Source organism: Paenibacillus sp. PDC88 (genome assembly GCF_900106725.1).
GTDB lineage: Bacteria > Bacillota > Bacilli > Paenibacillales > Paenibacillaceae > Paenibacillus > Paenibacillus shunpengii.
On sequence record NZ_FNNT01000001.1, the window covers coordinates 1,038,090 to 1,095,760 of the forward strand.

General features: G+C 44.9%; 54 protein-coding genes and 1 other annotated feature (2 of these 55 cut by a window edge). Of the genes, 17 read left to right on the plus strand and 37 right to left on the minus strand.

All coding sequences use genetic code 11. The features are described from left to right. From BLW49_RS04905 to BLW49_RS04940, 8 genes are all read right to left on the minus strand, one after another. Window positions 1-678 carry the 5' portion of an ABC transporter permease gene (locus BLW49_RS04905; protein ID WP_076311714.1) on the minus strand. Its footprint begins 297 nt before the window's first position, so only the first 678 of its 975 coding nucleotides appear in the window; its start codon is at window positions 676-678; its stop codon lies off the left edge, out of view. Between the two features lie 2 nt (window positions 679-680). Further along, complete coding sequence (locus BLW49_RS04910) at window positions 681-1,760, minus strand: ABC transporter permease (protein ID WP_076311715.1); 1,080 nt, start codon at window positions 1,758-1,760, stop codon at window positions 681-683. Next, the gene (locus tag BLW49_RS04915) at window positions 1,753-3,297 is read right to left on the minus strand and encodes an ABC transporter ATP-binding protein (protein ID WP_076311716.1); all 1,545 of its coding nucleotides are present in this window, start codon (window positions 3,295-3,297) and stop codon (window positions 1,753-1,755) included. The genes BLW49_RS04910 and BLW49_RS04915 overlap by 8 nt, the downstream gene beginning before the upstream one ends. Before the next feature lie 140 nt (window positions 3,298-3,437). After that, window positions 3,438-4,472, minus strand: a complete 1,035-nt coding sequence (locus tag BLW49_RS04920) for a BMP family lipoprotein (protein WP_076311717.1) — start codon at window positions 4,470-4,472, stop codon at window positions 3,438-3,440. Window positions 4,473-4,910: 438 nt separating this feature from the next. Next, window positions 4,911-5,270 (minus strand): 50S ribosomal protein L20, encoded by a 360-nt coding sequence (gene rplT / locus BLW49_RS04925; RefSeq protein WP_076311718.1) that lies wholly within the window; start codon window positions 5,268-5,270, stop codon window positions 4,911-4,913. Between the two features lie 41 nt (window positions 5,271-5,311). Then, window positions 5,312-5,512 carry a 50S ribosomal protein L35 gene (rpmI, locus tag BLW49_RS04930; protein WP_047910039.1) on the minus strand — a complete coding sequence of 67 codons (201 nt, stop codon included), beginning with the start codon at window positions 5,510-5,512 and terminating at the stop codon, window positions 5,312-5,314. A 30-nt stretch (window positions 5,513-5,542) separates the two neighbouring features. Further along, a complete protein-coding gene (gene infC / locus BLW49_RS04935) occupies window positions 5,543-6,037 on the minus strand; it encodes a translation initiation factor IF-3 (protein WP_090723442.1) in 495 nt (164 codons plus the stop codon). 56 nt (window positions 6,038-6,093) lie between these two features. After that, window positions 6,094-6,236, minus strand: a sequence feature (ribosomal protein L20 leader region). Between the two features lie 71 nt (window positions 6,237-6,307). Then, window positions 6,308-7,546: a glycosyltransferase family 2 protein gene (locus tag BLW49_RS04940; protein WP_076311720.1), complete on the minus strand. Its 1,239-nt coding sequence runs from the start codon at window positions 7,544-7,546 to the stop codon at window positions 6,308-6,310. A gap of 621 nt (window positions 7,547-8,167) precedes the next feature. Here BLW49_RS04940 and BLW49_RS04945 point away from each other — a divergent pair. Both BLW49_RS04945 and BLW49_RS04950 read left to right on the plus strand, forming a co-directional pair. Beyond that, window positions 8,168-8,695, plus strand: a complete 528-nt coding sequence (locus BLW49_RS04945; RefSeq protein WP_076311721.1) for a phosphatase PAP2 family protein — start codon at window positions 8,168-8,170, stop codon at window positions 8,693-8,695. Window positions 8,696-8,748: 53 nt separating this feature from the next. Continuing rightward, window positions 8,749-9,882, plus strand: a complete 1,134-nt coding sequence (locus tag BLW49_RS04950; RefSeq protein WP_090723443.1) for an MGDG synthase family glycosyltransferase — start codon at window positions 8,749-8,751, stop codon at window positions 9,880-9,882. Window positions 9,883-10,017: 135 nt separating this feature from the next. Here the strand turns inward: BLW49_RS04950 and trmB are convergent, their stop codons facing one another. Together trmB and BLW49_RS04960 are read right to left on the minus strand one after the other, a co-directional pair. Next, complete coding sequence (gene trmB / locus BLW49_RS04955; RefSeq protein ID WP_076311723.1) at window positions 10,018-10,746, minus strand: tRNA (guanosine(46)-N7)-methyltransferase TrmB; 729 nt, start codon at window positions 10,744-10,746, stop codon at window positions 10,018-10,020. Between the two features lie 182 nt (window positions 10,747-10,928). Then, entirely contained in the window at window positions 10,929-11,126 is a 198-nt protein-coding gene (locus BLW49_RS04960; RefSeq protein WP_076311724.1) for a hypothetical protein, read from the minus strand. 300 nt (window positions 11,127-11,426) lie between these two features. On the opposite strand from BLW49_RS04960, the gene BLW49_RS04965 reads away from it, so the two are divergent. From BLW49_RS04965 to BLW49_RS04980, 4 genes are read left to right on the plus strand one after another with little or no spacing between them, the layout of a single operon-like run. Further along, window positions 11,427-12,380 carry a tRNA modification radical SAM protein MnmL/YtqA gene (locus BLW49_RS04965; RefSeq protein ID WP_076311725.1) on the plus strand — a complete coding sequence of 318 codons (954 nt, stop codon included), beginning with the start codon at window positions 11,427-11,429 and terminating at the stop codon, window positions 12,378-12,380. 1 nt (window position 12,381) lies between these two features. Beyond that, complete coding sequence (locus BLW49_RS04970) at window positions 12,382-12,966, plus strand: tRNA 5-(aminomethyl)-2-thiouridylate-methyltransferase MnmM (protein ID WP_076311726.1); 585 nt, start codon at window positions 12,382-12,384, stop codon at window positions 12,964-12,966. A 56-nt stretch (window positions 12,967-13,022) separates the two neighbouring features. Beyond that, the gene (locus BLW49_RS04975) at window positions 13,023-13,994 is read left to right on the plus strand and encodes a type I phosphomannose isomerase catalytic subunit (RefSeq protein ID WP_090723445.1); all 972 of its coding nucleotides are present in this window, start codon (window positions 13,023-13,025) and stop codon (window positions 13,992-13,994) included. Between the two features lie 45 nt (window positions 13,995-14,039). Beyond that, entirely contained in the window at window positions 14,040-14,969 is a 930-nt protein-coding gene (locus BLW49_RS04980) for an alpha/beta hydrolase (protein WP_090723447.1), read from the plus strand. Between the two features lie 172 nt (window positions 14,970-15,141). Here the strand turns inward: BLW49_RS04980 and BLW49_RS04985 are convergent, their stop codons facing one another. The 4 genes from BLW49_RS04985 to BLW49_RS05000 all read right to left on the minus strand — a co-directional run bounded on the left by BLW49_RS04985 (window position 15,142) and on the right by BLW49_RS05000 (window position 22,131). Continuing rightward, on the minus strand, window positions 15,142-15,669 hold the full coding sequence (locus BLW49_RS04985) for a YfiT family bacillithiol transferase (protein WP_076311729.1): 528 nt from the start codon (window positions 15,667-15,669) through the stop codon (window positions 15,142-15,144). 109 nt (window positions 15,670-15,778) lie between these two features. Further along, window positions 15,779-17,047, minus strand: coding sequence for a 2-oxoglutarate dehydrogenase complex dihydrolipoyllysine-residue succinyltransferase (gene odhB / locus BLW49_RS04990; protein WP_076311730.1), 1,269 nt, complete (start codon window positions 17,045-17,047; stop codon window positions 15,779-15,781). A gap of 6 nt (window positions 17,048-17,053) precedes the next feature. Further along, window positions 17,054-19,966 carry a 2-oxoglutarate dehydrogenase E1 component gene (locus BLW49_RS04995; protein WP_076311731.1) on the minus strand — a complete coding sequence of 971 codons (2,913 nt, stop codon included), beginning with the start codon at window positions 19,964-19,966 and terminating at the stop codon, window positions 17,054-17,056. Between the two features lie 443 nt (window positions 19,967-20,409). After that, on the minus strand, window positions 20,410-22,131 hold the full coding sequence (locus tag BLW49_RS05000; RefSeq protein WP_090723448.1) for an ABC transporter ATP-binding protein: 1,722 nt from the start codon (window positions 22,129-22,131) through the stop codon (window positions 20,410-20,412). A 327-nt stretch (window positions 22,132-22,458) separates the two neighbouring features. On the opposite strand from BLW49_RS05000, the gene BLW49_RS05005 reads away from it, so the two are divergent. Continuing rightward, window positions 22,459-23,544: a Gfo/Idh/MocA family protein gene (locus BLW49_RS05005; RefSeq protein ID WP_047910054.1), complete on the plus strand. Its 1,086-nt coding sequence runs from the start codon at window positions 22,459-22,461 to the stop codon at window positions 23,542-23,544. 114 nt (window positions 23,545-23,658) lie between these two features. Then, window positions 23,659-24,204 carry a cysteine hydrolase family protein gene (locus BLW49_RS05010; RefSeq protein WP_076311734.1) on the plus strand — a complete coding sequence of 182 codons (546 nt, stop codon included), beginning with the start codon at window positions 23,659-23,661 and terminating at the stop codon, window positions 24,202-24,204. Between the two features lie 104 nt (window positions 24,205-24,308). Here the strand turns inward: BLW49_RS05010 and BLW49_RS05015 are convergent, their stop codons facing one another. The 4 genes from BLW49_RS05015 to BLW49_RS05030 all read right to left on the minus strand — a co-directional run bounded on the left by BLW49_RS05015 (window position 24,309) and on the right by BLW49_RS05030 (window position 26,803). Continuing rightward, window positions 24,309-24,761, minus strand: coding sequence for a GNAT family N-acetyltransferase (locus tag BLW49_RS05015; RefSeq protein WP_090723847.1), 453 nt, complete (start codon window positions 24,759-24,761; stop codon window positions 24,309-24,311). A 55-nt stretch (window positions 24,762-24,816) separates the two neighbouring features. Then, a complete protein-coding gene (locus BLW49_RS05020) occupies window positions 24,817-25,119 on the minus strand; it encodes an antibiotic biosynthesis monooxygenase family protein (RefSeq protein WP_076311735.1) in 303 nt (100 codons plus the stop codon). 38 nt (window positions 25,120-25,157) lie between these two features. Next, complete coding sequence (locus BLW49_RS05025; RefSeq protein ID WP_177178645.1) at window positions 25,158-25,643, minus strand: DinB family protein; 486 nt, start codon at window positions 25,641-25,643, stop codon at window positions 25,158-25,160. An 86-nt stretch (window positions 25,644-25,729) separates the two neighbouring features. Next, a complete protein-coding gene (locus BLW49_RS05030) occupies window positions 25,730-26,803 on the minus strand; it encodes an undecaprenyldiphospho-muramoylpentapeptide beta-N-acetylglucosaminyltransferase (protein ID WP_076311737.1) in 1,074 nt (357 codons plus the stop codon). 127 nt (window positions 26,804-26,930) lie between these two features. On the opposite strand from BLW49_RS05030, the gene BLW49_RS05035 reads away from it, so the two are divergent. From BLW49_RS05035 to BLW49_RS05050, 4 genes are all read left to right on the plus strand, one after another. Further along, window positions 26,931-28,121, plus strand: coding sequence for a MalY/PatB family protein (locus BLW49_RS05035; RefSeq protein WP_076311738.1), 1,191 nt, complete (start codon window positions 26,931-26,933; stop codon window positions 28,119-28,121). Between the two features lie 446 nt (window positions 28,122-28,567). Beyond that, entirely contained in the window at window positions 28,568-29,530 is a 963-nt protein-coding gene (locus BLW49_RS05040) for an ABC transporter permease (RefSeq protein WP_090723450.1), read from the plus strand. Window positions 29,531-29,545: 15 nt separating this feature from the next. Further along, window positions 29,546-30,415 carry a carbohydrate ABC transporter permease gene (locus BLW49_RS05045; protein WP_076311740.1) on the plus strand — a complete coding sequence of 290 codons (870 nt, stop codon included), beginning with the start codon at window positions 29,546-29,548 and terminating at the stop codon, window positions 30,413-30,415. Window positions 30,416-30,480: 65 nt separating this feature from the next. Beyond that, window positions 30,481-32,109 (plus strand): type 2 periplasmic-binding domain-containing protein, encoded by a 1,629-nt coding sequence (locus tag BLW49_RS05050; protein ID WP_076311741.1) that lies wholly within the window; start codon window positions 30,481-30,483, stop codon window positions 32,107-32,109. Window positions 32,110-32,176: 67 nt separating this feature from the next. On the opposite strand, the gene BLW49_RS05055 is transcribed toward BLW49_RS05050, so the two are convergent. The 3 genes from BLW49_RS05055 to BLW49_RS05065 form a co-directional block, all read right to left on the minus strand. Beyond that, window positions 32,177-32,818 (minus strand): hypothetical protein, encoded by a 642-nt coding sequence (locus BLW49_RS05055; protein WP_076311742.1) that lies wholly within the window; start codon window positions 32,816-32,818, stop codon window positions 32,177-32,179. Between the two features lie 157 nt (window positions 32,819-32,975). Further along, the gene (locus BLW49_RS05060; RefSeq protein WP_256209576.1) at window positions 32,976-34,439 is read right to left on the minus strand and encodes an N-acetylmuramoyl-L-alanine amidase family protein; all 1,464 of its coding nucleotides are present in this window, start codon (window positions 34,437-34,439) and stop codon (window positions 32,976-32,978) included. Window positions 34,440-34,597: 158 nt separating this feature from the next. After that, complete coding sequence (locus tag BLW49_RS05065; protein ID WP_256209577.1) at window positions 34,598-35,020, minus strand: VanZ family protein; 423 nt, start codon at window positions 35,018-35,020, stop codon at window positions 34,598-34,600. A gap of 242 nt (window positions 35,021-35,262) precedes the next feature. Here BLW49_RS05065 and BLW49_RS05070 point away from each other — a divergent pair, with 242 nt between their 5' ends. Further along, window positions 35,263-36,705, plus strand: coding sequence for an amino acid permease (locus BLW49_RS05070; RefSeq protein ID WP_090723453.1), 1,443 nt, complete (start codon window positions 35,263-35,265; stop codon window positions 36,703-36,705). Between the two features lie 17 nt (window positions 36,706-36,722). On the opposite strand, the gene BLW49_RS05075 is transcribed toward BLW49_RS05070, so the two are convergent. From BLW49_RS05075 to BLW49_RS05140, 14 genes are all read right to left on the minus strand, one after another. Beyond that, on the minus strand, window positions 36,723-37,211 hold the full coding sequence (locus BLW49_RS05075; protein WP_076311745.1) for an NUDIX hydrolase: 489 nt from the start codon (window positions 37,209-37,211) through the stop codon (window positions 36,723-36,725). A gap of 26 nt (window positions 37,212-37,237) precedes the next feature. Then, a complete protein-coding gene (locus BLW49_RS05080; protein ID WP_090723454.1) occupies window positions 37,238-37,666 on the minus strand; it encodes a hypothetical protein in 429 nt (142 codons plus the stop codon). Window positions 37,667-37,881: 215 nt separating this feature from the next. Then, the gene (locus tag BLW49_RS05085) at window positions 37,882-38,664 is read right to left on the minus strand and encodes a Cof-type HAD-IIB family hydrolase (protein WP_090723456.1); all 783 of its coding nucleotides are present in this window, start codon (window positions 38,662-38,664) and stop codon (window positions 37,882-37,884) included. 72 nt (window positions 38,665-38,736) lie between these two features. Beyond that, complete coding sequence (rnhA, locus tag BLW49_RS05090; RefSeq protein ID WP_090723458.1) at window positions 38,737-39,384, minus strand: ribonuclease H; 648 nt, start codon at window positions 39,382-39,384, stop codon at window positions 38,737-38,739. 123 nt (window positions 39,385-39,507) lie between these two features. Further along, a complete protein-coding gene (locus BLW49_RS05095; RefSeq protein ID WP_256209579.1) occupies window positions 39,508-40,197 on the minus strand; it encodes a class I SAM-dependent methyltransferase in 690 nt (229 codons plus the stop codon). Window positions 40,198-40,204: 7 nt separating this feature from the next. After that, entirely contained in the window at window positions 40,205-40,681 is a 477-nt protein-coding gene (locus tag BLW49_RS05100; RefSeq protein ID WP_076311750.1) for an NUDIX domain-containing protein, read from the minus strand. Between the two features lie 276 nt (window positions 40,682-40,957). Beyond that, window positions 40,958-41,599: a histidine phosphatase family protein gene (locus BLW49_RS05105; protein WP_090723460.1), complete on the minus strand. Its 642-nt coding sequence runs from the start codon at window positions 41,597-41,599 to the stop codon at window positions 40,958-40,960. A gap of 13 nt (window positions 41,600-41,612) precedes the next feature. Then, entirely contained in the window at window positions 41,613-41,957 is a 345-nt protein-coding gene (locus BLW49_RS05110; protein ID WP_076311752.1) for an SdpI family protein, read from the minus strand. A gap of 128 nt (window positions 41,958-42,085) precedes the next feature. Continuing rightward, window positions 42,086-42,916, minus strand: a complete 831-nt coding sequence (locus tag BLW49_RS05115) for a nucleotidyltransferase domain-containing protein (protein ID WP_090723462.1) — start codon at window positions 42,914-42,916, stop codon at window positions 42,086-42,088. Window positions 42,917-42,941: 25 nt separating this feature from the next. Next, window positions 42,942-43,367: a GNAT family N-acetyltransferase gene (locus BLW49_RS05120; RefSeq protein WP_076311754.1), complete on the minus strand. Its 426-nt coding sequence runs from the start codon at window positions 43,365-43,367 to the stop codon at window positions 42,942-42,944. 1 nt (window position 43,368) lies between these two features. Continuing rightward, window positions 43,369-44,097, minus strand: a complete 729-nt coding sequence (gene thyX / locus BLW49_RS05125) for an FAD-dependent thymidylate synthase (protein WP_090723850.1) — start codon at window positions 44,095-44,097, stop codon at window positions 43,369-43,371. A 154-nt stretch (window positions 44,098-44,251) separates the two neighbouring features. Further along, on the minus strand, window positions 44,252-44,833 hold the full coding sequence (locus tag BLW49_RS05130; protein ID WP_090723464.1) for a DJ-1/PfpI family protein: 582 nt from the start codon (window positions 44,831-44,833) through the stop codon (window positions 44,252-44,254). A 489-nt stretch (window positions 44,834-45,322) separates the two neighbouring features. Then, complete coding sequence (locus BLW49_RS05135) at window positions 45,323-45,604, minus strand: DUF6171 family protein (protein WP_090723465.1); 282 nt, start codon at window positions 45,602-45,604, stop codon at window positions 45,323-45,325. Window positions 45,605-45,622: 18 nt separating this feature from the next. Beyond that, on the minus strand, window positions 45,623-47,104 hold the full coding sequence (locus BLW49_RS05140; protein ID WP_090723467.1) for an alpha-N-arabinofuranosidase: 1,482 nt from the start codon (window positions 47,102-47,104) through the stop codon (window positions 45,623-45,625). 331 nt (window positions 47,105-47,435) lie between these two features. On the opposite strand from BLW49_RS05140, the gene BLW49_RS05145 reads away from it, so the two are divergent. Further along, window positions 47,436-49,172 carry an ABC transporter ATP-binding protein gene (locus BLW49_RS05145; protein WP_090723469.1) on the plus strand — a complete coding sequence of 579 codons (1,737 nt, stop codon included), beginning with the start codon at window positions 47,436-47,438 and terminating at the stop codon, window positions 49,170-49,172. Further along, the gene (locus BLW49_RS05150; protein ID WP_090723471.1) at window positions 49,165-51,018 is read left to right on the plus strand and encodes an ABC transporter ATP-binding protein; all 1,854 of its coding nucleotides are present in this window, start codon (window positions 49,165-49,167) and stop codon (window positions 51,016-51,018) included. Before BLW49_RS05145 ends, BLW49_RS05150 begins: the two co-directional genes overlap by 8 nt. A 121-nt stretch (window positions 51,019-51,139) precedes the next feature. Here BLW49_RS05150 and BLW49_RS05155 read toward each other — a convergent pair whose 3' ends face one another. Together BLW49_RS05155 and BLW49_RS05160 are read right to left on the minus strand one after the other, a co-directional pair. Next, window positions 51,140-51,958 (minus strand): endonuclease/exonuclease/phosphatase family protein, encoded by an 819-nt coding sequence (locus tag BLW49_RS05155; RefSeq protein ID WP_090723473.1) that lies wholly within the window; start codon window positions 51,956-51,958, stop codon window positions 51,140-51,142. A 7-nt stretch (window positions 51,959-51,965) separates the two neighbouring features. Next, window positions 51,966-53,630 carry a PTS transporter subunit IIBC gene (locus BLW49_RS05160; RefSeq protein WP_090723474.1) on the minus strand — a complete coding sequence of 555 codons (1,665 nt, stop codon included), beginning with the start codon at window positions 53,628-53,630 and terminating at the stop codon, window positions 51,966-51,968. Window positions 53,631-53,990: 360 nt separating this feature from the next. Here BLW49_RS05160 and BLW49_RS05165 point away from each other — a divergent pair, with 360 nt between their 5' ends. Together BLW49_RS05165 and BLW49_RS05170 are read left to right on the plus strand one after the other, a co-directional pair. Next, window positions 53,991-55,004: a LacI family DNA-binding transcriptional regulator gene (locus tag BLW49_RS05165; protein WP_090723476.1), complete on the plus strand. Its 1,014-nt coding sequence runs from the start codon at window positions 53,991-53,993 to the stop codon at window positions 55,002-55,004. Window positions 55,005-55,427: 423 nt separating this feature from the next. Then, window positions 55,428-57,671 carry the 5' portion of a glycoside hydrolase family 65 protein gene (locus tag BLW49_RS05170; RefSeq protein WP_090723478.1) on the plus strand. It continues 39 nt past the right edge of the window, so only the first 2,244 of its 2,283 coding nucleotides appear in the window; the start codon lies at window positions 55,428-55,430; its stop codon lies off the right edge, out of view.

Below are 57,671 nucleotides of genomic sequence, written 5' to 3' on the forward strand. Positions count from 1 at the left end.
CGTAAGAACAGCACCGCCGATACCCGCAAGTGCACCACTGACCATAACAGCAAGATATCTGTACTTCGTCACATTAATCCCCATCGTATCCGCAGCACTTGGATGCTCCCCGACAGAGCGAAGACGCAGACCGAATGGCGTTTTGTACAGGAATAAGAATGTTAATATTACAAACAGCACAGCTAGGAATGTAGATGGATAATGATGAATAAATACATTACCGAAGAACGGAATTTCAGCTAGCTTCACACCGAATAATTCTGGATTCCATTTTTTGAATCCATTAATAAGCGGCGTTTCCCCTGACCCGTCAAACAGAAGCTTAACCATATACAATGTGCTTCCTGCTGCCAAGAAGTTAATGACAATACCACTTATGATCTGGTCCGCTTTAAAAGTGATAGAGGCTACAGCGTGAATCAAGGAAACAACCACACCTAACACGGCTGCTGTAACCAGACCAACCCAAGCCGCTTGCCCACCTGTCATCCCCGCTTCTTGAGCATAATGAGCGGATACCCCTGCAGCAAAAGCACCGAAGATCATAAATCCTTCAATCCCCAGATTCGTTACACCGGAACGCTCTGAGAATATACCACCAAGCGCAGCAAATACAAGAGCTGTTGCAAAGACAAGTGTCGTATTAATCAGCTGTCCGGAGAGCGTTATGAAATCCATAATTACAACACCTTCTCTTTCTTGCGCTTCGCATAGAAGGGCTTAAGCACCCAGCGCACGATACCTTGTGCAGCAATGAAGAATATGATGGAGCCAATTACGATACGTATCAATTCCGGTGGAACATCTGCTGCGAAGCTCATTCCGGCAGAACCGTATGTCAATCCTCCAAATAGGAAGGCTCCTAGAATTACACCAAACGGATGATTCATACCAATCAGTGCTACCGCAATACCATCGAATCCAGTACCCGGGGATCCTTGGAGGATCGTTTGATAGCCGAATACACCCAGAATTTGAAAGGCACCGCCAAGGCCTGCCAAAATACCACTGATAAACATGGCTTTGACAATGTTGCGATTCACCTTCATCCCTGCATATTCTGCAGCATGATGGTTATGGCCTACTGCACGAAGCTCGAAGCCTTGCTTTGTTTTCCACATGAATACATAGAACACTACCGCTGCGAGAATCGCAATCAGTGTGCCCCAGTGAACACGGGAGTTACTCATTAACTCAGACAACCAGCCAATCGCAATAGAGGCGGATGGTTGAATCTCTTCGGAACGATTCTCACCCGGCATCAGCATGAATTGTCTTACGACAAGATTGCCCAAATAAAGTGCAACCCAGTTCATCATAATACTGGTGATGACTTCATTCACCCCGCGTGCTGCCTTGAGATAACCTGCAATTGCTGCCCACAGACCACCCGCTAGAGCCCCTGCAATTAATGCAAGCGGTGCATGAATAATCATAGGCAATCCCGTCAGCTTAATTCCGACAAATGCGGAAGCCGTCATCCCTACGATAAATTGTCCTTCAGCCCCGATGTTAAATAGACCTGCACGGGAAGCAAACGCAAAGGCCAGCCCCGTCATAATGAGCGGAGTCATTTCACGCAAAGTTTCCCCAATATTATAGGTGTTTCCAAATACTTTCTCGACAAGTGCTCCGTATGCCGTTATCGGATTATATCCGCCAATAAGCATTACGACTGCTCCCAATAGAAGACCCAATATAATAGCAACAACTGGATATATAATTGAATCCTTAGTGAACCATTTTAATACGCTACTCACTAGATGCACCTCTCTTCACGGTGCTACCTGCCATCATCAGACCCAGCTCTTGATCATTGGTCTCTTCTGGAAGCACTTCACCAACAATATGTCCCTCATAAATAACCGCAATCCGGTCCGAGACATTCATAATTTCATCGAGTTCGAAGGAAATTAACAGCACAGCCTTACCTTGGTCACGTTGAGCGATCAATTGCTTCTGAACGAACTCAATAGCCCCTACATCAAGACCACGTGTAGGCTGAGCAGCAATAAGTAAATCCGGATTTTTGTTTACCTCTCTGGCGATGATCGCCTTCTGCTGGTTACCTCCGGATAAAGCTCGTGATAAAGTATCAATGCTTGGCGTTCTTACATCAAAGGCCTGTACCAGCTTCTTCGTATGCTCCTGAATTGCCTTGAAATTCAGGAACCCTTTTTTGGAATAAGGCTCCTTGTAATAGGATTCAAGCACCATGTTCTCGCTCACAGAGAAGTCCAGCACAAGACCATGCTTATGACGGTCCTCTGGAATATGCCCGACGCCCGCTTCCGAAACCTTACGAGGCGGCTCATTCGTAATATCCTTGTTATTCAGCGTAATTTTGCCTGAATTTACTTTACGTAAACCAGTAATGGCTTCAATCAGCTCACTCTGACCATTACCGTCAACTCCAGCGATTCCGACAATTTCTCCTGCACGTACTTGCAGATTCAGCTTGTCCAGTACGGCCATGCCTTCTTTATTTTTCGCGGTTAATTCATGGATATCGAGTACGGTTTCCTTAGGTGCAGCAGGCTTTTTGTCCACTTTAAAAGTAACGTTGCGCCCAACCATCTTCTCAGCCAGATCATTAGGAGTCGTCTCTGACGTCTTCACCGTATCGATGACTTTACCTCGGCGGATGATCGTTACCGTATCCGAAATTTCCATGATTTCTTTCAGTTTATGAGTAATAAGAATGATGGATTTGCCTTCAGCGACCAGCTTCTTCATGATCACCATCAATTCTGAAATCTCTTGAGGAGTTAATACCGCTGTCGGTTCATCAAAAATCAAGATTTCCGCGCCTCTGTAAAGGGTTTTTAAAATTTCGACGCGCTGCTGCATTCCTACAGAGATGTCTTCAATTTTTGCATTAGGGTCGACCTTAAGTCCATATAACTCGGATAACCGTTTAACTTCTGCCACTGCCTTTTTATAGTTAATATTGAGGCCCAGCATTCTTTTAGGCTCTGAACCCAATATAATATTCTCTGCTACTGTAAATGGCTGCACTAATTTAAAATGCTGATGCACCATTCCAATACCTAGCTCGATGGCTTTATTCGGACTGTCAATAATTACAGGCTGCCCGCCAACTTCAATTCCGCCCTCATCAGGCTGATATAGACCAAATACAATATTCATCAGCGTCGATTTTCCGGCGCCGTTCTCACCCAGCAGTGCATGAATCTCTCCCTTATGCAGCTGCAAGCTTATAGAGTCATTAGCGACAATGCCCGGGAAGCGTTTAGTAATTTGCTTCAACTCAACGACAGGAGTTGCTGCACCCATGAGATCACCCTTATAAATTTGATTTGATGGTATTAACCCTAGACGTAAGAACAAGGCTAGTTATATAAACCAGCCTTGTTTTACATCCATTACATGTAAAATTCAGTATTATTCTCACACGAAACAATCAATCGTAATTATTACTCTGCAGGAATTGTAATTTCACCGCTAATAATTTTTTCTTTGTATTCGTCAACCAGCTCAAGTACATCCGCTGGTACGTTTGCTGTAGAAGTCTCAGCTACGCCAACACCGTTAGCAGCCAGATCCAATACTTCTAATCCTGGTTCAAAAGTTCCGTTAATCACTTCTAGAGATACCTTCTTAACGGCTTCGTCTACTTTCTTGATCATAGAAGTCAGGGTAATCTCATCACCGAACTCAAGAGACTGGTCTTTGTCTACACCGATAACCCAAACATCTTGTCCGGAATCTTTACGTGACTTCGCTTCGTTAAATACGCCTGTTCCTGTTGCGCCTGATGCATGGAAGATAATATCTACACCTTCATTGTACATCGTTGCAGCGGCTGTTTTACCCAGGTCAGGCTTGTCAAATGCACCTGTATAGTTAGGAACGAACTGTGCATCCGGATTTACTGCCTTTACGCCTTCTCTAAATCCAATTTCGAACTTTTTGATCAGCGGGCTTTCCATTCCACCGACAAAACCAACCTTGTTTGTTTTCGTCATTTTACCTGCAATAACACCAACAAGGAAAGAACCTTGGTCTTCAGCGAACATTACAGATTTGACGTTTGGAGCATCGACTTCACTGTCAATAATTGCAAGCTTAGCTTCAGGGTTCTGTTCAGCGACTGTCTTGATTGCTTCAGCCAGCTGGAATCCAATTCCCCAAGTCAAAGAGTACTGGTCCTTAACAAATGTATTCAAGTTTGTGTTGTAATCTGCATCGGATTTACTTTGAAGATATTTAACATCTGCGCCTGTTTCTTCTTTAACTGCCTCAAGTGCTTCCCAAGCAGATTGGTTGAAAGATTTATCGTTTACACCGCCGACGTCAGTAACCATTCCGATTTTTGCAGAGGATTCAGCTGCGCTGCCGCCTCCCTCACCGCTGCCTTGAGAGCTGCTGTCATTGTCATTGCCGCATCCAGCTAGAGCAACGGAAGCTGCAAGAATCATGCTTAAAGACAAACTTAGTACTTTCTTCATCTTGGAATTGTTCCCCCTTAAAATATTCCCTATCTGATATCATACTTTGTTCTTCAGATTTACGGATTATACACTTGTCCGATCAATCATTATCTATAAGTACAAATCAATAGGACTGTCCTACTAGAGGTGATTATACAATCAACCCATGTTAAAATCCAGCACTTTCATGACTTAATTTTTAGTTTTTTTAAGAATGTTCATAATTGTAAGCGCTTTATCGTTTAAAATTGACATATTCAGGTTGATTATATGTCATATATTATAACATTAAATTCACATATGAATAAGAATTCCGCTTTTTCATTTGCATTATTTGTAATATGTAACTCTGATTTCATTACCCTTTTTTAAGGCTAGAGACCCAGCAAGCCCCTTAACTTTATTTATTCCCCATAAAAAAGCCGCCTATGCGGCGGCTCTTATCACTTAAAGAAATTAAGCATTAATCTTTTCTTTAGCTACAACAGCCAAAGAGTTAAATGCATTAATATCGTTTACTGCAAGATCAGCAAGCATTTTACGGTTCATGTCCACTCCAGCGAGTTTCAAACCGTGCATGAATTTGTTGTAAGACAATCCGTTCATGCGAGCTGCTGCGTTAATACGAACGATCCACAATTTGCGGAAGTTACGTTTTGTCTGACGACGGTCACGGTATGCATATACCATGGATTTCATAACTTGTTCGTTAGCTGTTTTGAAGATACGGTGTTTAGAACCGAAATAACCTTTAGCAAGTTTCAATACTTTTTTATGACGACGACGAACAACGAATCCGCCTTTTACTCTTGCCATATCAAAGACCTCCCAGAGAATATATGTTAGTAATCAGTGGACTATTTCAGGTTAGCCAAACCTTGTTTCAGACGCTTAACGTCACCAGGTGCCATAACCGGGCTGCCTGCAAGAACACGCTTAGTGCGTTTCGATTTATGGGAAAGCAAATGGTTTCTGTATGCTTTGTAACGTTTCACTTTACCAGTACCAGTAACTTTGAAACGACCCTTCAGGCTGCTGTGAGTTTTCATTTTAGGCATTGTGTATTTCCTCCTCCAAGTTTATCTGGCTCAAGATTTAGGAGCCAAAATCATAATCATGCTACGGCCTTCAAGTTTAGGTTGACGTTCGATGCTGCTGAGTTCAGCAACTTCCACTTTCACGCGTTCCAAGATCTTCTGACCGATATCCGCATGGGCGATTTCACGTCCACGGAAGCGGACGGAGCACTTCACTTTGTCGCCATCCTTCAAGAACTTGATGACATTGCGAAGCTTGGTTTGGTAGTCATGTTCCTCGATATTCGAACGGAACCACACTTCCTTGATGTCCACAACCTTTTGATTCTTACGTGCTTCTTTTTCTTTCTTTTGCTGTTCGTAACGGAACTTACCGTAATCCATAATACGGCACACTGGCGGTTTAGCCTGCGGAGCCACGTTAACCAGGTCAAGATTAAGATCTGCAGCCATCTGCAATGCTTCGCGAATAGGCTTGATGCCGATCTGCTCTCCTTCAGCTCCGACCAAACGAACTTCCTTCGACCGAATTTCATCATTAATCATGTGTTCTTTACTAATAACTGTCCACCTCCAGATCGTTATCGATAATCCCTATACAGATAAAAAATAAAGGGATGCCGGTACGCTACCGACATCCCTGAACAATCAACAATTCTTCATGAAATTCATTCACAAATCATTGGATCGTTACCAGTCAGCTTAATGCCGATCAGGTGAGAAGTCGGACCTTCTACTTTTGAATCCATATTCCAGAAACAATCACCTAAACAATAATACATGTTCATAACTGTTTTGTCAACAGCTACATAAAATTTATCCTTGTTTACTCTGAACCTCTTCCAATCGAACGACACGTGTATGCTTCGTGTGGCTCCATTGCTTATTGTTCTGGGTAAAGAAGGCGTACAGCGTAATTGGATACCACGATAATAGATAAATCGGGAACAAGATAAGTGAAGTGTACACTTTCTTGAAGCGCACCTTCTCCAGAGCTAGAGACAACAGGAACGTCACGACGTTCGCCGCAATAGCAAGGAATCCAACCCATAACGGCAGGTAACCGTAAATATTAGTAATGTTCGGTCCATTGAACAAAATAATATCTACGAAGCTGATTGCTGTCATGATGAAGGTCAGCAATACCACATAGACGTTAGCACTGTATACGGCAAGGTCAAATTTCACCAAGCTGCCTTGCTTGATACTTTTCCAGATCAATGGGAAGAAGTATCTTCTGGCTACCGTAAAGTGTCCCTGCATCCAGCGTAGACGTTGTCTTGCCGACGCTTTAAAAGATAAAGGCTTCTCATCAAACACCTTAGCATCATAGTTAAACACCGGATATACATCACGATCTACAGCACGCATCGTAAACTCCAGATCCTCAACCAGAGACGTAGCTCCCCAGCCCATGTCTTTGAGCAGCTTGCTCTCAAAACACATCCCTGTTCCGCCAAGGAAGTTAGCCATATTGAGATTATGACGGGAGAGCTGCCACAAGCGGTTAATGTACCAGTAGGAAATACCATAAGCCGCTGTGATCCAGGAATCCTCAGGATTCTTCGTATCGATATAGCCTTGAATGACTTTAGCTCCTCTGTTCAGGTCATTGTTCATTTCCTGAAGGAAGTTCTTCGCAGCCAGATTGTCAGCATCAAACATAACAACGGCATCATATTGCTTCGGCATGCTCCAGAGCTCTTTAAGCATCCATTCAATTGCATAACCTTTACCGCGCTGATCGGCATTTGTTCTTACACAAGCATTCATCCCATGTGCCCGAACGATCTCAGCCGTATTATCTGTACAATTATCACAAATGACAAATACGTCGTACAATTCTTTGGGATAATCCAGTTTCTTTAAATTTTCCAGCAAAGCTCCAATGACTTCTGCCTCATTATGAGCAGCAACCAATACAGCAAAAGACTTGTTCGGCGGAAACTGTTGTTTCTTCTTCTTCTTAATCAAGCCGAACAGAGAAAAACCAAACTGATACACAGCTAGGAACGCCAAGATCACTTGAAACGTTACAAATATCGCATTAAACATTTGTTCTCTGCTACCCCCTCTTTAAATGTGAGCATCTCTTTTTTTTAACACACATTTCTTTTTAAAAATTAATGACCCTTTTTTGTTTCGTTTTTATCTTTGCCACTTATTCTTTACTGCCTACTCGATTTTGTATGCTTTCTTTAATTTTGTCAAAATCGCCAAAAGTCATCTTCGAGCGAAGAAAACGTTCTTTTGGACTGATTTCCTGACAGAAACTACGGTAAGGCTTTCTTTCACAGCAGTTTGTTCTTATTTTCATCCATTTTCACGATTTTTATTTGGATGCTCTCTTTATTTCTTCTGTTTATTAGCAAGCATACACGTTGAAATTCCATAAAGAGGACAAACTTCTATATCTTAAACGGATCAAAGAACAAAAAAGTTTGAGTATTTAAAACTCAATTTTTTTTAAACCATCTCAAGCAGCTTGAATCATTTTATATTTTTTTGAACCTCAAAGTCAAAACTTCCGTTTTTTTGTATAATACACATGGGTTATTCTTGATAAGGACATGATTAAAAAATATGATAAACTTAGGTTTACACGGGGCATGTCGGTAAATTACCAGCCTGCTGACTCCTATGTGGACAGTAGTACATCAAGCAGGGGGACTTATAATGGACCGTCTTTTCGTACGACTTCAGGCGATGGAGCAAAAAATTTTCATATGGATTAACGGACGTCTACATAACCGTTTTCTCAATTTCTGGCTCTATTATCTAACTCACCTCGGTGGAGCCACCTTTACGATCACAGCTTCCTTGTTCATCGGCTTTATCGCACCCGAACCCTGGGGATCAGCCGGTTACATGGCATTCACCGCACTGGCTATAAGTCATATTCCAGTTGCTGCGGCGAAGAAGCTGTATCCGAGAATCAGACCCTATTTAGCCATGCCGGAAACGAATACGTTTCGCAATCCATTATCCGATCATTCATTTCCATCAGGTCATACAACGGCAATCTTTTCTGTAACGATGCCTTTTATGTTTACGTTTCCTGAAGTGACCATCTTGTTGCTTCCTGTCGCTTGCATCGTCGGTTTTTCCCGAATTTACTTAGGGCTGCATTATCCTTCTGATGTCCTAGCAGGGGCAATCATTGGTACTTCCGTCGCATTTGGCACAGTTGCATTGTGGCCCTAACCTAGAGTATCTTTGAATGACAGAAATCAGAGCAAGGAACAGGTGAACAGAGAGTGAGTAAAAAAAGAGTGTTGTTATTATCTGAAGGATTCGGAGCTGGACATACTCAAGCCGCATACGCACTCTCGAGCAGTTTAAGAAAACTCTCATCTGATGTGCAGACGAAAGTGCTTGAACTTGGGAGTTTTCTCAATCCCCATGTTGCTCCACTGATCATAAATGCATACAAAAAAACCGTAACTAATCAACCCAGGCTCGTCGCACTAATGTATAAGAGTCAGTACAAGAAACCGATCAACCGTTTTACGACTCTTGCTCTGCACAGGCTGTTCTATACACATACTCGAAGCATCATACGGCAGTTAAAACCGGATATCATCGTATGTACCCATCCCATTCCCAGCGCAGTCATAGCCAGATTGAAGAGATTGGGATTACAGGTGCCGTTATGTACCGTCATAACTGATTACGATGTACACGGAACCTGGATTAGTCCCGAGGTGAATCGGTATTTGGTTTCTACTACAGATGTAAAGGACAAGCTGACCCAGCGGGGTGTTACTCTCGAGAAGATCCAAGTAACCGGGATCCCGGTCCATCCTAATTTTTGGGAGCATCCAAGCCATGATGAAATTAGACAGAAGTTTAATCTGAAACCGATGCCAACTGTGCTCGTCATGGGCGGAGGCTGGGGACTGATGACGGACGAAATTGTTAACGAATACTTGGCCAAGTGGCATAAAGATATTCAATTCATTTATGTTCTGGGAAACAACGAGAAATCACGAATTGCCATGGAACAAAGCCCCATTTATCAGCAGCCGAATATTCATGTAATGGGGTTCACGCGAGAGGTCGACAAGCTAATGGAAGTATCGGATCTTCTTGTAACCAAACCAGGCGGCATGACCTGCTCAGAGGGTCTGGCCAAAGGCATTCCGATGCTCTTCCATAATCCGCTTCCAGGCCAAGAGCAAGAGAATTGTCAGTATTTCACTGATCTAGGACTCGGAGAGCCCATCAGCTCGCTTCAAGTGGTTGAAAAATGGATGAACAAGCTTTTGAATAATTATTCTGATATTGTCCAAAAGCGAGAAAAACATATTCGGGAAATTGAAAAGTTACATCCCATGCAGAGTGCTAGAAGCATTCTTGAATTGGTTGACTCAGAAAGGGTGCCCACATAAGGCACCTTTTTTATATTTATGAGGACAAGCTAAAAAAAATGCCACTATGAATTAATATTCCATTTCATATAACAATATCAAAAAACACCTTCTCTCAAGAAGAAAAGGTGTTTAGCAGTAGATCAACTTCATTATTTATGCAGTTGGTTCCTGATAACGATATTTTTTAAGACGAATCTCTTGATATTCCTTAAGAGCATCTTCACCAATCAATACTTCAACGCGGTGAATATTCATCCCTTTACCCATGAACTTCTGCTCATACTCCGTCATGACATGCTCCTCATTCAGCCCATCCCGGTGCAAGTTCAAGGAGATGTTTGTCATTTGGAGCCCATAATCCGCAAACGAATTTAGCGAGAACTCAAACAACGTCTCAGAGTCTGTTTTGAAATGAATTTGACCTTGACTGTTCAGCACTTCCTTATACTTGTCCAGGAAACGCGGATGCGTCAGACGTCTCCGAGCATGCTTAGACTTTGGCCACGGGTCACTAAAGTTAAGATAGATTCGTTCCACTTCTCCCTGCTCAAATACATCCAGGATGTTCTCAATATTAGCAAGAGCCAGCTTCAAATTAGGAGGCGTCTCGATCTCTTCCTCAGCCCAAGCTGTTCTAGCCTTATCGCTGGCACGACGAACAAGCTCATCGTACATATCAATACCGATATAATTCACATCTTGATTGCGGTAACTCATTTGACTAATGAACTGTCCTTTACCCATTCCAAACTCAACGTGGATCGGCTTTCCGTTTCCAAATAAGTCAGCCCATTTGCCTTTATATTCTTCTGGATTTAATATAACCAGATCCGTTTGACTTTCCAGACTTTCGCGAATCCCTTTTCTGCCGCGTAAACGCATGTCTCTCCCCCGATTTTTCAGTAAAATGTTCCGGCATTAATTGTGCCTAAATATCGTTCAAATGTAAAGCCTTTATATACGATTGAAATTGTAACCATTTGAAAAGGAAAAAGGAATCGCACGCTGCACATAGAGTGCACAGCACGATCCCTTCTTCAAATATATTTGGAATTGGGGTCCAACTACTTTAACAGTTCATAGTCTACCTTATCTTGGGTGGAAAAATCAAATGTCTTTTCAAAAGCATTTCTTATTTTTTTCTTAGCAATCGCTTCTACCTGTGGGTTTCCGTTAAATTTAACGCCAGTTAGCGCCAATGCTTCATCTGCAGTAAGCTCGACAGAGATTTTGTGCCCGCCTGATTTTAGACTTGAATTCATGTTAATCACCTCACGAATAGTATGGCCGAGACGAAAAAAATGTATGAATTCTGCGAAAAAATAGTGTGTTTTTCAAGGTCTGACCTCAGCTAAAATATAACATAACTGTGTAATGTTTTGCAAGAGGTAAGCGCTATCTTTTTTGCCCTTTTTATCGAAGTTTTCGCTGTTGTCCTCTACAGGAAAATTCCCAATTACCAGCGCTTTTTGTTACAATAGAAAAAGTGGAAAAAGGGTTGTGTATCCCTTAGTTTTCATTCACCTGTATTTAGTTTGATGAATCAACAAAGGAGTTTCCTAATGAATATGCCAGTTTCAACTCCTCCACTGCTATGGGGAGATAAGCGATTTCACACTTGGAATCATGAGATGCGTGAGCAGTTTGATAATAAAGTATTTAAAGTCATGCTGGATGCTGGATTTACCTGTCCCAATCGGGACGGCTCCATTGCCAAAGGCGGTTGTACTTTCTGCAGCGCACGTGGATCCGGTGATTTTGCCGGTTCGAGACGTGATGATCTAATTACCCAGTTCAATACGATAAGAGACCGACAGCATCAAAAATGGCCAAACGCCGAGTACATCGGATATTTTCAAGCTTATACCAATACTTATGCGCCGGTTGAGCAGCTTCGTGAATATTATGAAGTCATTCTCAAGCAGCCTGGTGTCGTTGGGTTGTCCATTGCAACAAGGCCGGACTGTCTGCCGGATGATGTGGTAGACTATCTGGCTGAGCTTAATGAGCGTACTTATCTATGGGTTGAAATGGGGCTTCAAACGATTCATGAATCCACCTCCCAGCTCATTAACCGTGCTCATGATACGAAGTGTTATGAGGATGCGGTGGAGAAACTGAGAAAACGAAACATTCGGGTATGCACTCATATCATTCACGGTCTCCCTCAAGAGACACATGAAATGATGCTGGAGACGACGCGTGCGGTGGCCCATATGGACGTACAGGGCATCAAGATCCATTTGCTCCATCTCATGAAGAAGACACCTATGGTTAAGCAGTACGAGGCTGGTTTGCTTCGGTTCATGGAACAGGAGGAGTACATTAAGCTGATCGTGGATTCCCTGGAGATTTTGCCTCCAGAAATGATCGTCCACCGGTTAACCGGGGATGCTCCTAGAAATCTGCTGATCGGACCCCTCTGGTCCATGAAAAAATGGGAAGTGTTAAACGGCATTGATGCTGAGCTCCGTGCACGTGATACATGGCAGGGTAAATATTGGAGGAGAGCTTGATATGGGATTTATTTCGGTACTCAGCTGTGCCCATCAATGGATCGCTGCCCGACTGCATTCCGGTGATTATGCAATAGATGCAACACTAGGGACAGGATCAGATGCCTTGTTCCTAGCTCAGACCGTAGGTGCAAAAGGCCACATCTATGGGTTCGATATTCAGGAGGAGGCCATCCGCTTGTCTTCTGCCAAGCTGAACAACGCAGCGAACATGAACAAGCTCGCTCCCTTCTCCCTCTTCTGCTGCAGCCATGCAGATATGAAAGAGATCATTCCGACGGATAAGCATGGACAGATTGGTGCCGTGATGTTCAATTTGGGCTATCTTCCCGTAGAGCATGCCGATCATAGCGTAATTACTGAGACCACGAGCACCATCACGGCTTTGACAGCCGCTCTGGAACTTCTCAGACCCAAAGGCATATTAACAGTAGTCCTTTACCCAGGACACCAAGGCGGAGATGAAGAAGCGACCAGCGTCTCTAAGTGGGCTTCTCAATTGCCTACAGACGTTGGACAAGCGGTCATTTATAGACAGCTGCAGCGAGAAACAGCCCCCTATCTTATCGCCATTGAGAAAAAGTAATCTCATGGTCCCCGGGTAAAATCATTATAAACTTCATATGTTAAGGAGAGGACAGTATGACAGCACCATACCCATTGCAATTTGAACCTGAATTTAAAGAGAGAGTCTGGGGAGGACGCGCTTTAGAGCAATTCGGTTTATCTCTTCCCGAGGGTCATATTGGCGAAGGCTGGATGATCGCCGACCATCCAAATGGAACAACCAAAGTCATGAATGGCGAGCTCGCTGGCACAGGACTTGACGAGATTCGAGAGCAATACGGTAAATCATGGCTAGGCACAAAAGGAGTTTCTGAAAAAGGCGGCCGATTCCCGCTGCTCATTAAACTGCTCGACTGTAATGATGATCTGTCGGTCCAGGTGCATCCGACTGATGATTATGAAGGACTTCCAAAGGGAGAGCTTGGAAAGACCGAAATGTGGTATGTACTTGATGCCAAGCCCGGTGCCAAGATCATATACGGGCTCAAAGAACAAGTAACCTACGATCAGCTCCGTTCTGCCCTGAATAACGGAACAGTAATGGATACACTCCAGGAAATATCCGTCGAGGCGGGCGATTCCTTCTTTATACCAGCAGGTACAGTCCATGCCCTATGCGCTGGAGTCGTCGTCGCCGAAATTCAGCAGAATTCAGACACCACTTACCGCATATTTGATTACAATCGACCAGGACTTGACGGAAAGCCTCGGGAACTACATATTGAAGATTCACTGAATGTAACGAAGTTTGAATCCACAGGGGCAACATCCATGAAGACGAATCATGCCGTTCCAGGAGAGTGGCTTACTCTAGCTTCATGTCCTTATTTTGTGGTGGAAAAAGGCATTGTCTCCGGCACATGGAATCTAAATACGACCGAGGACAGCTTCACTATACTCGTCGTATGTGACGGAACTGGCAGTCTTGCATGGAATGACGGAGCAAGTCTTGCCCTTACAGCGGGTCAGTGTTACTTGATTCCTTCCAGCCTGGGAAGCTACCAGTTATCTGGTGAAGCAACGGTGCTGCGCTCTTATCTTCCGTAAATAATGGCTTGGAACAAGCCAGACATCAAGGAGGGCTACTTGGTCATGCAGGAATCCACGTTTCAGATGCTGGATAGTGACGAAGTCAATATCTATGTATATCGCTGGACTCCGGAGGGTCATATACCGGTCAAAGGGATCGTACAAATTGCTCACGGTATGTGTGAAACAGCGAAGCGTTATGAAGAGCTGGCCAGTACATTGACGGACCATGGATATATCGTCTACGGTAATGATCATCGGGGTCACGGTCTAACAGGCATGGCACAAGGCATGCTGGGCGACGGCGGTCCGGATGTGTTCAACTGGATGGTAAAGGATGTTGCTGAGCTTGGTGAATATATACGCAAAGAACAGCCTGAATTGCCGCTATTTCTGTTAGGACACAGTATGGGGTCCTTTATTACTCAGAAGCTGATGTATGCATATCCTGATCTGTTTGATGGCTACATCCTGTCTGGAACGAATGGCAAACGCGGCCTTCTCAAATTTGGTCAACGGCTGGCTGCTCTGCAAGCCGGCCTACAGGGTCAAGAGCATCGCAGTCTTCTCTTGAACGCAATTATTTTTGGTGGATATAACCGCGCCTTTCGTCCTGCAGCCACTCCCTTTGACTGGTTATCCAATGATAAAGAGGAAGTTAGAAAATTTGTTGAGGATCCAATGTGCGGGGCGATATGCACCACTCGTTTTTTCCGGTGCTTCTTCGATCTGTTAATGGAGATTCATCTGCCTAAGCATATGAGCAAGATCCCCAAGGATAAGCCTGTGTATATCTTCTCGGGTGAGCGGGATCCGGTGGGCATGTATGGTAAAGGGGTCATGAGTCTGGTTGAGAATTATCGAGAACTGCAATTTACCGATCTGCAATATCGGCTCTATCCTGATGGAAGACACGAGATGCTGCACGAAGTGAACCGTAAGGAAGTCGAGCTGCATCTCGTAGATTGGCTGGAGCAGCATGTGCAGCAGTGACGCTAGCTTCTGTATCTTTGGATTGGGGTAAACAGCCCATCTGACGTGATGCCACAACAGACAATCTGATTCATCTATTAAAAAGAAAGCCTCAGATCGTATTCTTAGTATCAAAAAAGCCTTTCTGCCAATGCCGTCCAATCGTTGCATTGAGCAGAAGGGCTATTCTTCTTTACCAGTTCATACGTTCACGCAGAGAAGTGATGTGTGCCGTATGATGCAGACTATGCCAGGAGTACAGTCTCACACATTCTCCCAGAGTCAGCGTCTTCTGTAATCCAGGATGATAAAAGGTGCGATCATATTGTTCAGCACTCATGGACTCCAGCAGAGCGGTCCAACGCGAATGCAGGCCTTCTAGAATCGACAAGGAAGCGTTAATATGCACATTGGATACATCTGTTGTCTCTGCCCACAAAGACTCTTCATAGGGTTTGATAGCGGGTTCATTCTCGGTAAGCGCAAGTTTGAAACGAATAAAACTGTTCATATGACTGTCTGCAACATGATGAACGACTTGATGCACTGTCCAGCCTTCAGGCCGATAAGGCGTAGCGAGCTGTTCCTCCGATAGTCCTGATATTGCATCCTGCAGTCTCGCTGGCAGCCTCTTGATGTTGTCTATCCAAATCCTACGGTTCTCTTCAGTAGTGGGATCTTCAACTTCCAAGCCAATCGGATACCTCAGATCATTTTTCATTTCCAATCTCCCCCTTGAAATATTTCTCATTTAATTACTTCACAGTATAAAAAAGACAGGCGCAGCAAACGATGCGGCCTGTCCTTATTTATTCTAGAGAACCTTCGCTTTATCCTTCTAGCAGAAGAGATTCCGGGTCTTCAAGCAATTCTTTTACAGTAACCAGGAATCGAACTGCATCACTTCCATCAATGATTCGATGATCATAAGACAGCGCGATATACATCATAGGTCTGTTCTCCATACGCTCATCATCAATCGCTACAGGGCGTACCTGAATTTTGTGCATACCGAGTATACCAACCTGCGGTGAGTTCAATATCGGTGTAGAGAGCAATGATCCGAAGATTCCACCATTCGTAATTGTAAATGTTCCGCCTTGCAGCTCATTGAGAGACAACGAGTTACTACGTGCTTTGGAAGCCAGCTCTCCGATATTCCGTTCAATTTCAGCAAAGCTGAGGCGATCTGCATCGCGTACCACCGGTACGACAAGCCCTTCCTTCGCCGATACCGCAATACCGATATCATAGAACTTCTTCACGACAATGTCGTCCCCGTCGATCTCAGCATTAACAAGCGGGAATTGTTTAAGTGCTCCTACAACCGCTTTGGTAAAGAAAGACATAAAGCCAAGTCCGACATCATGCTTTTCTTTGAATTTGTCTTTACGCCGTTTACGAACATCCAGGATAGCTGTCATATCAACTTCGTTAAAAGTTGTAAGCATCGCCGCCGTCTGTTGAGCTGCAACCAAGCGTTTAGCGATGGTCGCACGTCGACGAGACATCTTGGAGCGTTCAACCGGTTTCCCAGGGTTTGCTTCTGCTGCTGGGGCAGGTGCACTAGCAGGCTTGCTTGGAGCTGCTGCAGGAGCAGCAGGTACAGACCCATGAGATTTTACGTCATCAGAATGGATGCGTCCGATCGGATCCCGCGTTTGTACTTGGTCGAGATCGATTCCGCGTTCACGCGCTAATTTACGAGCAGATGGCGTGGCTGTATAGCCATTGGCGCCTTCATCCTCTGCTTTGGGAGCGGACTCATTCTTCACAGGTGCCGAGACCGGCGCTGCTTCTGAAGCTTGTGGCGCAGGTACCGGTGCTGGTGGTGCAGAAGCCGCTGCTGATTCTTTGGCTCCTGCTCCTGCTTCTAACTGTGCAATCGTCTCACCAATCTGAACCGTATCCCCTTCTTGATGAAGGATGCTTGTAATGACTCCGCTCTCTTCCGCACTGATCTCAATGTTGACCTTATCCGTCTCGACCTCAAGCAGTACATCTCCTTGATTGACGGTATCCCCTTCTTTAACGATCCATCTGGATATTGTTCCCTCCGTGATGGATTCTCCCATAGCCGGTACTTTAATTTCGCTCACAGCAAGCTACCTCCCCAGTGGAATATTTTTCTTTGAACTTTGCTTCAATACTTTGGACAAAATTTGCTGTTGCTCTGCGACATGTACATGTTGGAAGCCAGTCGCCGGACTAGAACGCTCAGGCCGTCCTGCATAATCAAGCTTAACACCTGCAGGTAATAGCTCACGAAGTCTTGGCTCCATATATGTCCATGCTCCCATATTCTTAGGTTCTTCCTGTGCCCAGACGATTTCCTTCACATTACGGAATCTGGCGAGGAAGCGACGAATTTCTTGTTCAGGGAAAGGATACAATTGTTCCACACGCAAGATGTGCAGCCAGGACCAATCTTCACCTTTTTCCTTATCAATTGCCTCTTCAAGATCGATCGCGATCTTGCCGCTGCAAAGAAGGATACGCTCCACCTTATCAGGAGCTGCTCCAAGAATAGGCTCTTCGAGCACTGTTTGGAAGCTGCCTTCGCTAAACTCTTTAGCTGGAGAAGCTACACGCGGGTTACGAATCAGACTCTTCGGTGACATCAGTACGAGCGGTCTCGCATCATCTGTCTCCGTTAGTGCAGCCTGACGGCGAAGCAGATGGAAGTACTGCGCGCTGCTGGACAGATTGGCAACAATCCAGTTATCATCTGCACACATTTGCAGGAAGCGCTCTAGTCTTGCGCTCGTATGCTCAGGTCCCTGGCCTTCACTTGCGTGAGGCAAGAGCATCACCAGGCTCGAGTTCTGGGACCATTTTGAACGTCCAGAAGATACGAATTGGTCGAACAATACTTGAGCACAGTTGGCAAAATCACCGAATTGAGCTTCCCATATTACCAGTGTCTCTGGTGCATAAACGTTGTAGCCGTACTCAAAGCCTACTACAGATTCCTCTGACAGAGGGCTGTTATATAGGGCAAAAGAAGCCTTGGCTTGCGGCAAACGATGAAGTACATTGTAGGAATCTCCCGTCTCGGAATCATGCAGCACCAGGTTGCGATGAGCAAATGTAGCCCGCTGGGAATCCTGCCCCGACATCCGAATCGGTTTACCGTCAGCCAGAATTGTAGCAAAAGCGAGTGTTTCCGCCAAGCTCCAATCTACTTTTTCACCTTCGTTCAGAGCATTCTGGCGTCGCTGCAGAATACGCTGCAGCTTAGGATATACCTTGAAGCCTTCCGGCCACTTGAGCAGCTCAGCGTTAATCTCGCGCAGCTTCTCAATCGGAACTGCCGTTTGCGCATTTGTCAGCCGTTCCGGTCTTTGCAGTTCAGTGCTGCCGGCATCAACCTTGTCATGCACTTCCTCATGGCTTACCGTTCCTTGCTTCACTTCATCATAAGCCTGCTTGAGCTGATTCTGAGCCGCATTTCTCAGATTCGTAAGCAGATCCTTCTCACCAGCTCCAGACTGAACCAGAACATCCGCATACAATTCACATACGGTTGGATGATTCTTCACTTTACTGTACACGAGTGGTTGGGTTGTTTCCGGATCATCGGTCTCGTTATGTCCATAACGGCGATATCCGATCAAGTCGATCAGGAAATCTTTGTTGAATTTGTTACGATATTCACTCGCAAGGCGGATCGCTGCCATACACGCATCAGGGTTATCCGCGTTCACATGAATGATTGGGATTTCATATCCTTTGGCCAAGTCACTGGAGTACATCGTTGACCGAGATGCCTCACTGTTCGTTGTGAAGCCGATCCGATTGTTTACGATAATATGAATCGTACCGCCATTTTGATATCCCTTCAGAGATTTCAAGTTCAGCGATTCAGCAACGATCCCTTCTCCTGGGAATGCAGCATCTCCATGCATTAGAATCGTTGCTGCTTTAGTAACGTCCTGCTTCGGATATCCTGCCTGTCCTCGGTCATCCTGAGCTGCTCGTGCAAAGCCTTGAACCACTGGGTTCACATATTCAAGATGACTCGGGTTATTTGCCATCGTAATCTTAGCTTGAACGACCTCGCCTTTTTTCACATAGCGCGTTGCACCCAGATGGTACTTCACGTCTCCCGTCCATCCGTAATTAACGCCAGATGAGCTCTCAGACGGAACAAGATCTTTATTGTTCGTCTGGTGGAATTTCGAGAAGATCTTGCCATATGGTTTGCCGAGTACGTGCGCAAGCACATTCAGGCGTCCACGATGGGCCATCCCCATCAGAATATGGCTGGATCCTGCTTCGGCCATGATCTCAATAATTTTATCGAGCATCGGAACGAGCACATCGTTCCCTTCAATGGAGAACCACTTCTGCCCCACAAAATTTTTGTGAAGGAACTGTTCGAACTGTTCCACTTCCACAAGTCTGGCCAGGAGTGACTTCCGCTCATCTGCGGTCAGTTGAACAGCCGATGAACCTGACTCAATGCTCTGATACAGCCAGTTGCGTTCTTCTTCATCTTGAATATGATTAAACTCGTAAGCCAGCGGCCCTGTATATATATCACGCAATCGCTGGATTGCGTCTAATCCAGTCATGGTCTGTGAATCTGCATTCTCCCAAATGATTGAGGCAGGAATAGCTCGTAGATCTTGCTCGCTAAGCCCCAGTTTGGATGGTGTGAGCAGGCTCTCTTCTGTCTTGACATCCAGCTGGAGCGGATCAATATCAGCAGCCAAATGTCCGAATCTTCGGATATTTTGAACTAGCTTGCCCGCTGTAACCGCTTTCTGTAACAGCTGTAGATCTGCAACTCCCGAACTTGCATTACTCCCTGTAACTGATGAAGCAAGTCCTTGATTGTTCTCGGGGCCAATATCCATCGGAGGCGGTCCCCATTCTTTAAAAAGCGTGCGGAATTCAGCATCAACTGCCTCTGGGTCAGCACTATAAATCTCAAACTGTTGTTGTACGTAACCGAAGTTTGGTCCGTAGTATGTTTTCCATGGGCTTTGCATATTGCCATCTTCGTTAGCCATTTAACGTTCCCTCCGTCAAAATATTTGGTTTGTGCCAGGACGGAAAATCATTCTTAATTTCATTCTTAATTTCATAAAATTAAACTCAATCTCTAATTATAAATCAATTTCTCGAAGAAAACATCTATCGCTGCTTTCTCCAGAGTTTCCTCCGAGCTGGAGGATTTTGTGAATAATGCTTCTAAGCTGTAAGATTCTACCCTTATTCTATAAACTATTGCTCCTGAGAGCATTTCCAATTTTAAAGGTAATCAATGCATTTTTTAGATGAATCACTTCAAACCCCTGCTGTACCAGCAAATATTGATTCTATCAAAATGTCATGAGGATGACAAAAAAATAAAGCCCTTTCATTTAAGAAACAAATTTGTTTTGAAATGTGGGCTTTATTTTGTAAAATTTGTCTTCTATTCCATCTTAACTAACTTAAAAAGTTTTTATACTCAGCTAAGCTCCCTGAATTGTGCCGTATGCAGGCGGCTGTATACTCCGCTTCTCGATACCAGCTCCTCGTGACTTCCTTCCTCTTCAATTCCATTCGGCGTAACCACGATAATGCGATCTGCATTTTTGATCGTAGCCAGTCGATGGGCAATAACGAGTGTGGTTCTGCCTTGTGACAGCTCAGCAAGGGACTGCTGGATCGCCGCTTCTGTTTCTGTATCCAGCGCTGAGGTCGCTTCGTCGAGAATTAGGATCTTCGGATTTTTCAAGAACATTCGTGCGATGGCAATTCGCTGCTTCTGCCCTCCCGATAATTTAACGCCTCTTTCCCCGATCACAGTCTCCATTCCTTCCGGCATCGCTTCAATCGTTGGAGCAAGCTGTGCGAGTCTTGCTGCTGTCCATATCTCTTCATCACTTGCATCAAGCTTGCCATAGGCGATATTCTCCCGCACCGTACCCGCAAATAGAAACACATCCTGTTGGACGATGCCTATCTGTTTGCGAAGGGAGGCCAGCGTGATCTTGGACGTATCCACACCATCAATAGTGATCCTTCCTTCTGTAGCCTCATAGAATCTCGGAAGCAGACTGCAGATTGTCGTCTTGCCAGCGCCCGACGGACCCACAAAAGCTACGGTCTCTCCTGCTTTAATGCTGAGATTGATCTTATTGAGCACTTTGGAGCCGTCGTCGTAACCGAACGAGACATTCTCATAATGGATATTGCCTTCAAAATCCGGTGCTTCCCTGGCATCCTTACTGTCCTTAACATCCGGCTCTGTGTCCAGCAGTTCGATGTATCTCTGGAATCCGGCAATGCCTTTTGGATAGCTCTCAATAATCGCATTAATCTTGTCGATTGGACGGAAGAACACATTGGTCAGCAATAAGAAGGCAGCAAACTGTCCGTAGGTCAGCTCCCCTTGTAAAATAAACCATGTTCCGCAGATCAGCACAAATAAGTTGATGCTTCTGGTCAGCATGTAGCTGATCGTAATATTCTGGGCCATAATCTTGTAGCTGAACAGCTTGGTCAGCCTGAACTCACGATTATCCTGCTCAAAGCGCTTCTTTTCAAAGCCCTCGTTAGCAAATGCTTGTACAACACGAATTCCGCCAATTGTATTCTCTACACGGGAATTGAAGTTAGCAATGTTACCGTAAAGCTTGCGGAAGGCCTTGGTCATCTTGGTATTGAAGTACAGGGCCAGCCATATGACGATTGGTACAATAATGAAGGTAAGTACTGCAAGCTTCCAGTTGATCCCGAGCATGAGCAGAAATGCACCGATTAAAGTCATGACCGCGATAAATAAATCCTCTGGGCCATGATGCGCCATCTCGCCGATATCCATCAAATCATTGGTGATGCGTGACATAAGATGCCCTGTCTTGTTGTTGTCGAAGAATCGAAAGCCAAGCTTCTGGAGATGGTCAAACATCCGGCTTCTCATATCCGTCTCGATATTGATACCGAGCATGTGGCCCCAATAGGTCACTATAAAATGAAGAAACGCAGTAATAACATAGACTGCAAGCAAGCCGGTGCAGGCAACGATAATGCTCTCAAAATTACCTGAAGGGAGCAGCTCGTCCACTACATAATTGACCGCGAGAGGAAATCCGAGCTCCATTAGTCCAGCGATAACTGCGCACATAAAATCAATAGTAAATAGAAGCCGGTACGGCCTGTAGTAGGAGAAAAATCTGCGGAGCAAAACCATCACTCTTTTCAGTATTTATTAGGTGTGTCTTAATACTCACATAAAAGAGTTTTAAGACACGCCTTAGTTGACTCGAATATTACAAATTTTACTATAGCTTTTCACTTCATTAAAGAAAAATATGACACATCTCCATACGGCTAAGAATCTGCCTGCATATTTTGGATAGGTAAGCGGAGAATAATAACAACAATTTATTGACATCCGTTATTCACTGCAATTGAACACCAGCAGCTGATTAGCATGTTTTTTTATCGTATACGTTCAGATTAGGTTTCAATTCGCTTCGTGGTGGTAAGGAGCATAAAGGAGGAATGATGCTTGAATCGTATAATTAAAATAGGCATTATTGGCAGCGGCGGAATTGCCAGAGCCCACGCCGAGGCCTATAAACAACTTGATTATGTTGAAGTAGTAGCCGTAGCAGATATTATCCCCGGAAAAGCCGCGCTGTTTATTGAACAAACGAACCTTCCGACAGCGAAGGCTTTCGACGATCATCAGCATCTGCTCGAGCTGGATCTTGACGGAGTCAGCATATGTACACCTAATTTTTCGCATCACAGCATTACCATTGACGCATTGAATGCGGGTAAGCATGTCATGGTAGAGAAGCCCATGTCTGTTACATTAGACCAAGGTATTGAAATGGTGGAGACCGCACAGCGTACGGGGAAAATGCTGTCCGTCGGGTTCCAGCCTCGTTATGACCCTAATATGCAAGCGATTCGCAGCCTGATACAGGACGGTCAGCTCGGTAAAGTGTATTATGCAGAAGCAGGCGGCGGCAGAAGACGCGGGATGCCGGGCGGTACCTTCATACGAAAGGATCTGGCCGGAGCAGGAGCCATGGCCGATATTGGCTGCTATTCGCTTGATATGGTCCTTCATGCACTCGGGTACCCTAAGCCGCTGACCGTGTCTGCTTACACCTCCAATTATTTTGGCACGAACCCCAAATATCATCCAGAGTCCCACATCTTTAACGTTGAGGATTTTGGTGCAGCCATGGTTAGACTTGAAGGCGATATTCTGCTCAGCTACAAAATTTCCTGGGCTATGCATATGGACACTCTAGGCCCTACGATGTTTCTCGGGACAGACGCCGGGCTTAAAGTGACACCCGCCGGAAGCGGTCCCTGGAGTGGAGGCTGGGAAGGACGTGTCGGCAGCATGACCTTGTATCACGATATCGCCGGCCATCATACAGAGAGCCCGATACCAATACAGCATCACCAGATCAACCTGTTCCATGCCAAAGTGTTTGATTACGCCGAGGCGATCCAGAAACGACTGCCTGCGCCTATTCCTGGCGAGCAAATCCTATACAATCAGGCGATTATTGACGGGGTGCTGCGTTCTTCCGCTGCCAAAAAAGAAGTCGAGATCGTCATTCCGGATTTTTAATTCACGAAGCCTTGTTCTCATTTAGAGAAGGAGGCTTTTTTTCTTCCCAAGTCCTTCACTTTGTTATATTCTAATTAAATGATGATTTATTGACAACAAAGGAGCGACCTAATAATGACTTCATCCACAGCCTTAATGATCGTTGATGTCCAGAATGCCATGTTTGCTGATCCCGAACTACCCTTACATAATGGAAAAGAAGTGCTGAGCAATATCCAGCGCCTCCTTCAAAAAGCTCGTGAGGACGGATTGCCTGTCATCTATATACAGCATACGAGTACATCAGATGACGAATTTAGCGAAGGCAAACCAACCTGGCACATTCATCCAAGCATTGCCCCCCAGCCGAATGAAAGTGTGGTCAGAAAATCCAGCTGGGACGCCTTCTATCAAACAGAGCTGCTAGCCAAGCTGCAAGAGCTGAATATTCAAAAGCTCGTTATTTGTGGAATGCAGACTGAATTCTGTCTAGATACCACGTCACGTGGCGCATACAGTCTAGGATATCATCATAATGTGCTGATCTCCGATGCACACAGTACATTCGACAGCAAAGTATTGCCTGCCGCAGATATCATCAAGCACCATAATCAAATGCTCGGTGGACGTTTTGTTCAATTAATGAAGACAGAAGACATCCTTGCCAAAGGATTCAATTAATCCACATTAATATACAAACAAAAAAGAGTCATCCCAGCTGAAGGGATGACTCTTTTTTCGTTATCGGCTATTCAATATTAGTATCTAATGGATAAAAAAACTGACTACAGCTCCATCGCCAGCCGAATCATATCCACACAAGGAATGCCGTTCTCAACAATCTTCTCCTCATAATGCCTAGTGAAGTAATCCCTGTCAATACCAGTCATTCGAAAACCCATTCGCTGGTAAAGACCTAATTGTGTAAGACTCGAATTTCCAGTTCCGATCTCAAGCGTGCCTGTCCCTTGCTGCCTGCCTTCAAATATCGCATGTTGAATCAAAGCTGTGCCAATGCCCCGGCCCTGCCAGTCTTCTGCAACAGCAATATTCACAATCTCGATCGTACCCGGTCTGGTATCCAGCAGAACCATTACACCAACGATCTCCTGATCGATCACAGCAACGTATAATTTGCCGCGGTCAATATATTCATCCACCATAGTGCGTGAAGGATCGGCTAATAGCAGCATGGAATACGGCATCGACTCGTTATGTTGCAGTTCACGAATATTTATATCCAAGTTGCTCTTCAAAACGGTTCCCCCTTGATGTGAGCCGCCATCTTCCATATTATACTTGGTTCAGATTAACTCTCTGAAAATGCTCAACCACTGGAAACGGCTCGTAATAATGATGGAGCAGCTGCTTCCACTCTCCATATTCAGCCGACTCTCTGAATCCGATCGTATGATCCTCCAGCGTCTCCCATCTGACATGTAACAAGTACTGATGATCCGACTCCATACATTTATACAATTCATGCCCGAGATAACCCGACATGCTGGAAATAATAGCGGATGCTTTGGCAAAATCCTGTTCAAAATGGCTCTCTAATCCTGCTTTGATGTATAACATTGCACTTTCTAGAATCATAATTTTGTATCCCTCCGATGAATGTAACCTAGTCCTTGTTACGCCTCAAGCTGCTGCATCGCTTCAAGCTGCTTCATATGATGCCTGTCGTGCCAGATAAAATCCTCTACATAGCTCTGTAATGTAAAGGGGTTACCATCCAGCCCTTTATATGAGTAAGACCAATCTTCATCCACAAGCTCATATAAATTTCTAATAATCAGTTCTCTATATTTCAACGTTTCCTGCATGAGCTCTTCTATTGATATCTTACGGGCATACTCACGCGCAGCTTCATTAAACAGATCATAATCCAGATGCTGAATCTGAACCTGTTCCTTCTCCCCCGACGCGATGATAGATATGGCGCCCTCCCAAAAATAACGGTCCCATCTCATCATATGGCACACCATCTCACGAGCGGTCCACTTGCCTTCTGCAATTGGCTCATCCCAAGGTGCATTCTGCTGCATGCTCCATCTGCGAATCCAATCATGCCATTCATGAAATGAAGCGATCAACGAATTTTTCTGCACTCTATTCACGGCTTTCATCCCCTCTTCTAGAGAATTCAGTCATTAATCAATCTTGTAAGAGTGGATATTCGTCAAAAAGTGCGGGGTTCCTGCTTTTATTTTACTTCTGCCTGCTGAATCACCTTAATGATATTCGTCATCGCATCAGATGTACGATAAGTACGCATATTCTGAATGTATTTCTCTTGGTTCCGATCAAGATCATGGATGGCATGCAGCAAACTGGATGCCGTCAGATCCTCAGCAAGTAAGACACGGGCATAACCAGAAGCCTCAAACGACCGGGCGTTAATGATCTGATCTCCGCGGCTGACTTTATCCGAAAGAGGGATCAGCAGCATCGGCTTATGAAGCGCCAGAAATTCGAAGATAGAATTCGAACCGGCTCTCGAAATGACCAAATCCGCTGCGGCCATCAGATCAGGCAGTTCCTCCTGCACATATTCAAACACGTGATATCCATCAGTGACTGGAGCCCCCGTCTGCTGTCCTTTACCGCAAATATGAATAATTTGATAATCAGAAATTAAGTCCGGAATAATTTGATACAGGGCATCATTCAAGTTCTTGGCGCCCAAGCTCCCTCCCATAAAGAGCAGTACGGGTTTATCATCAGAGAAACCGAGCCGGCTTCTGCCACGCTGACGATTGCCATCTCTCAGCTCCTGCCTTATCATTGCCCCTACATGAACCACATTTGGTCTCCTAAGCTGCGCTGCTGCTTCCTGAAAGGTCGTGCATACATAATCTGCCCAGGGAAGTGCAATGCGGTTAGCAAGCCCCGGAGTAAGATCGGATTCGTGTATAACAATAGGAATACGCAGTATCCTCGCAGCAAGCACCACGGGTACGGATACGAATCCCCCTTTGGAGAACACAACACCTGGCTTGATTTTCTTCAAATATTGATAGGCTTCTCTTACACCCTTGAGCACACGCAGGGAATCTTTTGCATTTTCGACACTGAAGTATCGGCGAAGCTTCCCTGTTGCGATTCCCTTGTATTTCACACCTTCCATCCTGCCGATCAATTCAGCTTCAATCCCTTGTCTTGAACCAATATAATGAACACTGTAGCCTTGCTCCTGGTAATACGGAATCAACGCCAAATTAACCGTGACATGCCCCGTAGAGCCCCCGCCGGTAAATACAATTTTTTTAGACTTCATGAACACAACTCTCCTGTCACATTGCGTTAGCCCGCTGTTTATTAGATAATATTCACAACTGGACACCCATATCCTTTTATCGTTACATATACAATCAAACCGTTTTGGAGAAAGCAGGTACAACAGCATGCAAAACAAGGATACGAACCATCCGCTCGACCAAAGAATTGATCGTAAGAATTCAAGCTCTGTTAAATGGAACGGACTTCAGTCTCTGTTCAGCGCACCCGATGCCATCCCGCTATGGGTTGCCGATATGGACTTTACAGCACCTGAGCCCGTGCTCAAGGCGCTTCGTGATATCGTAGATCATGGCATACTGGGATATGCTATGCCTGCTCCATCATTCAATGAATCTATCGCTGCCTGGATGGACAAGCGACATGGCTGGAAAATCGAGCCGGAATGGCTCGTATATACACCAGGTATTGTCCCTGCATTGAATATAGCGATTGAAGCCTTTACTGAACCAGGTGACAAAATTATTATCCAACCTCCAGTATACGGTCCTTTCCATAAACTTGCCAAAACACATGGCAGAGAGCTGGTAGAGAATCCGCTGATTTACGAGCAGGGTGAGTATAGAATGGATCTTACACACCTAGACCAAATTGCCTCACAGGATGGAGTGAAGCTGATCGTTCTATGCAGCCCGCATAACCCTGTAGGCCGAGTATGGAGTCGTGAAGAATTAAATGCCGTGATGGAAATTGCTGTGAAGCACGATATGATCGTGATCTCGGATGAGATTCATTCTGATCTTGTATTTGATTCACGGAAGCACATTCCTTATGCTGTCTTATCTGAAGAAGCCAAGATGCACTCCATCATCTGCACTGCTGCCAGCAAGACGTTTAATATCGCAGGTCTGCATACGTCCAGTGTCGTAATCGCCAACAAAGAGCTGCGTTTGAAATTTAAGAATATGGTTGATAAGCGCTCGATGGGCTCCATGAATATCTTTGGAATCGCCGCTACGGAAGCAGCTTACCGGGAAGGCGAGCCCTGGCTTGAGAGCACACTTGAATATATTCATGGTAACCTCGAGTACGTGATCAACTTCTTCAAGACTAACATTCCAGAATGCCAGGTTTCCATGCCTGAAGCTACGTATTTGCTATGGATTGATTTCCGCAGCCTGGGAATGGAGCACAAGGAGCTGTTTGATTTCCTCGTGACCAAGGCGGGACTCGTGTTTAGCAGTGGAACAGACTTCGGCAAGGAAGGCGAAGGCTTTATGCGAATGAATGTGGCTTGTCCTCGAAGCATGCTGGAAGAGGCCATGCAGCAGCTGCACCAGGCCATGCTTAATCGATAATCAGCCAGTCAAGCGGCAGAGAGCGTCATGACCGACACAGGTCATCGGGCGCTCTCTTTTTTTATACATCCCTCTCGCTACCCCCTATGATCTGCGAAGAGATTATAGTCGTTATAAGAGCACATCATGCAACCATTTATTTTAAACAAGCATATATCGAACCTATTTTCCTAATTTGTGAGTTATGAAATTGATTCTGCAAGAACACAATTTTGCTCTTATATCACTTTTTTGCAGCCGTATTTCCTCTGAAAAACACCCCAATGCCATCAAGTAGTAGAATATTACGCTCTTTTTATGCACTTCCGCAAATATTTACATTAAGTTTGTTTAAAACAAAATATTGACAATGTAAGCGCTTGAATTTAGTATCTATTTACATCGGACCTGTTCATTAAGGTTCATTTGAGTTTAATGTCGTACATAACTAGGGGAGGAATTGAACCATGGGAATGAATAATCCCTTGGCGGTGAAACAAACCGTACAAACCAAGAGCAAGTTTCACTTTTTAAAAAGAGAGATTATACGTAATAAATATGTATATCTGATGCTTGTTCCCGTTCTCTTGTTCTACCTTATTTTCTGTTACGGACCGATGTACGGAATACTGCTGTCCTTCCAGAGCGGGTATAGTCCTGCTAAAGGGATCATGGGCGGCAATTGGATTGGATTTGAGAATTTCACGATGTTCTTTGAGAGCTATAATTTCTGGCGCTTGATGGGCAATACCCTAATTCTGAGCGTGCTAAGTCTCGTAATCGGTTTCCCTGCTCCGATTATTCTTGCACTATTACTGAATGAGGTTCGTAATCGCTACTTCAAGAATGCAGTGCAGACGGTCAGTTATTTACCTCACTTCATATCCGTTGTCGTTGTCGTTGGTATGCTCAAGACCTTCTCTTCTTTGGACGGCGGCTTATTTAACATCGTCCGCGGCTTCTTTGGCTTTGAACATATTATGTTCTTCACAGATAAGGACATGTTCAGACCGCTGTACATTCTGTCTAATGTGTGGCAGGGCGCAGGATGGGCATCCATTCTCTTCCTCGCAGCACTAGCCGGAATTAACTCTCAGCTGTATGAAGCAGCCAAAATGGACGGTGCCAACCGCTGGAGACAGCTCCTGCACATCACGCTGCCGGGTATTATGCCCACGATTGTCGTGCTCCTCATCCTGCGTATGGGCAGCATTATGAATGCAGACTTTCAAAAAATTCTATTAATGCAGACGGCAGCCACTTATGAGACCTCTGATGTCATATCGACTTTTGTGTACAGACAAGGGATGCTGCTTGGGGATCAAGCCTACTCCACTGCTATAGGTTTGTTTAATTCAATCATTAACTTTGCCCTCTTACTCGGCGCGAACTATATCAGCCGCAAAGCTAATGAAACCAGTCTGTGGTAGAGAGGTGTGCATAAGATGAAAAAATCATTTGGTGAACATATTTTTGACAGCATCAACTATATCTTGCTCATTCTGATTATGCTGCTGTGCGCGTATCCGATGCTCTACATCTTCAACTCTTCCATTAGTGATCCGGAACAGCTGCTGGCCAGCCGCTCACTCATGCTGATCCCTGAAGGTTTATCTTTTGAGGCCTACTCCAAAGTGTTCCAGAATCCAAAGATCTACAGTGGTTACTTAAACACATTGTTCTATGTGATTGTTGGTACTGCCCTCAACCTGGTGATGACTACACTAGCAGCTTATGCGCTGTCGAGACCTGACTTATACGGACGCAGCTTCTTCATGAAGCTGATTACATTCACTATGTTCTTTAGCGGAGGGATGATCCCAACCTTCCTGCTTATTCAAAATTTAGGTCTGCTGGATACAAGATGGGCAATGATCCTTCCGGCAGCAATTAATACGTTCAACTTTATCATCATGCGTACGAATTTCATGAACATTCCGCTTGGACTGATTGAATCCGCCAAAATTGACGGGGCCAATGACTTCAGAATTCTTCTGCAAATTGTCGTTCCATTATCTAAACCGATTCTTGCTGTAATGACCCTGTATTATGCGGTAGACCACTGGAATGATTTTATGGGTCCGCTTCTCTATCTAAGATCACAGGAGCTGTATCCGATTCAAATTGTGCTGAGGGATATTTTGCTCAGCAATAGCACAGAAGCCATGGGTTCTGCGAACGATACCGGATTTGCAATCGGTGAGAATATCAAATATGCAACGATTATTATCTCTACGCTTCCGATTCTGATGATCTATCCTTTCATACAGAAATATTTCGTTCAAGGAGCACTCATCGGAGCCATTAAAGAATAAAGCTGGCGCATACCCATCGCTTATTTGCTGCCGCTTTAATCTATAGATAATCAAGGAGGGTTCATATGAAAAAGTTCTTGTCCTTAATGTTAACCGCGGTGATGACTACGGGACTATTAGCCGGCTGCGGAGGGTCAGAGAGTGCAGATGGTCCTGCGCCTGAAGAAGGCGAGCAAGCCATTACGGAAATACCACTTCCGATCGTTGAAGAGCCGATGACGATCAACTATTGGCGTGCAAATGATGCCAAGATTGCTTCTGGCAACGGATTTACAGATGTGAAGGCTTATCAGGAGAAAGAAAAAAGAACCGGCATCAAAGTAAACTTCACGCATCCTCCCCTCGGACAGCAAAAGGACCAGTTCAACCTGCTCGTTACAGGAAATGAGCTGCCTGACGTAATCTATTACAACTGGGCTGACGTATCTGGAGGACCAGAGAAGCTGCTCGCAGACGGAAGAATTATCAAACTGAATGAATACATTGATCTCTATGCACCTAATTTGAAGAAGATTATTGAAGAGGATGAGGTTGTCCGCAAACAAATCTCACTAGATGATGGGACCATCTTCATGTTCCCCTATCTTCGTACGGATGCAGTAAAGCTGAATGCAACGACGGGTATAGTTCTTCGTAAGGACTGGCTTGAGAAACTGAATTTGAAAACGCCTACAACGATTGATGAATGGTACACGGTGCTGAAGGCTTTCCGGGAAGAGGATCCAAATGGCAATGGCAAGAAGGATGAGCTCCCCTTCACTGCGAATTGGGGTCCCGGCAATATGAGCAAATTGTATGACTTCGCACCTTCCTTTGGGGTTCTTGGCGGTTTCCAGCTTAACGGAGATACGGTGGAATACGGTCCCATTCAGCCAGGGTTCAAAGACTTCCTTGAGACCATGCAGAAATGGTATGCGGAAGGTCTAATCGATCCTGAAATTATGACCAATGACGGTAAAGCATTTGACTATAAAATAACCAACCATCAAGCTGGGGCGTATTACGGTGGTGTATTCAGCGGTATGGCGAAGTATCTTAATCTGATGGCAGATGATCCAGAATTCGATCTTGTTGGAGCTCCTTGGCCTAAGGATGCTGAAGGCATCTCTCGCAGTACCTTCCGTTTCGATACGAAAGTCCTCACGTATGGAGAAGCCATTACAACTTCTGCGGATGAAGACAAAATTAAAGCCATCGTACAGTGGATGGATTACAATTACAGTCCTGAAGGTCACGATCTGTTCAACTTCGGTATTGAAGGTGAAAGCTATACTGTCGAGGGTGACAGCATTAAATTTACCGATACCATTCTTAAAAATCCAGATGGCTTGACTTACGATCAAGCACTGGCTGGTTATGCGCTGTCCATTATGGATGGACCGATGAATCAGGATACACGTTATTTGGATGGTCTGATGGCATTTGAGCAGCAGCAAGAAGCCAATAAGGTCTGGATGGAGGCCGATTACTCCTTGGCACTTCCGACTCTGCGTAAAACGGAGGAAGAGGCGCGAAAAGAAGCCCAGATTATGGGTCAGGTAACCACTTATCTGGATGAAATGATGACCAAGTTCATCTTAGGCGACGAACCCCTCACGAACTTTGAACAGTTTGTAGAAACGATTAAAGGTATGGGAATTGAAGAGGTCATCAAGATCAATCAGGATGCCTACGAACGCTATCAAGCACGTTAATAAACAAAGGGTTATCAAAAGGGAGCAGCCGGAATTCCGGCTGCTCCCTCTTATAATTTGCTTCTATTTATGAATAAGCTGAATTCTTAATTGTATCAAAGAAATTGGTATAAGCTCCTGCCAGCTGACTTAAATGCGCTACAGATTTCTTAACGTCTGTTACCTCCAAGCCATGGCCAGCATCTGCAATTTTAATAATATCCAATTGAGTTGAGGCATATGCTTCCAGCTTAGCTCTGCTCTCCTCACTGAACAATGAATCCTTTGTTCCGTAAATAACGAGTCCTGAAGAACGTACAATATAATCCAGCGTACCGTCAAGCGGAGTAAGAAATAGATGCGAAATGTGCTGAGCTTCAATATGCTGTGAAGCATAACCTGCCAGTAATGTTCCCAAGCTCTTGCTTACGAATACCAGCTTGTCGTAACCTTCACTGTAGTGCTGCACGGTCTCTAATACTTCCTCCTCAAGAATTGATCGCTGCTCGCGCTCAAGAGCAACACGAGCGCTTTGAAACCCGTATTCCATTAACAATACATCCAATCCTTGTTCAATTGCGCTCTGAACAGCATAATGCAGAACGGGCAGTTCACAGGAGTAGTTCTGTCCAGGGAGAAAGATAACAAGTGTGTCTGAGCCCTGTGTCGTTTGTCTGATCCGTACATCTGTACCCCAATATGATTCTTCATAAAAAGTATGATGTTCCACGAACTACACCTCGCTTTCCACAATATCACAACCCATTATATCGCAATCTGGAAAATAATAGAATCCATTTTATTAAACAACATAAATGAATATAATCGAATGCAAGGAGGCATCTGCTTCGTGAGCAGATGCCTCCTTTTAGCCAATGCTATATTAGTTATAATTTCAAATACTCTTTAATTCCGTCTGCAATGCTTTGCGCAACTCTGTCCTGGAAGTCCTCATCAAACAAGATTGCTTCTTCTGCTTTATTCGATAAGAAACCGACCTCGAGAAGGGCTGCAGGCATATCTGTGTTCCGCAGTACAGATAAATTCGCTGATTTTACTTTCCGATCCTTAAGCCCTGTTGCCTTGATCATATGCTTATGAATAATATCCGCGAGTGCTTTATCTTCACTTTTCTTATAATAAGTCTCGGTGCCGCTGGCAGAAGGAGATCCCGCGACCGAATTTGCATGAACTGAAATGAAAACATCTGCATTTGCATTATTCGCTATCTCTGCCCGCTCCACAAGCTCCGGATACGTATCGCCATCTCTCGTCATGATGACTTCGATACTCGAAATATTCTGGAGCAGAGCTTCAATTTTCAAGGTGAGTGACAAGGTAAAATCTTTTTCAAGTTTACCTGTTATTCCAACTGCTCCTCCATCATGCGCTCCATGTCCCGCATCCAGAACGATGATTTTTTTGCCTGAACCTGTATTATTACCTGTTCCCGTTCCTGGTGTCTCAGGCAATGGCGTCTCCGGTATTACAGGGTCTGGATGATTCGTATCGTGATTCAAATCGACGATCAGAAGGCTCCCCTCTTGTGTCACCTTGTATCCGGTAACCTCGTTCATATCCAATACGATTCGAACGGTTGAAGGATCTGTACTGAATAGAGCGTATCGAATCTGTGATACCATCGGATAATCCGTGACTTGTATGGAACCCGATGCTTGTGCATTCAGGTCGTTACCAAAGTTTGCAGCAAATTCCGTATTCGGTAGATCAACGACAATGCGATCCGGTCCACTCATGGTAAACACTCTCGGGGTGACCGTACTGCTAGTTGCTACGAGCAGCCTGTTCTCGCTGAAACTAATCCCAGATATCTGTGCAAGCCCTTGATTGATCGTTCCCTCTTCGCCTTGTCCCGCATTGCCCGATCCTGCTGGAGGCTGACTTCCTCCTCCTGAACCGGTAATTTGTTTCAAGCTAGCTGTCTTCGTCTTGTTATCCCAGCCTACATGCAAGCCAAACTGCTCACCTACGAAGCGCAGCGGCACAAGCGTTGTCTTGCTCTTGATGACAGGCGCATTATCGAGAATAACCGACTGGTTGTCCACCAGAGCATTCTTATCATTGATGACCATCTTGATGACGGTGCCATTTTGCTGTATTGTGACCGTTCCTGTCTTCTGTTCCCAACCGACTGTGTATCCCATTTCTTCGGCAACCATACGGATTGGAATCATTACTGATTTATTAATGATCTCAACCTTGGAACTGTCTGAACCGCCGAGCTTCTTGTCATTCAGATAGATACTCGCTTGTCCATCCTCCGCATGACTTAAACCGGGAAGCACCCACAACCCTACAAAAAACAACATAAACAGCAAAATCCTCTTCAAACTCTCACACATCCTTTTGGTCGTCTTGTAAAATCACCAGCATCCTGCATCCTTTTACATCATCTACTATTAAAAACGCGATTTAGCATGATTTGTTGCATGATCCGTTCTTTATTTTTCGAAGTTTAGAAAGACGAAGTAAATACTACATTTATCGGTTAATTACCTTCATTTGTGAAGAAACGGTAGATTTCATAGCCGAGCAATCCGCCTATGACGTTCAAGAACAGATCATCAACGTCTCCTGTTCCGACTCTCAGCAGCATTTGAGCGGTCTCCAGCAAGATAATAAGTGCAGTAAATAGCAATAGAAATTTGGAGAAGCTCCACCTGCTCGGAAAGGCAGCGGGGATTAAATATCCAAAAGGAATGAACACGGCGACATTGCCGACTAAATTAATGAGTGTGTCTAATAGATTACGTGCTGACACATTCGCCAAATATTTTGATATCGTATGAAAAGGAACCATATTATAGCGGTAATCGAGGTGGACCGAGCGATTAAAGCCTGCAAACATGAAATATAGGAGCAGCAAACTGTATGTTATAAGAAGAATACGTACCATGGTTGTCCGTTGCACGATGCCGCACCTCTTGACAGTATAAGATTTAACGACAACATTCCCGAAAACTGCTGAATTTTCCTGCCTATGCTCTATCATAGACGAATTACAATATTTTGCCAATTGATTCAGACCATTTTTTCTATTTCTTTTCGAGAAAATTAGACATGAAACAAATACATGTATCATTTCTCGTCACCAGCACCATATTAAAACACGATTGAGAAAATATATGTGACACGGAGGAGGAAGCTTCTTAGATGAGCAGCTGCAAAGAAAGCGCAAACGATCAAGCCAAGAGCGGGCAAAACCTTAAATGGTGGCAGCTGTCTCTGCTTGGAGTAGCTTGTACCATTGGTACAGGATATTTTCTTGGTTCTGCACTTGCCATTAAAATAGGGGGACCTTCTGTTCTCCTGACTTTTCTGCTGGCTGCCGCAGGAACATATTGTGTATTCGATGTGCTCGCACAAATGACCGCTAATTCACCGGAACAGGGATCTTTCCGATCCTATGCCAAAAAAGCCTATGGGCGCTGGGCAGGCTTCAGCAGTGGTTGGGCTTATTGGTGCTCTGAGCTGCTCATTATGGGAAGTCAGTTGACTGCACTCTCCCTGTTCTCCCGTTTCTGGTTCCCCCAAATTCCTGTATGGATGTTTGCTTCTGGATTTGCAATATTGGGACTCATTGTAGTGATCATTGGAAATAAGCTGTTTGATCCACTGGAGAGTGTAGCAGCCGTTATCAAAATCGCCGCAATCCTCATGTTCATCGTTCTCGGAGCTGCAGCCTTATTCGGCTGGCTGTCGGGAGGCATAGAGCCGCAAATGCCGGTATCTGTCGGCACCTTATTCCCTAACGGTCTGACGGGCGCATGGGCAGCGCTTCTATTTTCGTTCTATGCTTTTGGAGGAATTGAGGTCATGGGGCTCATGGCACTCCGATTAAAGGAGCCGAAAGAAGCGCCAAAAGCCGGCAGAACGATGATCCTTCTGCTGGCGATCATATACATTATCTCGTTGTTCCTGGTCGTATCCATCGCGCCATGGCGTGGTTTTGGTACGAAGGAAAGTCCTTTTATCCAAGCTTTGGACACATATCAACTTCCTTTTGTACCACATATTATGAATGGGGTCCTAATCGTTGCTGGGTTTTCTACGATGGTTGCATCCCTGTACGCGGTAACGACCATGCTCATCACGCTTGCACAAGACAAAGACGCCCCTCCTCTTTTTGCCAAAAAGGTGAAGAAGCGTTTCCCGGTTTACTCGTTTGGAATGACTGCAGCAGCACTATGTGCATCCATCGTTCTGGCACTGCTGCTTCCAGGCACACTGTACGAATATGTCACTACGGCCGCTGGCCTGATGCTTCTATTTAACTGGACTTTTATCCTTATCACCGCCGGCAAGCTTCTGAAGCTTACTACATTTGGACAGATCAAGAGATACGGTGGCATCCTTCTCATCCTGCTTGCCATAACAGGAACATTGTTTCATAGCACAAGCCGGCCCGGTTTCTGGATCAGTTTCTTGTTCATCGCCTGTATTGGGTTGATTACCTGGTTTATGCACAGCAAGATCTGGAGTGAAAAAGGAAACAATAATCAGAAACACAAGACGGATAAACATCTCATTGAACAGTTAAAGAAAGATCGGCATCGCTTCCCTGCCCGTGTCAGAAAAGCAAAACAAAATCGATAAAATGCGATAAGCCACAGTCAATCACGAACGACTCTATGCTTCAGATAGAACATCAAGGCTGCCCGGTCGATATCCGAAAACTGAAGAGGATTCTGTTCCATCATGGAGGCTATATTCTTTACGTTTATCCAGGCCGGGTTCAGCGATTCATCTCCTGCTTCGAGGAGCTTTCCTTCCGCCTTGCATATAAAATACATTCCTATCGAATCAATGGGGCCCTTCGTTGTTTGATGGGCACAAAAGGGCTCGACAACCTCTACTTCAAAGTCAGGATTAATACCGGTCGTGTCGATTCGCTTGGAAGCGCCCTCAATGCGAGTCACCTTAAGCCCGGTCTCCTCTTCCACTTCCCTGATCAGCGCTTGATAAATCGGTTCGTACAGCTCGATTCTGCCTCCAGGGAGTTCAAGACATTCCTGCCCGGGTTTGTTCCGGCTCTGAATAACAAGCTCAGTTCCTTGCTTGCTGTCCCGCTCAACAAAAGCTCTTGCGTTGACGTAGAACATGGTCATCCTCCTTCTCGAGATATTCTCTAATCATCCAGCTTCCATAACCTCGAGTCTTTATTTCGTATAAATACAGCGCTCTTCTGCTTGATGGCTCGCTCGTACAAGTCCATCTCAAAGTCGCCAGCTGAACGTGACAGCTCGATATAGCGTATTGCTGTGTTATTCTGGACAAAGACAAGCAGTGTTATGGAGTCTGAATATTGAACAGCATCAGGCACTTCATCCATATTGCGAACATCAATTGACGAAGGATCTAGATAAGGACCGAATATGTACAGCTCTTCCCAAGAAAATGGGGTTAGTTCTTCTAATTCAATACGATCTCCAGCTTGAGCTCCGGTTAACCTGCTTACCAACTCAGCATCGTCGAAGGGACGCGGACTTTCAATCCAATCCCATAGGAAGATGAATAAGGTTATCAACCATAATAACATATATATCCACTTTTTCATGTAATGGTTCTCCCCTTATATGTTAAATTTTTTAGTAAAAACGCAAACACACCTGCTACCTGCTGTCTTATTGTGATGAGAAATGGAGTTTACTTATAGGACTTGTGTAACCTGAAATAAATAGCATTCATAATTTTTTCACGAGTAAGAAAATACAAAAAAAGACGGATCCCTGTTCGGATCCATCTTCTCTCATCTCAACATATTGGGTTAGATTACAGCAAGCCTGCATACTCCAGTCCTCTACGGATGCCCTTCTCGTCTACCGAGCTTGTCACATGATTGGCATAGGATTTAACCTCATCGTTCGCATTCCCCATGGCAATTCCAAGTCCGACATAAGACAGCATTTCCACATCATTCAAGCCATCGCCAAAGGCAACAACCTCTTCCTTGGATCGTCCGATATGCTTAAGAACAGCCTCGATTCCCTTGGCCTTTGAGCCCCCCGCCGGAATGACATCCATTGCGTACTTATGCCATCTGACAAAATGAAGATCGTCATAACCTGCTTCCTTTGCTGTGTACAAATGCTCTTCATGCTCCTGGCAGTATAAGAGTGCTTGGTAGATTGGTGCTTCCTTCCAGTAACCTGTCTTGTACCCCGGTACTTCAACTTGAAGCGTTTGAAAGGAAGCGGCTATGAACTCGTGAAGCTCCATATTGGAGAATCCAGCCTCTGCTCCCTGCATGACAATGGGATGATTGTGCGACAGGGCACTGTTCTCTAGTCTCTCAAGCGTATTTGTGTGAATAGGGTGTGAATATATCATCTCACCTTTATAAACAACATAAGATCCATTAAGACTAATGAAGGAGTCAATACCCAGCTGGGACATGTATTTCGTAAAATAATAAGGTGCTCTTCCGGTCGCAATAAAGACATCTGTCCCTTTGGCCTTCAATTCGTTGATCGCCTCGATCGTATCTTGTGGTATTACCTTCTCATCATTGACTAATGTTCCATCGATATCAAAAAATACTACTTTATAGGTCATGATTGTAACATCCTCCATCGCTGTGCTAAATACAATTTTCTAATTATTGCTAGATGCAAGGCAAATGCACGGCTATTTCCTTCCGTAATCGGCCTTAATCTCTCCCCACGCTTTGGTTTCCCACTTCAGTATTTTATTATTGTAAGTATGAGTGGCAAGCCATTTCTCGGCCCGATCAATCATATCCCAAATCTGCTGGGTGGAAGTATCCCGCTTCAGTGTCGTTGCAGCCTTCTTCTGCCTGACCCACTTCATTGCATTCACAGAATCACTATAAATAGTCTTGCTGCTGCCCTGCTGCTGTAAATACGCCAGAGCATGTACAATGGCAAGGAACTCTCCAATATTATTCGTCCCATTCGGAATAGGACCCACACTAAACAAGACATCTCCTGTCCGGGTGTCTACACCCTTATACTCCATCGGTCCGGGATTGCCTCTTGTTCCTACGTCCACAGATATACTATCGTAATCGATTTCAGAGGCAATTGCCTCAGCAGATGCCCCCTTGCTGCTGACACTGCCTTGAGATTTGCCCGCGGTGTTACCCCATATGCCTTTCCATCCGCTTGTATAAGCTTTTTCAGCCTCTGCCTTGGATTCAAATGCTTTATATTTTGCACCGGTCACTCCGTTCACCTGCTGCTGGCATGCTGGCCAGCTGGTATAGATCCCGGGTGTTTTTCCTTCCCATACCACATAATACTTTTGCTTCGCCATATTTTCCTCCATATCATTCCCTAACGCGTTATTATCTACAATACCTTCTTACAGCCTTGGATGCAAAAAAAAGAACACCTAAGTTCCAGAAGTTATTGAACTCGAGTGTCCTTATATGACCTATCACCTAGATAATTTAAGCATTTGGTTCGCTCCACGCTGAAATTCGTAAGATACATTAACTAGCTCACTCGTCCATCCTTCTCTATCTACATATGAAAGGACTTCATCTAGTAATGGATATCTCCTGCCATCCAGCTGAATAATGGGATAAATCCGAATTTCCTCTTCAGCCACTCTCATCATCTCTTGTAATGTATCTAGATGAAATTGAAGAGACAAACGCTCACCATACATGAACAAAAAATGTGCACTTAATATCAGATCAAACTGCTTATCTTGAAAGGGTAACTGAGGAAGTGCCGCCTCTATGTAATTCTCTGGATTTGCTCGCCTATCTGTTGTACTTAAGCCAAGAGCATGGGTTCGATGGTCTAAGAGATCGGCCAAATTGGAAAAATAATTCCATTTGTACTGATCCTGAGCCTTAGACATTTGCTCCATCGCATGTTTGATATCTTCTTTGCCTTTGGCATACAGGATATCCCATGAATAAGCATAGGCAATGTCCACGGATTTCGCCTTACCTCCACGTTGATTCGCAACAGCCGTAAAGGAACAAGCTCCGCCTGGACAATCCAAAATACGCTTTGATGCAATGTCATCGTTAGAAATTTGAAACATGTGTTCATATTCTTCATATGAACGCCCAATAAATATAATACGATTCAAGTCTAGGCCACTGTTCTTCATACTTCGCTCAGCTCACGATATGTTTGATGCCATTGGCAGTATTAATATCTTTCAACTCAGGAACAACAAATTCAGGCACAACCCAATGCCGCTCTAATTCATCCAGCGGAATCCATTTGTACACGTAATCTTTGTTCGCTCCTGCAAACTCGCATGTCTTTTTGAAGATCGGATGCTTAAGGGGAAGCTCTAACAGGAAAAACATTCCTGACTCATGAATTTGTATCGTCGGAGAGATCGGCAATTCAATCACATTCTCGATCAGCCATACCTGCTGTTCACTGATGACAGGCACACCAAGCCATTCATATATCATCTTACCAATCGTGTACTCCGGAGAATCATCAGCCTCTACACTGCCTCCAGGCAAAAACCAATAAGGCTGGTTTCGTTCTCTTTGCAGCAGCACTTTGCCTTCGTGAATGATTATTCCCCCTGTTGTTGTGTGATATTGAATCGATTCATGTTCATAGGATATCATCATCACTATTCCTCCTTAAATACAAAGCGACTGAATGAAAATCGGGTCCTTTTGTCCCACACCATACATAGCTTCTCTCAAACCCGTTCTATCCATGCCTACAGTAAAAGACATTCGTAAATATAATAACAAGCCTGGTCAGGGAATAGTTTGATTTTTTCAAAATTTATTTTTATTTTTTTATGTAATTGCTTGAATCAATTTCATATTATGAAATTGATTCAATTGCTGAGATACTAAATAAAAAGAAGCAGTGCACTATTGCATCTGCTCCTTTATCTAGGTACCATTCATTCCGGCTGTCTCAGGGTAATGTGAAATATCCGCATGAAGCATGACTTCAGGCTTGTTCTCTTCATCAAATACAATCTTGCACAGGGAAACAGGGTGAATATAAGGCAAATCCCATAACGTATCAAGCGAGCGCTGCTCGATCCATGTCATCAGCAGCTTAACCACTACCGTATGGGTTACGATAAGAATCGTCTTTCCCTGATTTACGTTTAGAATATGCTTCAGTTCTTGCTGCGCTCTGGTCATCGTTTCGATGTAGGTTTCTCCACCGTCTGCAGCGAACACTTCCGGTTCCTCCCAATATTGCTGGTACTTCACCGGCTCCTCCACTTTCAGCTCGTCTCCGGTTCGGCCTTCCCATAGCCCCAGATTCATTTCCCTCAAGTTATCCGTTAGATTCATAGGTATCTCGCGGCCGCCGCGGATCAGCTCTGCAGTATGAACTGCTCTGCCGCTTGAGCTTGTGTAGATTGCATCAATAGGCTCCTCAACGAGCGCTTCACCGAGCCAGCGTGCTTGACGGATTCCGAGCTCCGTTAACGGCGAGTCTTGATGTCCCTGCATTTTGCCCAGCACGTTCCATTCTGTCTGTCCGTGCCTTACGATGTATATCGTCGTAACTGACATATTGTTCCTCCATTTAGTAGGTTCTATCTTCTAATTCCTTCAGTCTGCGTTCGACGACCACAAACAGGAGCAGATTGAACATCAGCATAAGTCCGACCAGAATGCCAAAGCCCTCCATACCGCGAACAAACCTGGATACAAACAAACCGATAATAATATAGAAGATACCTATTCCGACCATCCAGACTGCACTATAACGATTGGCTTCCTTCCACATGCGTTCACTTTTCATGGAACGATTCGTCCGATAACCATAAATGTGGTTCATTCGTTTAGGAGGTCTGATTCGCATGAATAGTCCTAGAATGATAAATATAACCCCAACAAAGCTAAACACCACAAGATTCTCCACATCCATAGGCACCCTCCTTTTCACTGCTTAAGTTAGAGGAGCTCTTTGCTGAACTTTGCCGTCAATTATCTACTGGATAACTGCATAGGCGATAACTCCATTTTAGCATGAAGCTGCCATTACCAGAACCTCTGTTAATCATTTATAACGCTTGTTATATCTATATCGGGCATGTGTATCCTAATCAAATCCAATGTTTCGTAAATGAGCTCCGACAGCAGCTCGATGGACTCTTCCATAGGCAGCTGCCACACCATATTCATCCGATGTTCCAAGTTAATTGGTTTGATGCTCATCTGCTCATAAATTTGCCGCACACTTTTCCATTTTCCCGGATGATACATTCGGTTTAATCCGCACAAAATGGACAGCAGCTTATCTTGGTTTCGAAGCTTCCCTTCTATTACGTATAAATGATCACTTCGTTCCATATAGGATGCTTTAAGCACGGGCTCGGGGAAAAAATCGAGATTTGATTTTATTAAAACAGTTGCAAGTTCCTCTGGATATTGACTCAGCCTAGCCTTCCAGCCTTTGATTAATCCCACAGGATCATATAATGTTCTAGCCTTAAGGAGGCCAGTCGCAACCGTATGAGTGTTCAAACTAATATCATAATCTTCTAGCAATGAATCCAGCTTACGACAGACAAATCTTTCAGAGAAATATACGACTTCACATTTGATCTGATGCACCCAATAATTGACGGCCAGAACTTCTTCCGTTACAGCTATGATCTTGCCCTGACAGATCTGAAGATCTTGATCTACATACTTTTTTAACTGATCAGAAATGGTGTTTTCTACATAGGCGATAATATCAATATCTGAGGAAGGATAGACAAACCCGGAAGCAACTGAACCTGTAACAGCAATCGCTTTAATATCAGGCACATGATTCTTTATGCTCTCTGACTTCTCTTGTGCTATGGCAAATAAATAACTATGCAAGTCCGATTGAATCATTCTGCACGCCTCCTGTTCAGCAGCATCATTCTACATCCGTGTCAGAAGAACGAAGAAGAACATCGTCACGCCCGGTCCAGCCCATACGAGACCAAAAAGCCTTTCCCGCCTCATTCGAGTCGAGCACCATAATATGCGCACGCTGTATGCCTGCTTCCCGCAGTAATGCTATAGCATGGCGAACTAAATTTTTGGCAATGGATTGTCCCCGAAATCCAGGCTCCACTGCTAAATGATACAGATATCCTCTTCTTCCGTCATGACCGGAGAGCAGTGTTCCAATGATCCTTCCATTGTTCACCGCTACCTGACTGAAGCCTTGATTCCGCTCGAGGTACAGCTGTATAGACTCCCTGGAATCCGCACTACTGAGTCCCATCCCTTCTGTCCTATTCCAAAGAGCGAAGCTCTCCTCATAGTCTTCTATTACCATCTTACGAAATTCAATCATATTAAGCTTCCTCCACTGTTATGCTGTCCAGGTCAACCATCTCTTTAAGTGCATACGGAAAAAGGGGTTCACATAAATTCAAAATGGCTTTGGCATACAGCTGTATTTCTTTTTGAGCATCATGCATCAGACGTTGGTTCAGGAAATGACACACGGATTGAAGAGATGCCGTCCAATACCAGCGGATGTACATTCCGTATGAAGGCAAGAACAGTCTGGCCTGCTCGGCACACACCCCTCTCTTAAGTGCTTCCTCATATTTTTGTACCCCCAGCTCTATGTAATCTATTAACTCCTGAGTCAGCTTCGTTCCTTCTTCGGTCGTTAGCGGTGCTCCGCTGCCTTGCTTAGAATTCTCCGGTGCACTCCTCCACTCATGATGTTGTGGAATGTAGAATTCCGGTTCTTCTGTTATGTACCTGCGGCTGGATTCATTCCAGGCCTCCATACTATCGCCTGTTCCTTCCATATGACTAGACCCAATAACATACTTCCACCACTGTCTGGCTACCATGAGCGGGGCATAAACCTCAAACTGAAGCATCACGTGCCGAAACGGAGAGGTATGTCCCTCCCTTGCCAGAAACTGAATAAGCCGGACATCTCGATCTGATAATGTGGTAGACTCCTTCGCATAGGATACTCTAGCCGCGTTGACAATGGTCAGGTCAGAGCCCATATGATTCACCAGCCTGACGTAGCCTTTGTCCAGCACTTGTTCAAATGACATGAATATACCTTCTTTCTCTGCTTTATCCTCACATTTTACTGGATTTCCCATTCTCGTTCCAGATCACTTTTTAAAATAAAAAAACACCTCCTTTGCTTGTACAAAAGAGGTGTTCATTCCTAGTTTTTAATCAGCACCATTTTTGATTGGAATGCTAAGCCGTTACGATATCGCGTTGTCTATAAGGGTAATCCATTTGCTTTCTGATCTGCTGGACCTGTTCATCTGGAACAAAGAGACCCAGCACATACAGACCAAGATCAATGGAAGCGGCTACCCCTCCGCCGGTAATGACATGTCCATCCCGTACCAGCCGGCATTTAACGACTTCTTTGCAATAAGGAGCAAGCAGATCATAATGGAAAGGATGTGTTGTCGCTCTCTTATCTGTCAGAAACCCAGCGGCACCGAGCAGTAACGAGCCTGTACAGGCGGATACCTTGAACTTCGTGTCTGCCGCTCCTTTAAACCAATTCATAAACTCATCATTGGATGGGAGGGTTCTTGTTCCTGATCCCCCGGGAACAAATACCATATCATAATCCTTTAAATCGGGTTTTACTTTCGTGACCTTCACCGTCATTCCATGCTCATCACTAACTTCCTGCTGAACTCCGCATATGTCCCATGTGGTGTCATTCGTTTCTGTACAAGATTTTAATCTGGAGATTACATCATAAAAACCGATAAAATCCAAAAAAGTCATGCCATTGAACACTACCATAGCTATCTTCACATCGAACACCTCTCTCAAATAATGATCTGGAAAAGGCACTACACCTTTATTATAGGTTAATTTGTATTATTTGCATCATTTCATAACTCAAAAGGTGGTTTTGAAACCTCATCAATGTACATTCACCAATGATGAGGGTCAAGAATCACCAATGGCAAAATGATCGAACCCAAGCATTCGTTGATGGAGCCTTCTACAGCAGGTCCAACTCAAAATAAAAAGGTCCGACCTCTGCTTCGCCAAGCAATGCAGTATCGGACCTATTTACTCTCCCCCACTTCCTCGGATAGGTGGGGGCACCCTTTCAAGCCGGCTCATATGCGAAGGAAACGAAATGCTCAGAGGAAGAAGCGCCAGCGTTCGTATTTGGCCTGGAATGATTACATCTTAAAATCCAATCCTATCATTCCAGGCCAAGAACGATCGTACTTGAGCATTCGTTGACGAAGCACCCAAGAGCCGGCCCTCGACGCTTCCCTTGGCCTGTATTTACCTCTCCCACTTAGGCTCAAACGGATAAGGACATGTCGCCTCCAGCACCTTCGCCTTCAATGGAATGAGACAGCCGCAATATCGGCAGGTCGTTCCATACATGAAGCCGTCACAGCTCCTGCATGCAGCAAGGCGCTCTCGGTATAGCTCGCGGCCGGCTTCCTCCTTGCCTGTATTGCTCTCGGTATAAGCCTCTTCCAGCTGCTCCAGTTCAGATGCACTGACATGAACGCTTGCGGTACAGCCCTTGCAGAGCTCCGTTTCAGATCTCGTCGCCATCTTGGAAGTCACCCTTTCTTAAGAAACGATCTTAATCACCGCCACGGAAGCGGCAGGAAGTGAGAATCGCACCGAGTTCTGTTCTACAGTGATTCCTTCCAATACTTTTGGCGCTACTTGCTCTGGGCTGCCAAAGGAATTGTGAGCATCAAGCTCGCTTGCTGTCAGTACTTGACCACTGATCTCTACTCCGCTTAAGCCTACCAGATCCAAATCTACCGTAAGGGAATCCGCATGGCTGAGATTACAAGCAGAGACATGAATATGTCCATTCGCATCTACCGATGAGGAGATGCTCAGCTGCGGAATCTCATCTGTTCCATTGGAATAGGAAGGGCTCACATAATGGGTTTGCAGCAGATGTGCGTCCTGATGCACCTTAAACATGTTAAACACATGATACGTCGGTGTAAGTACCATATTTGCACCTTCTGTCAGAATCATCGCCTGAAGCACGTTAACGATCTGCGCGATGTTCGTCATTTGGACACGATCAGAATGCTCATGGAACAGGTTAAGATTAATACCTGCTACAAGTGCATCGCGCAGTGTATTTTGCTGATACAGGAAGCCCGGATTGGTCCCTGGCTCAACCTCAAACCATGTGCCCCACTCATCAATGATGAGACCTACCTTTTTCTCAGGATCATATTTATCCATGATGGCAGAATGCTTAACAATGAGCTCTTCCATATATAATGTAGCTTTTAAAGTAGTAAACCAATCCTCTGCCGTAAATCCGGTTGCACTGCCCTTCTTCTCCCAGATGCCTGTGCCGGTTGTGTAATAATGAAGGCTCAGCCCATTCATAAATTTGCCCGCTTCCCGCATGAGCACTTCCGTCCAGTGGTAATCTGCTGTATTCGGTCCGCAAGCGATTTTGTAAACCGACTCGGAAGTGTAGTTACGTACATACGTCGCATAACGACGATACAGATCCGCGTAGTATTCCGGTCTCATATTACCGCCGCAGCCCCAGCTTTCATTGCCGACACCAAAGTACTTCACATTCCACGGCTCTTCTCTTCCGTTCTGTGCCCGCAGACTCGCCATCGGGGATTGACCCCCGTTATTCATGTATTCGACCCATTGCTGCATTTCATAAACGGTCCCGCTTCCCACATTGCCGCAGATGTAAGGCTCGGCTCCGATCAGCTCGCACAAACGCATAAACTCATGTGTGCCAAAATGATTATTCTCTTCTACTCCACCCCAATGTGTATTCAGCATCCGAGGACGGTTCTCATAAGGACCGATTCCGTCCTGCCAATGATATTCGTCGGCGAAGCAGCCACCCGGCCAGCGAAGCACAGGAACCCGCAATTCTTTAAGTGCTCCAATTACATCATTACGAATCCCATCCGTGTTCGGTATCGGTGAATCGTAACCCACCCAGATGCCCTCATATACGCAGCGTCCCAGATGCTCCGAGAATTGACCATAGATATTTTTGTTAATCTGACTCTTTCGAACATCCGTATGTACAACGACTTTAACCATGTAATTACCTCCAATTGAATTAATAAAATAATAAATCCATTGAATTGAATCATCAAACTATGTATCCATAATAAACCTAATTTTATTACTGTGTAAACGCTTATTTTAATGTTTATAGAAATTATATTTTCATTAATCCAATATATAGTGAGCCATACAACCTACTTGAAGACATATCCCCATTCTGAATCTGAATTTGCACAAAAGGATCCTGTTAATTAAAAACAGGAAAGAGTCAATTGACAAATAACGATATATCGTATAAGTTAACAGCAGTTCAGTATAATTAGAAAAAAATAACGATTTTAAAACACATTGAAAGGTGAATTTTATGTCCAGACTGCTTCCATTTTTGAGGCCTTATCTTGCGGCCAGCATCCTTGCTCCGCTTCTAATGCTGCTTGAAGTATGCATGGATCTTCTCCAGCCGCGACTAATGGCGAGCATCGTTGATGAAGGCATTATGAAAAACGATCTTGCCCATATCCGGGATACGGGACTGCTGATGATTGGAGTAGCACTGATCGGGCTGATTGGCGGCGCGGGGTGCAGCATATTTTCCAGTATCGCTTCCCAGAGCTTTGGCAAGGATCTGCGAATTAAACTGTTTGAACGTATTCAATCCTTCTCCTTTCTCAATCTGGATGTGCTGAAAACAGGATCACTTATTACCCGTCTGACGAATGACGTTGTTCAGCTCCAAACCTTTGTGCAGATGATCCTTCGTACTTTTGTCAGGACGCCGCTGCTGCTGGTAGGCAGCCTTGTAATGGCTATACTGCTCAGTCCAAGCTTGACCACGATATTGTTCGTATCCGTACCTGCACTCTTTCTCATCCTTTTTATATTGATGAAGCGTTCTTTCCCGCTCTTTACCAAAATGCAGGCCAAGCTGGATAGCGTTAATACGGTGCTTCAGGAGAATTTATCCGGCATTCGTGTAATCAAGGCATTTGTTCGTAAAGGTCATGAGCAGCAAAGATTCGGCAACGCAAATGAGGAATATACCGACGCGGCGATTCGCGCCAATCGACTGATGGCACTTAACATGCCGCTGATGACGCTCATTCTTAACTTCAGCATTGTTGCCGTATTATGGTTTGGCGGCTTGCAGCACTGGGGCGGCGGGCTCGAGATCGGTAAGCTGATTGCATTTATCAATTATGTGACCCAGCTGCTGATGTCCATGCTGATGCTAAGTAACATGCTCGCTTTTGTCTCGCGTGCCAAAGTATCGGCTGATCGGGTAAATGAAGTGCTGGAGACCCAATCCGAAATCATGAATCCTTCAGCTCCTGTCGATCCAGATCAAGCTAAGCGCGGCTGTGTTGAATTCAAAGATGTATCTTTTGCCTACAGCTCTAATGGCGGTGACCTTACATTAAGAAATATCAGCTTCACGGTTCAGCCAGGAGAGACTCTGGCCATACTCGGGGCTACAGGATCAGGAAAATCCTCGCTCGTCAGTCTGATTCCGCGTTTATATGAGGCTAGCAGTGGAGAAATTCTGGTGAACGGTGTGAATGTCCAGCAGCTTGATCTTAACTACCTCAGACAGGAAGTAGCCATGGTCATGCAGCAGGCTCTTCTCTTCAGCGGTACGATTCGGGATAATATCCGCTATGGAAATCCGGATGCTTCCGAAGATGATATCCTGCGGGCGGCAACGGCTGCTGAAGCTGATCCATTTATCCAGCAGCTGGAGCATGGATATGATACACAGCTTGGACAACGGGGGATCAATTTGTCCGGCGGACAAAAGCAGCGGATATCTATAGCCAGAGCACTCCTCACCAATCCTTCCATATTAATTCTGGATGACAGCACCAGTGCAGTAGATTTGAAGACGGAGGCTCGAATTCAGCAGGCTCTAGAGACCGAAATGAAGAATACGACAAGGCTGATTATTGCTCAGCGGATCTCATCCGTCATGCGGGCAGATCAGATTCTTGTGCTGGACCAAGGGGCCATCGCTGCCATGGGTACTCATGAAGAGCTGATGCTGACGAGCCAAGTCTATCAGGATATTTATCGCTCTCAGCGTAAGGAGGAATCATCTTATGTCTGATAAGCAGCCGTTGAACAAACCTGCTTTTGCCATGCCTGGGCCGGGACCCCGAGGGCCTGCAGGCGGACAGCCCGCCGGCTCCATCAAAGTAAGACCCAAAAATACAGCTGCAACCATCAAGCGAATATGGAATTATCTGAACAAGCAGCGGTCTGCCTTGCTTATCGTCTACCTGTTCACCATACTAAGCGCACTCATCGCTTTGGCTGGACCTTATTTAATCGGGGTGGCGATCGATGATTATATTGTTCCTGGAGATTATACAGGACTAATTCGTTTATGCATGATTATGCTGGCCTTATACTTGTTAGGCAGTATCGTTACCTGGATTCAGTCATATGTCATGACCAGTGTATCGCAAAAAACGGTACTTCATCTTAGAAATGATCTCTTCGGCAAATATCAGGACCTCCCGGTTCAATTCTTTGACACTCGGAACAATGGTGAGCTGATGAGCCGGGCGACGAATGATATCGAGAACGTGTCCAACACACTGAATCAAAGTGTCACTCAGCTGCTGAACAGTCTCGTTACCCTTATCGGGTCCTTAGTGATTATGCTCAGCCTGAACGTGCCGCTAACACTCGTCGCACTAATCAGCATTCCACTCGTCCTGATCTCAACCCGTCAGATTGTGAAGTACACCCGTATTTATTTTAAGGGACAACAGCAGCAGCTCGGCCAGTTAAACGGCATGATTGAAGAAACGATCAGCGGTCAAAAGGTCGTCAAGCTCTACCGGCGGGAAGAACAAGAAACCGTACGATTCAAGGACATTAGCGAACAGCTTAACAAGGTTGGAATTAAGGCTCAGATCGTATCAGGTATGATGGGCCCCTTCATGAATGTCATCAATAACTTAAGCTTTGCGCTTATTGCTGCTGTAGGCGGATGGATGGTGTTTCAGAATGAGATGGTGTCTGTCGGGATTGTTGTGAGCTTCCTGAACTATTCCAAGCAGTTTGGCCGACCGATCTCAGAGCTTGCCAATCAGTATAACCTGATACAATCTGCGGTAGCTGGGGCTGAGCGAGTATTTGAGATTATGGATCTGAAATCTGAGTATGAGGATGAGCAGGATCACGCCAAGACCCCTACAAATATCCAAGGCTCTGTTAAGTTTGATCAAGTAAGCTTCCATTACAAACCGGAGAAGCCGATTCTAACGGACATCAGCTTTGAAGCTCATCCCGGAGAGAAGATCGCCCTTGTTGGACCGACTGGAGCAGGCAAAACGACCATCGTCAATTTGCTTACCCGCTTTTACGAAACAGCGAGCGGGGATATCTTAGTGGATGGCAGATCAATTCGTTCGCTGGATAAGAAGAATCTTCGCAAGCAGCTCGGTATGGTGCTGCAGGATGCGCATGTGTTCTCCGGAACGATTCGAGATAACATCGCCTTTGGCAGATTGGATGCAACAGATGAAGAGATCCAGCAGGCAGCCGTAATGGCAAATGCCGATCCATTTATCCGCAGATTACCGGACGGCTACGATACGAAGCTTAGTGCAGAAGGCGGCAACCTAAGTCATGGTCAGCGTCAGCTGCTCACGATCGCTCGAGCTATACTTGCGAATCCGGCTATACTGATATTGGATGAGGCCACGAGCAGTGTCGATACTAGAACCGAGATGTATATTCAAGAAGCGATGAAGACGTTGATGCAAGGCAGAACCAGCTTTGTAATTGCTCACCGTCTCAGTACGATTCAAGATGCCGACCGTATTCTTTACATGGAGAATGGATGCCTTGTTGAGCAAGGAACTCATGAGGAGCTGCTCGCAATCGGACCGGAAGGCCGTTATTACAAGCTGTTCACCAGCCAATTCCATCAAGCCATCTGACATATAAGCTCTATAATTAAGTTAGATTCATAGCGCATCACATAAAAAAGCACACGCTCTGCAGATCTTCCTTGCAGAAACGTGTGCTTCTTTAATTATCAGTTTACATTGCAAAAACCAATTATATGGTTACAGAAACACCGGAGTGATCAGAGACGATCGGGCTGTCTTTGCCATCAAGAACAACCTTGGAGGACTTAACTGCAAGCTTACGATTACTGAATACATAATCAATACGCAGCTTCTGCTTATTATTCTCCCAGCCGGCGATGGCTTTGACAACGGTATAGCCCTCATCCTTCTCTTCTGCCAGCTCGTAGCAGTCATGCCACCCGCTCTGTGTAACATAATCGTAGCCTTCGCCTTCCAGATGGGCTGCATTATTAAAATCACCCATAATGAATGCCGGCTGACCCTTCACCTTCTGCTTGAGCACATCCAGTGAATTATCCCATTGTCCTCTGAAGGATTCGTCATCATGCCACCAGCCATAATGACCATTCACAAACCAGGTTTCTTCTCCCGAGATGACCGTTTTGATCCCTAATATTTTGCGGGTACGGTAATTCTCATAGTCCCTCATTTCGGAAACATAGGCTTCAAAAGCATCAAGGATCGGAGTCTTCGATAAGAAAGCTAGCCCTTCATCATACTTCTCAAATCCTACATGGATCGGAATATACGTCCAGTAATATGCTTGACCGATCTGTTCGCGCAGTACATGTGCATAATTGTCGGCCTTCACCAACGCTTGATCGTCTGTAACATAGAACGGAGACAGATCGTCATCAGATAACGGTGCCTCACGCTGTGACTGATTCACTTCTTGCAGCGCAACGATATCAAAATCCTCTGTGCGAATGAATTCGGCCAGCTGATCAATCTTGGTCAGCTGATCCTCCTCCATCCAGGCATGCGTGTTCAACGTTAGAATCTTCAAAATGTAATCACCCTAGTCTGTCTTGAATGTCGGACTTCAGAACGTCGGCTTTTGGACCATAGATCGCTTGAATTCCGTTATCCTTCTTGATCAATCCAAGAGCCCCGAGCTTCTTCCATTCCTCTTCATTACCCACTGCATTCACATCATTAACTGTAATTCGCAAACGAGTCATGCAGGCATCCACATCGACAATGTTAGATGGGCCGCCGAGCGTGGCAATGATTTGAGCAGGGAGATCATCTCCAGCGGTTGCAGCAGCAGGAATGTTCTCTCCCGCAGCTTCTGCAGTAGCAGCTGTTTTATCGGACTCTTCATCCGTATAATTCCCAAGCCGTCCTGGTGTAGCCATCTTAAATTTCCCAATCATGAAGTAAGCGATAAAGTAAGAACCTGCAAAGAATACAACCGTTGTAATGACAAAGTTAATAATATCGGCAACAAGGCCTGCATTGATCGACAGCGGAATTCTAGTCAGCAGCTCGATCATACCAAACGAATGAAGTCTCAGGTCAATAATATCAGCCATACCAAAGGCAAGGCCAGTGATGACCGCATATACACCGTAAAGTACAGGTGCAGCAAACATAAACATAAACTCAAGCGGCTCTGTAACTCCGGTCAGGAATACCGCAAGACCGGCAGACAAGAACATGGATTTGTATTTGGAACGCTTGTCCTTATCCACTCTGCGATACATTGCAAGTGCAATACCCATCAGAATACCAGCGCCTGCAATCATTTGTCCTACTTTGAAGCGTGCTGGTGTTACGGTGTCCATAAGCTGCTGATACGCCATTGGATCCGATCCATGCAGATTGGCAAGGTCACTTGCCCAAGCGAGCCATAGTGGATCTTGTCCAGCAACCGTACCGCCGGCATTGCCGCCAGTGAGTACCGTGTAAATTCCGCCAAGCTCTGTATAGTTGATTGGAATCGTCAGCATGTGGTGAAGCCCGAATGGCAGCAGCACACGCTCCAGCGTTCCGTACAGGAATGGGGCAATGAATGGAGCAGACTCACCTGAAGTCGCTAACCATTTACCGAAGCTGTTAATTCCGGTTTGAATAAACGGCCAAAATGCTGCCATCACTACCGCAACAATAACGGACCATAGAATGACAACAAACGGAACGAACCGTTTACCGTTAAAGAAGGCCAGCGCTTCTGGAAGCTTACGATAGTTATAATATTTATTGAACACAACGGCTCCAAGGAAACCAGAAATTATACCGACGAATACACCCATATTCAGTGCAGGAGCACCAAGTACAGAGGTGAAGTAACCATCTACCGTAATCATTTGACCAAACAGCGTCGTAGTGGTTGCACCTTCCTGGCTCAGCATATCATTGGATACGCCAAGTATGGTACCGGTTGTAATATTGATCAGAATGAAGGCGATAAGTGCCGCAAACGCCCCTCCTGCTCTTTCTTTAGCCCACGATCCACCGATCGCGACAGCGAACAAGATATGAAGGTTGTTAATAATCCCCCAGCCGAGGTTCTCCATGACACCACCGACAGTGACAAGGAATGCGATATTTTCCGCAAACATCGCGATCACTTTGCCAAGCGAAATCATGATCCCTGCAGCCGGCATAACGGCAACGACGACTAGCAAGGCTTTACCGAATTTTTGCCAAAACTCAAAAGACAGAAGTTTTTTCATATGCGTTACCTCTTGTGTTTTTTATTGTGCAGCATGGTCTGAACGCCTTGTTCTTTGTTGATATCGCATTCAGAAATCCCTTACAAAATCCTATGTTTATAAAGCCGGTGACACAGTGATTGATAAAAAAGCGATTACATCTTCCTTAAAAATGTGCCATGGCTTTTGAAAAGGAGTTATTGCAAGATCGTGCAACTTTAGTGCAATCGGTTGCAGTGCTATTATAAAATCATTCGCTTTCATTTTGCAACCCATTTTTTTAACTTGCCAATTTTTTTATTCCTCCTGCATTGTTTTATATGTCTAGGTGTGTGTATGATAAATACATCAGAATAACGCAAATTAAAAGGAGATTCAGCGATGGCAGTAACAATTAAAGATATTGCTAAACGAGCCAATGTTGCTACTTCCACCGTATCCCGGGTCATTCAGGACAGCCCCAAGATTAGTGAGGCTACCAAGGCACGGGTTCGCAAAGAGATGAAAGCGCTTGGATATGAACCCAATTATTCGGCGCAAAGCTTGGCCAACCGGATGACGCAGTCCCTAGGCATTATTATGCCTGAAGCGGATGTATCTATATTCCAAAATCCGTTTTTTCTTGAGAGCATTCGGGGCATCAGTGAACTATCGAATGAAAAAAACTTTACAATGGCCATTGTGACCGGCAGAGATGATACAGAGCTCTTGTCTCGTGTAAGAATGATGACGAGGGCTAACCGGGTGGACGGTTTTATCGTCCTGTACTCCAAGCCCGAAGACCCGGTTGTTGATTTTTTTCATCACGAAAAAATCCCCTACACGGTTATTGGTAAGCCTCAGCAATACGTCAGCGAAACAACCCATGTAGATAATGACAATTTCCAAGCAGGGAAAGATGTTGTTACATTCCTCTATGAGCTTGGCCATCGCCGGATAGCTTATGTTGGAGCGGATACAGCAAGGACTGTGCACAAGGAACGGGTTCGCGGATATCAAGCCGCACTTGGCGAACTGAATCTGGAGTGGGATTCCCGTTACTTGATCGGGACATCGTTCACCAATGACGATATTGCCTCTCTGTTCCAATTGGATACGCCACCTACGGCCATGATTGTCGGTGACGATATTATCGCGCTGCCATTGCAAAGGACGCTTCAGCAAATCGGGGTACGTCTTCCGGAGCAATGCTCCCTGATCAGCTTCAATAACCTAACTCTTGCCGATATGATGAATCCGCCTCTCACGTCTGTAGATATCGATATATTCAAGCTGGGTTACCAGGCCGCCAAGAGCCTCATCGAGAAGATTCAGGATCCGAAAGAAATGACCAAGCATATTATCGTGCCGCACCGAATTGTGGAGCGTGCATCATGTACAAGAATAAATGAATAGCTATCCTAAGCTGAAACACCATGAGCAAGCTGTTTGCATTCATTCATGCAGACAGCTTTTTTTCATACAGGCTGTTTTTTTAATTGACAGGGCAACCGGTTGCACTATATACTGTAATCGCAATCAAATGATAACACTTACATTTTGGGTATAAGCTTACGAACTCTGAAGTAAAATGAAGACTTACGACATATGCTGACAGAGAAGCGCCAAGTTTATAATTACCACTTAAGTGAATCAATTTCATAATGCCTTTGGCTGCTTCAATCAAGAGTATATATAGATCAAAACGATTTTGTTTATCTATATAGTTTCAAATTCACCTTTTTTATGATTTATGAAATTGATTCAAGTTTCATCTTATTATTTCTAAACCAACCAAATAGGTATAGCGTGCTTATACGCTGCCCAAGGAGGATTCAAATGTCATATAAACGAATTTTTGATATTGATGCCTGGAAGATCTCCACAACGGAGCTTCACAAAGAGGACCTGCGCTTGCAGGAGAGCATGACTTCCATCGGTAATGGCTATATGGGAATGCGTGGTAATTTTGAAGAAAAGTATTCCGGTGATCATCATCAAGGTACTTACATTTCCGGTGTATGGTTCCCGGATAAGACGAAGGTCGGCTGGTGGAAAAATGGCTATCCGCACTATTTCGGCAAAGTAATCAATGCCATGAATTTTATCGGGATCCGTGTTCTTATCAACGGTGCTGAAGTCGATCTGTATACAGATACAGTAACTGATTTCTATCAAGAGCTCGACATGAAGGAAGGTATTCTTCGTCGCTCATTTACGGTAAATGGACAGGTTCGAATTGAAACCGAGCGCTTCCTCAGCATATCGAAGCTGGAGCTGTGTCTGATTGATTATCGTGTCACCAATCTGACGGATCAAAACATGAATGTGGAGCTGATCCCTTATCTGGATGCAGATACAAAGAATGAAGACTCGAACTACGAGGAATCGTTCTGGGTTGAAGCGGATCGCAAAGTCGGCGAGCCCTATGTCAGCCTTGCAGCAACAACAAAAGAAAATCCATTTGGTGTAGAACGCTTCACCGTCAATTCAACCATGGGTATAGTCACAGATAACGTAACTTCCAAAAAGATAGAAGAAGCTGCCCTCTTCGCCGCAGTTCATTATGTCTATGACGTTGCTCCAAAGGCAGCAGCAGCGATTCAGAAATTTGTCATTGTCACGACTTCACGTGATATGAATACAGAGCAGCTGATCCCTACTGCAGAGAGCATGATGATGGAAGCGATGAATAAGGGCTATAACCTGCTCAAAGAGGAGCATGTCAATGCTTGGGCTGAGCGCTGGGACAAGGCGGATATCGAAATCTCTGGCGATATTGAGGCTCAGCAAGGAATTCGCTTCAACATCTTCCAGCTCTTCTCGACTTACTATGGTCATGATGAGCGTCTGAATATCGGTCCTAAAGGCTTCACAGGGGAGAAATACGGTGGTGCAACGTACTGGGATACCGAAGCTTATGCCGTACCTATGTACTTGGCGCTTGCTGACAAGCGCGTAACCGAGAACCTGCTGCGTTATCGCCACAACCAGCTGGCAGGTGCACATCACAATGCACGTCAGCAAGGACTGAAAGGCGCGCTGTATCCAATGGTAACCTTCACAGGGGTAGAGTGTCATAACGAGTGGGAGATTACGTTTGAAGAAATTCATCGTAACGGTGCTATTGCTTATGCAATCTATAATTATACAAACTATACCGGAGACACCAGCTATCTGGTGAATGAAGGTATCGAAGTACTTGTTGAAATCAGCCGCTTCTGGGCAGATCGCGTTCATTACTCCAAGCGTGCCGGCAAGTATATGATCCATGGCGTAACCGGACCAAATGAATATGAGAACAATGTTAACAACAACTGGTACACGAACAAGATGGCAGCTTGGGTACTGAAATATACAATGGACAGCTTGTCTAAAGTATCCGAAGCAAGATCACAAGAGCTTGGATTAACGGAGAGCGAACTGGCGAAATGGTCAGATATCGTAGAGCATATGTACTTCCCGTATGACGAAGAGCTGGGTGTATTTGTACAGCATGATACTTTCCTGGATAAGGACCTCCGTCCGGTATCCTCGCTTGCGAAGGAAGATTTGCCATTGAACCAGAAATGGTCTTGGGATAAAATTCTGCGTTCACCTTTCATTAAGCAGGCAGATGTACTTCAAGGAATTTATTTCTTCGGAGATCAGTTCACATTAGAAGAAAAAGAACAGAACTTTAGCTTCTATGAGCCGATGACAGTACACGAATCATCTCTGTCCCCTTCCATCCATGCCGTGCTTGCTGCCGAGCTGAAGATGGAAGAAAAAGCAGTAGAGATGTACAAACGCACCGCGCGTCTAGACCTGGATAACTACAATAATGATACAGAGGACGGTCTGCATATTACTTCGATGACAGGAAGCTGGCTTGCAATCGTTCAAGGATTTGCCGGGATGCGCACTTATAATGAAACACTCAGCTTCTCTCCGTTCCTTCCAAAAGGCTGGACGAAATACAAGTTCCATATTAACTACCGTGATCGTCTGCTGAATATTAGTGTAGAACAAGATGAAGTGAAGATTACACTGGTATCCGGTGAACCACTCACGATGGAATTGTATGGAGAGCAAGTTGAGATT

What these genes read in the sequence shown, in the direction of transcription:
- BLW49_RS04915 (WP_076311716.1), bottom strand. Translation starts at nt 3,297, where the DNA reads ATGGGTGCAGCAACTCCTGTCGTTGAGTTGAAGCAAATTACTAAACGC.
- BLW49_RS04920 (WP_076311717.1), bottom strand. Translation starts at nt 4,472, where the DNA reads ATGAAGAAAGTACTAAGTTTGTCTTTAAGCATGATTCTTGCAGCTTCC.
- rplT (WP_076311718.1), bottom strand. Translation starts at nt 5,270, where the DNA reads ATGGCAAGAGTAAAAGGCGGATTCGTTGTTCGTCGTCGTCATAAAAAA.
- rpmI (WP_047910039.1), bottom strand. Translation starts at nt 5,512, where the DNA reads ATGCCTAAAATGAAAACTCACAGCAGCCTGAAGGGTCGTTTCAAAGTT.
- infC (WP_090723442.1), bottom strand. Translation starts at nt 6,037, where the DNA reads ATGATTAATGATGAAATTCGGTCGAAGGAAGTTCGTTTGGTCGGAGCT.
- BLW49_RS04940 (WP_076311720.1), bottom strand. Translation starts at nt 7,546, where the DNA reads ATGTTTAATGCGATATTTGTAACGTTTCAAGTGATCTTGGCGTTCCTA.
- BLW49_RS04945 (WP_076311721.1), top strand. Translation starts at nt 8,168, where the DNA reads ATGGACCGTCTTTTCGTACGACTTCAGGCGATGGAGCAAAAAATTTTC.
- trmB (WP_076311723.1), bottom strand. Translation starts at nt 10,746, where the DNA reads ATGCGTTTACGCGGCAGAAAAGGGATTCGCGAAAGTCTGGAAAGTCAA.
- BLW49_RS04960 (WP_076311724.1), bottom strand. Translation starts at nt 11,126, where the DNA reads ATGAATTCAAGTCTAAAATCAGGCGGGCACAAAATCTCTGTCGAGCTT.
- BLW49_RS04965 (WP_076311725.1), top strand. Translation starts at nt 11,427, where the DNA reads ATGAATATGCCAGTTTCAACTCCTCCACTGCTATGGGGAGATAAGCGA.
- BLW49_RS04970 (WP_076311726.1), top strand. Translation starts at nt 12,382, where the DNA reads ATGGGATTTATTTCGGTACTCAGCTGTGCCCATCAATGGATCGCTGCC.
- BLW49_RS04975 (WP_090723445.1), top strand. Translation starts at nt 13,023, where the DNA reads ATGACAGCACCATACCCATTGCAATTTGAACCTGAATTTAAAGAGAGA.
- BLW49_RS04980 (WP_090723447.1), top strand. Translation starts at nt 14,040, where the DNA reads ATGCAGGAATCCACGTTTCAGATGCTGGATAGTGACGAAGTCAATATC.
- BLW49_RS04985 (WP_076311729.1), bottom strand. Translation starts at nt 15,669, where the DNA reads ATGAAAAATGATCTGAGGTATCCGATTGGCTTGGAAGTTGAAGATCCC.
- BLW49_RS04995 (WP_076311731.1), bottom strand. Translation starts at nt 19,966, where the DNA reads ATGGCTAACGAAGATGGCAATATGCAAAGCCCATGGAAAACATACTAC.
- BLW49_RS05010 (WP_076311734.1), top strand. Translation starts at nt 23,659, where the DNA reads ATGACTTCATCCACAGCCTTAATGATCGTTGATGTCCAGAATGCCATG.
- BLW49_RS05020 (WP_076311735.1), bottom strand. Translation starts at nt 25,119, where the DNA reads ATGATTCTAGAAAGTGCAATGTTATACATCAAAGCAGGATTAGAGAGC.
- BLW49_RS05030 (WP_076311737.1), bottom strand. Translation starts at nt 26,803, where the DNA reads ATGAAGTCTAAAAAAATTGTATTTACCGGCGGGGGCTCTACGGGGCAT.
- BLW49_RS05035 (WP_076311738.1), top strand. Translation starts at nt 26,931, where the DNA reads ATGCAAAACAAGGATACGAACCATCCGCTCGACCAAAGAATTGATCGT.
- BLW49_RS05040 (WP_090723450.1), top strand. Translation starts at nt 28,568, where the DNA reads ATGGGAATGAATAATCCCTTGGCGGTGAAACAAACCGTACAAACCAAG.
- BLW49_RS05045 (WP_076311740.1), top strand. Translation starts at nt 29,546, where the DNA reads ATGAAAAAATCATTTGGTGAACATATTTTTGACAGCATCAACTATATC.
- BLW49_RS05050 (WP_076311741.1), top strand. Translation starts at nt 30,481, where the DNA reads ATGAAAAAGTTCTTGTCCTTAATGTTAACCGCGGTGATGACTACGGGA.
- BLW49_RS05070 (WP_090723453.1), top strand. Translation starts at nt 35,263, where the DNA reads ATGAGCAGCTGCAAAGAAAGCGCAAACGATCAAGCCAAGAGCGGGCAA.
- BLW49_RS05075 (WP_076311745.1), bottom strand. Translation starts at nt 37,211, where the DNA reads ATGTTCTACGTCAACGCAAGAGCTTTTGTTGAGCGGGACAGCAAGCAA.
- BLW49_RS05080 (WP_090723454.1), bottom strand. Translation starts at nt 37,666, where the DNA reads ATGAAAAAGTGGATATATATGTTATTATGGTTGATAACCTTATTCATC.
- BLW49_RS05085 (WP_090723456.1), bottom strand. Translation starts at nt 38,664, where the DNA reads ATGACCTATAAAGTAGTATTTTTTGATATCGATGGAACATTAGTCAAT.
- rnhA (WP_090723458.1), bottom strand. Translation starts at nt 39,384, where the DNA reads ATGGCGAAGCAAAAGTATTATGTGGTATGGGAAGGAAAAACACCCGGG.
- BLW49_RS05095 (WP_256209579.1), bottom strand. Translation starts at nt 40,197, where the DNA reads ATGAAGAACAGTGGCCTAGACTTGAATCGTATTATATTTATTGGGCGT.
- BLW49_RS05100 (WP_076311750.1), bottom strand. Translation starts at nt 40,681, where the DNA reads ATGATGATATCCTATGAACATGAATCGATTCAATATCACACAACAACA.
- BLW49_RS05105 (WP_090723460.1), bottom strand. Translation starts at nt 41,599, where the DNA reads ATGTCAGTTACGACGATATACATCGTAAGGCACGGACAGACAGAATGG.
- BLW49_RS05110 (WP_076311752.1), bottom strand. Translation starts at nt 41,957, where the DNA reads ATGGATGTGGAGAATCTTGTGGTGTTTAGCTTTGTTGGGGTTATATTT.
- BLW49_RS05115 (WP_090723462.1), bottom strand. Translation starts at nt 42,916, where the DNA reads ATGATTCAATCGGACTTGCATAGTTATTTATTTGCCATAGCACAAGAG.
- BLW49_RS05120 (WP_076311754.1), bottom strand. Translation starts at nt 43,367, where the DNA reads ATGATTGAATTTCGTAAGATGGTAATAGAAGACTATGAGGAGAGCTTC.
- thyX (WP_090723850.1), bottom strand. Translation starts at nt 44,097, where the DNA reads ATGTCATTTGAACAAGTGCTGGACAAAGGCTACGTCAGGCTGGTGAAT.
- BLW49_RS05135 (WP_090723465.1), bottom strand. Translation starts at nt 45,604, where the DNA reads ATGGCGACGAGATCTGAAACGGAGCTCTGCAAGGGCTGTACCGCAAGC.
- BLW49_RS05140 (WP_090723467.1), bottom strand. Translation starts at nt 47,104, where the DNA reads ATGGTTAAAGTCGTTGTACATACGGATGTTCGAAAGAGTCAGATTAAC.
- BLW49_RS05145 (WP_090723469.1), top strand. Translation starts at nt 47,436, where the DNA reads ATGTCCAGACTGCTTCCATTTTTGAGGCCTTATCTTGCGGCCAGCATC.
- BLW49_RS05150 (WP_090723471.1), top strand. Translation starts at nt 49,165, where the DNA reads ATGTCTGATAAGCAGCCGTTGAACAAACCTGCTTTTGCCATGCCTGGG.
- BLW49_RS05160 (WP_090723474.1), bottom strand. Translation starts at nt 53,630, where the DNA reads ATGAAAAAACTTCTGTCTTTTGAGTTTTGGCAAAAATTCGGTAAAGCC.
- BLW49_RS05165 (WP_090723476.1), top strand. Translation starts at nt 53,991, where the DNA reads ATGGCAGTAACAATTAAAGATATTGCTAAACGAGCCAATGTTGCTACT.